General features: G+C 68.9%; 55 protein-coding genes and 2 tRNA genes (1 of these 57 only partly in view). 20 read left to right on the top strand and 37 right to left on the bottom strand.

What is annotated here, in order from left to right:
* Positions 1 to 126: 126 nt before the first annotated feature.
* From smc to NJQ99_RS14290, 3 genes are all read right to left on the bottom strand, one after another.
* Positions 127 to 3570 (bottom strand): chromosome segregation protein SMC, encoded by a 3444-nt coding sequence (smc, locus tag NJQ99_RS14300; RefSeq protein ID WP_269333549.1) that lies wholly within the window; start codon positions 3568 to 3570, stop codon positions 127 to 129.
* 13 nt (positions 3571 to 3583) lie between these two features.
* Positions 3584 to 4219: a DsbA family protein gene (locus NJQ99_RS14295; RefSeq protein WP_269333548.1), complete on the bottom strand. Its 636-nt coding sequence runs from the start codon at positions 4217 to 4219 to the stop codon at positions 3584 to 3586.
* A 108-nt stretch (positions 4220 to 4327) separates the two neighbouring features.
* Positions 4328 to 4909 carry a DUF721 domain-containing protein gene (locus NJQ99_RS14290; protein ID WP_269333547.1) on the bottom strand — a complete coding sequence of 194 codons (582 nt, stop codon included), beginning with the start codon at positions 4907 to 4909 and terminating at the stop codon, positions 4328 to 4330.
* A 74-nt stretch (positions 4910 to 4983) separates the two neighbouring features.
* Between NJQ99_RS14290 and mutY the strand changes: the two genes are divergently transcribed.
* Positions 4984 to 6090 (top strand): A/G-specific adenine glycosylase, encoded by a 1107-nt coding sequence (gene mutY / locus NJQ99_RS14285; RefSeq protein ID WP_269333546.1) that lies wholly within the window; start codon positions 4984 to 4986, stop codon positions 6088 to 6090.
* A 3-nt stretch (positions 6091 to 6093) separates the two neighbouring features.
* Here mutY and NJQ99_RS14280 read toward each other — a convergent pair whose 3' ends face one another.
* From NJQ99_RS14280 to NJQ99_RS14270, 3 genes are all read right to left on the bottom strand, one after another.
* Positions 6094 to 7209 carry a site-specific DNA-methyltransferase gene (locus tag NJQ99_RS14280; RefSeq protein WP_269333545.1) on the bottom strand — a complete coding sequence of 372 codons (1116 nt, stop codon included), beginning with the start codon at positions 7207 to 7209 and terminating at the stop codon, positions 6094 to 6096.
* Between the two features lie 80 nt (positions 7210 to 7289).
* Positions 7290 to 7913, bottom strand: coding sequence for a ribonuclease HII (locus tag NJQ99_RS14275; protein ID WP_269333544.1), 624 nt, complete (start codon positions 7911 to 7913; stop codon positions 7290 to 7292).
* A gap of 19 nt (positions 7914 to 7932) precedes the next feature.
* Positions 7933 to 9051 carry a PA0069 family radical SAM protein gene (locus NJQ99_RS14270; protein ID WP_269333543.1) on the bottom strand — a complete coding sequence of 373 codons (1119 nt, stop codon included), beginning with the start codon at positions 9049 to 9051 and terminating at the stop codon, positions 7933 to 7935.
* A 127-nt stretch (positions 9052 to 9178) separates the two neighbouring features.
* On the opposite strand from NJQ99_RS14270, the gene NJQ99_RS14265 reads away from it, so the two are divergent.
* On the top strand, positions 9179 to 9859 hold the full coding sequence (locus NJQ99_RS14265) for a TIGR04283 family arsenosugar biosynthesis glycosyltransferase (protein WP_269333542.1): 681 nt from the start codon (positions 9179 to 9181) through the stop codon (positions 9857 to 9859).
* A 10-nt stretch (positions 9860 to 9869) separates the two neighbouring features.
* Positions 9870 to 10487 (top strand): TIGR04282 family arsenosugar biosynthesis glycosyltransferase, encoded by a 618-nt coding sequence (locus NJQ99_RS14260; RefSeq protein ID WP_269333541.1) that lies wholly within the window; start codon positions 9870 to 9872, stop codon positions 10485 to 10487.
* A gap of 12 nt (positions 10488 to 10499) precedes the next feature.
* Here NJQ99_RS14260 and NJQ99_RS14255 read toward each other — a convergent pair whose 3' ends face one another.
* The 9 genes from NJQ99_RS14255 to NJQ99_RS14215 form a co-directional block, all read right to left on the bottom strand.
* The gene (locus tag NJQ99_RS14255) at positions 10500 to 11123 is read right to left on the bottom strand and encodes a LysE family translocator (protein ID WP_269333540.1); all 624 of its coding nucleotides are present in this window, start codon (positions 11121 to 11123) and stop codon (positions 10500 to 10502) included.
* A 52-nt stretch (positions 11124 to 11175) separates the two neighbouring features.
* A complete protein-coding gene (locus NJQ99_RS14250) occupies positions 11176 to 11496 on the bottom strand; it encodes a hypothetical protein (RefSeq protein ID WP_269333539.1) in 321 nt (106 codons plus the stop codon).
* 171 nt (positions 11497 to 11667) lie between these two features.
* A complete protein-coding gene (gene moaB, locus NJQ99_RS14245) occupies positions 11668 to 12228 on the bottom strand; it encodes a molybdenum cofactor biosynthesis protein B (protein ID WP_269333538.1) in 561 nt (186 codons plus the stop codon).
* Positions 12229 to 12416: 188 nt separating this feature from the next.
* On the bottom strand, positions 12417 to 13337 hold the full coding sequence (locus NJQ99_RS14240; protein WP_269333537.1) for a hypothetical protein: 921 nt from the start codon (positions 13335 to 13337) through the stop codon (positions 12417 to 12419).
* Positions 13338 to 13520: 183 nt separating this feature from the next.
* Positions 13521 to 14525: a hypothetical protein gene (locus NJQ99_RS14235; RefSeq protein ID WP_269333536.1), complete on the bottom strand. Its 1005-nt coding sequence runs from the start codon at positions 14523 to 14525 to the stop codon at positions 13521 to 13523.
* Between the two features lie 63 nt (positions 14526 to 14588).
* The gene (locus tag NJQ99_RS14230) at positions 14589 to 15812 is read right to left on the bottom strand and encodes a hypothetical protein (RefSeq protein ID WP_269333535.1); all 1224 of its coding nucleotides are present in this window, start codon (positions 15810 to 15812) and stop codon (positions 14589 to 14591) included.
* 227 nt (positions 15813 to 16039) lie between these two features.
* Positions 16040 to 16909, bottom strand: coding sequence for a hypothetical protein (locus tag NJQ99_RS14225; protein WP_269333534.1), 870 nt, complete (start codon positions 16907 to 16909; stop codon positions 16040 to 16042).
* Between the two features lie 131 nt (positions 16910 to 17040).
* The gene (locus tag NJQ99_RS14220) at positions 17041 to 17907 is read right to left on the bottom strand and encodes a uracil-DNA glycosylase (protein WP_269333533.1); all 867 of its coding nucleotides are present in this window, start codon (positions 17905 to 17907) and stop codon (positions 17041 to 17043) included.
* A 23-nt stretch (positions 17908 to 17930) separates the two neighbouring features.
* On the bottom strand, positions 17931 to 18224 hold the full coding sequence (locus NJQ99_RS14215) for a ferritin family protein (RefSeq protein ID WP_269333532.1): 294 nt from the start codon (positions 18222 to 18224) through the stop codon (positions 17931 to 17933).
* Between the two features lie 251 nt (positions 18225 to 18475).
* Between NJQ99_RS14215 and NJQ99_RS14210 the strand changes: the two genes are divergently transcribed.
* The 3 genes from NJQ99_RS14210 (at position 18476) to NJQ99_RS14200 (ending at position 22987) form a co-directional block, all read left to right on the top strand.
* On the top strand, positions 18476 to 20146 hold the full coding sequence (locus tag NJQ99_RS14210) for an electron transfer flavoprotein-ubiquinone oxidoreductase (RefSeq protein WP_269333531.1): 1671 nt from the start codon (positions 18476 to 18478) through the stop codon (positions 20144 to 20146).
* A 155-nt stretch (positions 20147 to 20301) separates the two neighbouring features.
* The gene (locus NJQ99_RS14205) at positions 20302 to 22077 is read left to right on the top strand and encodes a tetratricopeptide repeat protein (protein ID WP_269333530.1); all 1776 of its coding nucleotides are present in this window, start codon (positions 20302 to 20304) and stop codon (positions 22075 to 22077) included.
* 16 nt (positions 22078 to 22093) lie between these two features.
* Positions 22094 to 22987 carry a 4-(cytidine 5'-diphospho)-2-C-methyl-D-erythritol kinase gene (locus tag NJQ99_RS14200; RefSeq protein ID WP_269333529.1) on the top strand — a complete coding sequence of 298 codons (894 nt, stop codon included), beginning with the start codon at positions 22094 to 22096 and terminating at the stop codon, positions 22985 to 22987.
* A 10-nt stretch (positions 22988 to 22997) separates the two neighbouring features.
* On the opposite strand, the gene NJQ99_RS14195 is transcribed toward NJQ99_RS14200, so the two are convergent.
* Positions 22998 to 23954 carry a polyprenyl synthetase family protein gene (locus NJQ99_RS14195; RefSeq protein ID WP_269333528.1) on the bottom strand — a complete coding sequence of 319 codons (957 nt, stop codon included), beginning with the start codon at positions 23952 to 23954 and terminating at the stop codon, positions 22998 to 23000.
* Between the two features lie 187 nt (positions 23955 to 24141).
* Here NJQ99_RS14195 and NJQ99_RS14190 point away from each other — a divergent pair, with 187 nt between their 5' ends.
* Together NJQ99_RS14190 and NJQ99_RS14185 are read left to right on the top strand one after the other, a co-directional pair.
* On the top strand, positions 24142 to 24375 hold the full coding sequence (locus NJQ99_RS14190; RefSeq protein WP_269333527.1) for a putative signal transducing protein: 234 nt from the start codon (positions 24142 to 24144) through the stop codon (positions 24373 to 24375).
* Positions 24359 to 25129, top strand: coding sequence for a tRNA1(Val) (adenine(37)-N6)-methyltransferase (locus NJQ99_RS14185; RefSeq protein ID WP_269333526.1), 771 nt, complete (start codon positions 24359 to 24361; stop codon positions 25127 to 25129). Before NJQ99_RS14190 ends, NJQ99_RS14185 begins: the two co-directional genes overlap by 17 nt.
* Here the strand turns inward: NJQ99_RS14185 and NJQ99_RS14180 are convergent.
* From NJQ99_RS14180 to NJQ99_RS14155, 6 genes are all read right to left on the bottom strand, one after another.
* On the bottom strand, positions 25126 to 25680 hold the full coding sequence (locus NJQ99_RS14180; protein ID WP_269333525.1) for a hypothetical protein: 555 nt from the start codon (positions 25678 to 25680) through the stop codon (positions 25126 to 25128). The two genes, NJQ99_RS14185 and NJQ99_RS14180, sit on opposite strands and share 4 nt — an antisense overlap.
* Positions 25681 to 25750: 70 nt before the next feature.
* Positions 25751 to 26320 (bottom strand): hypothetical protein, encoded by a 570-nt coding sequence (locus tag NJQ99_RS14175; RefSeq protein WP_269333524.1) that lies wholly within the window; start codon positions 26318 to 26320, stop codon positions 25751 to 25753.
* Positions 26321 to 26401: 81 nt separating this feature from the next.
* On the bottom strand, positions 26402 to 26977 hold the full coding sequence (locus NJQ99_RS14170) for a hypothetical protein (RefSeq protein ID WP_269333523.1): 576 nt from the start codon (positions 26975 to 26977) through the stop codon (positions 26402 to 26404).
* A 24-nt stretch (positions 26978 to 27001) separates the two neighbouring features.
* A complete protein-coding gene (locus NJQ99_RS14165) occupies positions 27002 to 27598 on the bottom strand; it encodes a hypothetical protein (protein WP_269333522.1) in 597 nt (198 codons plus the stop codon).
* Between the two features lie 197 nt (positions 27599 to 27795).
* Entirely contained in the window at positions 27796 to 28440 is a 645-nt protein-coding gene (locus NJQ99_RS14160) for a hypothetical protein (protein WP_269333521.1), read from the bottom strand.
* A gap of 21 nt (positions 28441 to 28461) precedes the next feature.
* Entirely contained in the window at positions 28462 to 28989 is a 528-nt protein-coding gene (locus tag NJQ99_RS14155; protein ID WP_269333520.1) for a hypothetical protein, read from the bottom strand.
* Between the two features lie 281 nt (positions 28990 to 29270).
* Here NJQ99_RS14155 and NJQ99_RS14150 point away from each other — a divergent pair, with 281 nt between their 5' ends.
* The 8 genes from NJQ99_RS14150 (at position 29271) to NJQ99_RS14115 (ending at position 38565) form a co-directional block, all read left to right on the top strand.
* Positions 29271 to 30092 carry a S49 family peptidase gene (locus tag NJQ99_RS14150; RefSeq protein WP_269333519.1) on the top strand — a complete coding sequence of 274 codons (822 nt, stop codon included), beginning with the start codon at positions 29271 to 29273 and terminating at the stop codon, positions 30090 to 30092.
* 16 nt (positions 30093 to 30108) lie between these two features.
* On the top strand, positions 30109 to 30351 hold the full coding sequence (locus tag NJQ99_RS14145; RefSeq protein WP_269333518.1) for a hypothetical protein: 243 nt from the start codon (positions 30109 to 30111) through the stop codon (positions 30349 to 30351).
* Between the two features lie 145 nt (positions 30352 to 30496).
* Positions 30497 to 31423, top strand: a complete 927-nt coding sequence (locus NJQ99_RS14140) for a glycine--tRNA ligase subunit alpha (protein ID WP_269333517.1) — start codon at positions 30497 to 30499, stop codon at positions 31421 to 31423.
* On the top strand, positions 31416 to 33527 hold the full coding sequence (glyS, locus tag NJQ99_RS14135; RefSeq protein ID WP_269333516.1) for a glycine--tRNA ligase subunit beta: 2112 nt from the start codon (positions 31416 to 31418) through the stop codon (positions 33525 to 33527). Before NJQ99_RS14140 ends, glyS begins: the two co-directional genes overlap by 8 nt.
* 51 nt (positions 33528 to 33578) lie before the next feature.
* Positions 33579 to 36254 (top strand): pyruvate, phosphate dikinase, encoded by a 2676-nt coding sequence (ppdK, locus tag NJQ99_RS14130; protein WP_269333515.1) that lies wholly within the window; start codon positions 33579 to 33581, stop codon positions 36252 to 36254.
* A gap of 8 nt (positions 36255 to 36262) precedes the next feature.
* Positions 36263 to 36505: a hypothetical protein gene (locus NJQ99_RS14125; protein ID WP_269333514.1), complete on the top strand. Its 243-nt coding sequence runs from the start codon at positions 36263 to 36265 to the stop codon at positions 36503 to 36505.
* A gap of 4 nt (positions 36506 to 36509) precedes the next feature.
* Entirely contained in the window at positions 36510 to 37448 is a 939-nt protein-coding gene (locus NJQ99_RS14120; RefSeq protein ID WP_269333513.1) for an ArgK/MeaB family GTPase, read from the top strand.
* A gap of 580 nt (positions 37449 to 38028) precedes the next feature.
* Positions 38029 to 38565 (top strand): cell wall hydrolase, encoded by a 537-nt coding sequence (locus NJQ99_RS14115; RefSeq protein WP_269333512.1) that lies wholly within the window; start codon positions 38029 to 38031, stop codon positions 38563 to 38565.
* A gap of 12 nt (positions 38566 to 38577) precedes the next feature.
* Here NJQ99_RS14115 and nadC read toward each other — a convergent pair whose 3' ends face one another.
* The 7 genes from nadC to ygfZ all read right to left on the bottom strand — a co-directional run bounded on the left by nadC (position 38578) and on the right by ygfZ (position 45361).
* Positions 38578 to 39447, bottom strand: coding sequence for a carboxylating nicotinate-nucleotide diphosphorylase (nadC, locus tag NJQ99_RS14110; protein ID WP_269333511.1), 870 nt, complete (start codon positions 39445 to 39447; stop codon positions 38578 to 38580).
* 13 nt (positions 39448 to 39460) lie between these two features.
* Positions 39461 to 41020 (bottom strand): L-aspartate oxidase, encoded by a 1560-nt coding sequence (locus NJQ99_RS14105; RefSeq protein ID WP_269333510.1) that lies wholly within the window; start codon positions 41018 to 41020, stop codon positions 39461 to 39463.
* A 70-nt stretch (positions 41021 to 41090) separates the two neighbouring features.
* Positions 41091 to 42113 (bottom strand): quinolinate synthase NadA, encoded by a 1023-nt coding sequence (nadA, locus tag NJQ99_RS14100; protein WP_269333509.1) that lies wholly within the window; start codon positions 42111 to 42113, stop codon positions 41091 to 41093.
* A 213-nt stretch (positions 42114 to 42326) separates the two neighbouring features.
* Positions 42327 to 43283: an NUDIX hydrolase gene (locus tag NJQ99_RS14095; protein ID WP_269333508.1), complete on the bottom strand. Its 957-nt coding sequence runs from the start codon at positions 43281 to 43283 to the stop codon at positions 42327 to 42329.
* A gap of 1 nt (position 43284) precedes the next feature.
* Positions 43285 to 43851, bottom strand: a complete 567-nt coding sequence (locus tag NJQ99_RS14090) for an HD domain-containing protein (RefSeq protein ID WP_269333655.1) — start codon at positions 43849 to 43851, stop codon at positions 43285 to 43287.
* A 35-nt stretch (positions 43852 to 43886) separates the two neighbouring features.
* Positions 43887 to 44483 carry a DNA-3-methyladenine glycosylase I gene (locus tag NJQ99_RS14085; protein WP_269333507.1) on the bottom strand — a complete coding sequence of 199 codons (597 nt, stop codon included), beginning with the start codon at positions 44481 to 44483 and terminating at the stop codon, positions 43887 to 43889.
* Positions 44480 to 45361, bottom strand: a complete 882-nt coding sequence (gene ygfZ, locus NJQ99_RS14080; RefSeq protein ID WP_269333506.1) for a CAF17-like 4Fe-4S cluster assembly/insertion protein YgfZ — start codon at positions 45359 to 45361, stop codon at positions 44480 to 44482. Before ygfZ ends, NJQ99_RS14085 begins: the two co-directional genes overlap by 4 nt.
* 111 nt (positions 45362 to 45472) lie before the next feature.
* Between ygfZ and NJQ99_RS14075 the strand changes: the two genes are divergently transcribed.
* Positions 45473 to 46801, top strand: a complete 1329-nt coding sequence (locus NJQ99_RS14075; protein ID WP_269333505.1) for a dihydroorotase — start codon at positions 45473 to 45475, stop codon at positions 46799 to 46801.
* A gap of 3 nt (positions 46802 to 46804) precedes the next feature.
* Here the strand turns inward: NJQ99_RS14075 and NJQ99_RS14070 are convergent, their stop codons facing one another.
* Both NJQ99_RS14070 and NJQ99_RS14065 read right to left on the bottom strand, forming a co-directional pair.
* Positions 46805 to 47308, bottom strand: a complete 504-nt coding sequence (locus tag NJQ99_RS14070) for a class I SAM-dependent methyltransferase (RefSeq protein WP_269333504.1) — start codon at positions 47306 to 47308, stop codon at positions 46805 to 46807.
* Positions 47309 to 47339: 31 nt separating this feature from the next.
* Positions 47340 to 48200 (bottom strand): LOG family protein, encoded by an 861-nt coding sequence (locus NJQ99_RS14065; RefSeq protein ID WP_269333503.1) that lies wholly within the window; start codon positions 48198 to 48200, stop codon positions 47340 to 47342.
* A 190-nt stretch (positions 48201 to 48390) separates the two neighbouring features.
* Here NJQ99_RS14065 and NJQ99_RS14060 point away from each other — a divergent pair, with 190 nt between their 5' ends.
* Positions 48391 to 49653 carry an MFS transporter gene (locus tag NJQ99_RS14060; protein WP_269333502.1) on the top strand — a complete coding sequence of 421 codons (1263 nt, stop codon included), beginning with the start codon at positions 48391 to 48393 and terminating at the stop codon, positions 49651 to 49653.
* Between the two features lie 51 nt (positions 49654 to 49704).
* Here the strand turns inward: NJQ99_RS14060 and NJQ99_RS14055 are convergent.
* Positions 49705 to 49781: transfer RNA gene (locus NJQ99_RS14055), tRNA-Pro, on the bottom strand.
* Positions 49782 to 49918: 137 nt separating this feature from the next.
* On the opposite strand from NJQ99_RS14055, the gene NJQ99_RS14050 reads away from it, so the two are divergent.
* Positions 49919 to 49992: transfer RNA gene (locus NJQ99_RS14050), tRNA-Gln, on the top strand.
* Between the two features lie 122 nt (positions 49993 to 50114).
* On the top strand, positions 50115 to 50579 hold the full coding sequence (locus NJQ99_RS14045) for a YbaK/EbsC family protein (protein WP_269333501.1): 465 nt from the start codon (positions 50115 to 50117) through the stop codon (positions 50577 to 50579).
* 10 nt (positions 50580 to 50589) lie between these two features.
* Here the strand turns inward: NJQ99_RS14045 and NJQ99_RS14040 are convergent, their stop codons facing one another.
* The 5 genes from NJQ99_RS14040 to NJQ99_RS14020 all read right to left on the bottom strand — a co-directional run.
* Positions 50590 to 51954, bottom strand: coding sequence for a DUF6161 domain-containing protein (locus NJQ99_RS14040; RefSeq protein WP_269333500.1), 1365 nt, complete (start codon positions 51952 to 51954; stop codon positions 50590 to 50592).
* 108 nt (positions 51955 to 52062) lie between these two features.
* The gene (locus tag NJQ99_RS14035) at positions 52063 to 52494 is read right to left on the bottom strand and encodes a YqaA family protein (protein WP_269333499.1); all 432 of its coding nucleotides are present in this window, start codon (positions 52492 to 52494) and stop codon (positions 52063 to 52065) included.
* A gap of 117 nt (positions 52495 to 52611) precedes the next feature.
* Positions 52612 to 52857, bottom strand: a complete 246-nt coding sequence (locus NJQ99_RS14030; RefSeq protein ID WP_269333498.1) for an acyl carrier protein — start codon at positions 52855 to 52857, stop codon at positions 52612 to 52614.
* 1 nt (position 52858) lies between these two features.
* Complete coding sequence (locus tag NJQ99_RS14025; RefSeq protein WP_269333497.1) at positions 52859 to 54052, bottom strand: dihydrolipoamide acetyltransferase family protein; 1194 nt, start codon at positions 54050 to 54052, stop codon at positions 52859 to 52861.
* A protein-coding gene (locus NJQ99_RS14020; protein ID WP_269333496.1) for an alpha-ketoacid dehydrogenase subunit beta crosses the window boundary here: on the bottom strand, positions 54052 to 54772 show its 3' portion. Its footprint extends 257 nt past the window's final position; only the last 721 of its 978 coding nucleotides appear in the window; the start codon falls outside the window, past its right edge; the stop codon is at positions 54052 to 54054. Before NJQ99_RS14020 ends, NJQ99_RS14025 begins: the two co-directional genes overlap by 1 nt.

Here is a 54772-nt window from a genome sequence, read left to right as displayed (position 1 = left end):
CCGAAACCGGTCCGGCCCCCGCCTGAAAACCGCGCGCACCATATTGAAGCCCTCCCCCCCTGTCAAGCGACTGGGGGTGCGGCACAAGACATTGAAAAAAAACGAGAAAAAATTGCGAGAGCCGCCTCAGGCCGCCGTCAGCCGCTCGGCGCGCGCAAGATCGACCGAGACAAGCTGGCTCACACCCTTTTCCGCCATGGTCACACCGAACAGACGGTCCATGCGCGACATGGTCAGCGCGTGGTGGGTGATGACGAGAAAGCGCGTGTCGGTCAGCTTCGTCATCTCCTCGAGCAGCGCGCAATAACGCTCGACATTGGCGTCGTCGAGCGGGGCGTCGACCTCGTCCAGCACGCAGATCGGCGAGGGATTCGTCAGGAACACCGCGAAGATCAGGGCCATGGCCGTCAGCGCCTGCTCGCCGCCCGACAGAAGCGACAGGGCCCGGGTCTTCTTGCCGGGCGGCTGCGCCATGATCTCCAGCCCCGCCTCCAGCGGATCGTCGGATTCGATCAGTTCGAGCTTGGCCGAACCGCCGCGGAACAGGCGGGTGAACAACTGCTCGAAATGGGCGTTCACGGTGTCGAAGGCGGCGAGAAGCCGCTCGCGCCCTTCCCGGTTCAGCGCAGCGATTCCCTGCCGCAGGCGGTGGATGGCGGCAACCAGGTCGTCGCGCTCGCTCACCAGCGCATCGAATTGCGAGGCGATTTCCTGCAACTCGTCGTCGGCGCGCAGGTTGACCGCGCCCAGCGCGTCGCGGTCGCGCTTCAGCCGTTCGAGTTCGCCCTCGGTGGCCGCGATAGCTGGCAGAGCCTCCGGAACGTCGAGGTCGGCAACTTCGGCCAGCCGCTCCGGCGTGCAGCCGAGCGCCTCGCGGATGCGGTCGGCGCTGTCGGCGAGCCGGGCGTTTGCGGCCTCGGCCCGGGCGCCGGCGGCGGCGCGTCCCTCGCGGGTCTCCGCCAGTGCCTGTTCGGCGGCACGGGCTTTGCGGCTTGCCTCCGCCAGCGCCGTTTCCGCCGTGGCCAAAGCCTCGTCGGCGGCGTGCCGGCGCCGTTCCGCGACCGCAATGTCGCGTTCGAGCGTGGCGCGCCGTGTCTCGATGTCGTTCGGCAGGGCCCGTTGACCGGCCAGTTCTTCCGCCGCCCTAGCATGCCGCCGCTCGATTTCGCCCAGCTGGTCGGAGGCCTGCGTGCGCCGGGCCGTCCAGGCGGCCAGGTCGCGCGCCAGCCGCTCCGCCCGTTGCGCCTTGTCCTCCCGCGCCCGGCGGAGCCCGTCGCGGCGTTCCCGTGCCGAATCGTGGCTGGTGCGCGCGGTGTCCAGCGTGTCGCGGGCCCGCGCGATCTCGGCCTCGAGCGGTACAAGGCTCAGCGTGCCCGCACAGGCCTCCGCTGCCTCGGCAGCGGCTGCCCGGGCGGCGTCGCGCTCTGCCTGCGCCTGGGCATGGGCGGTGCGCGCCTGCTCCAGCCGCGCAGCCTGCACACCCGCTTCCGTCTCGATGCGCGAGAGCCTGCCTTGTGCGGCTGTCACGGCCTCTTCAGCGCGGCGGAGCGCGGCACGGGCCTGCGTATCGGCCTCCGCTGCAGCGCGCGCTGCATCCCGGGCGGCGTGGTGCGCCTCCTTCGCCGCTTGCGCGCGCGGTTCCAGCGGGGCGATCTCGGCGTCCAATGCAGCGAGGCGATTGCGCTGTTCCAGCCGGACAGCAGCGGGCGAGGGGGCATCAGCGCGCACCGTGAACCCGTCCCAGCGCCACAGCGCGCCGGACCGGCTGACGATTCGCTGTCCCGGCAGCAGCTTCTCCTGCTGCGCCGCACCGTCGTCGGCCACGGCGATCAGACGCAGGCGGCGGGCCAGAGCGGGGGGCGCGGTCACATGGTCGGCCAGGCAGTCGAGCCCCGCGGGCAGCGGCGGCAGCTCGTTCGCGGCGAGCGTCCGCCAGCTTCGCGCAGCCTCACGGTCGATCGGGGCGTCAAGGTCGTCGCCCAGCGCGGCGGCGAGCGCGATCTCATAGCCCGCCTCGACCTTCAGCGTGTCGAGCGCGGGCGTGCCGTCGGCAGCCGGGGTTGCGACGAGGGGGCGAAGGGCCCGCGCCTCGGCTTTCAGGCGCCCCAGTTCCCGGTCTGCCTCCTGCACCGCGTCGCGCAGTTCGGCTTCCTGGCGCTGCTTCTCGGTTCGGTCGCGGTCCGCCGCGTCGGCTGCGTCGCGGGCCGCGTCGCGGGCACTGGCCGTGTCCGCGAGGGCGGCGCGCGCGGCGTCGAGCGCCGTGGCAGAGCCGCCGTCGGCCTCGGCCCGGGACAGCGCCTCTGCGGCACGCGCGACCTCTGCCTCGGCCCTGGCGAGGCGCGCCTCCGCGGCGCGTGCTTCCGCGTCCAGCGCGGCATTGCGCGCCTTCAGGTCGGTCAGGGTGCGGCGCAGTTCCTCAACCGCCTGTTCGGCCGCGCGCACCTCGCCCGCGCGCGTCTGCAGCTCGGCTTCGGCAGCGGCCTCCAGCGCCAGCTCCTCCGGATCCGGTTCCGGATTGGGCTCGCCCTCCTCGGCCAGTTCGGCCAGCGCCCGGTCGGCATCCTCGATCCGCGCCCGCTCCCGCGCCAGATCGCGGTCGAGGTCGGCGACCCGTTGCACAAGGCCCTCGATCCGGTCTTCCAGCGCCTGCGCCTCCGCGCCAAGCTGCTCGCGCGCGATCGTCAGCCGCTGCAGCACCGCGCGGGCGACCGCCTGCTCCTCGCGCAGGGGGGGCAGGGCGTCGCGCGCCGTCTCTTCCTCCCGGGCGGCGGCCTGGGCCGCGGTCATCGCCTCCGCCACCGCGCGGTCTGCGGCGCGGACATCGGCCTGTGCAGCCTCCAGCCCCTTCAGCGCCTCGACGTGGCGCAGGTGCAGCAGCAACGCCTCCGCCTGGCGGATGCGGGCCGCCATCTCCTTGTAGCGGGTGGCCTGCCGCGCCTGTCGCTTCAGCGTGTTGCGCTGGGTTTCCAGCGTGCCGATGACGTCCTCCAGCCGCGTCAGGTTCTGCTCCGCCGCGCGCAGCCGCAACTCCGCCTCGTGCCGGCGGGAGTGCAGGCCCGCGATGCCTGCCGCTTCCTCCAGGATCAGGCGGCGCGCCTTGGGCTTGGCGTTGATCAGCTGGCCGATCTGGCCCTGCCGGACGAGGGCGGGGGAGTTCGCGCCCGTGCCGGTGTCGGCGAACAGGATCTGCACGTCGCGGGCGCGGGTTTCCTTGCCGTTGACGCGGTAGGTGGAGCCGGCCTCGCGCTGGATGCGGCGGCTGATCTCAAGCAGCTCGAATTCGTTGAAGGCGGCGGGCGCCCGGCGCGCGCCATTGTCGATGGTCAGCGTGACTTCCGCGAAATGGCGGGCATTGCGGCTGTCGGTCCCGGCGAAGATCACGTCTTCCATGCCGGTGCCGCGCATGGATTTCGGGCTTGTCTCGCCCATCACCCAGCGCAGCGCCTCCAGCAGGTTGGACTTGCCGCAGCCGTTCGGGCCCACGACCCCGGTCAGCCCCTTCTCGATCACCAGTTCCGTGGGATCGACGAACGACTTGAAGCCGGAGAGCCTGAGCCGGGTGAACTGCAAGCGGCGCCCCCGATCAGCTGTCCGGCAGCAGCGGGTCGATCAGCTTCGCCATCTCCTCGATGGGCCGGTCGCCAGCGTACTTCTTGCCGTCGATGATGAAGGTCGGGGTGGAGGACACGCCGAACTCCTGCTCGCCGCCGAGGCGTTCCTTGAGGACTGCCTCCTCCAGCATCTTGTCGGCCATGCAGGCCGTGAACTCCGCCTCGCTGATGCCGCCGAGGCGTGCGATCTTCAGGAGGTTGGCATCGAGTTCCGCGATGGTCGAGGCTTGCGTCCACACCTTCTGCTGGGCGAACAGGACCTTGAGGAAGCTTTCCCGCTTCGCTGGCCCGCCGCAGCGCGCGAGCATCGCCGCGCGCAGCCCGCCCGCGTCGAACGGGAAGTCGCGGTAGACGAACCGCACCTTGCCGGTCTTCACATAGCGTTCCTTGAACGCCTCATAGGTCGTGTTGTGGAAGTTCGCGCAGTGCGAGCAGGTGAGCGAGGCGTACTCGATCACCTCGACCGGGGCGTCCGCCTGACCCAGCACGAGATCGTCCAGCATTGCGGAGGCGCCGTGCGCGCGATGCGCAAGCAGCGTGCCCGCCGCCGCGAGCGCGCTTGCCCCCAGCCCCATGCGGATCAGGAATTGTCGGCGATCCTGTGTCATGGCCCCTTCGGTCCTACCATATGTGGTGGGGAGTTTGGCACGCATGGCGATCTCCTGCTAGATGCTTCTTGGCGTTGAAACTGTGGATGAGGTGCCGCTCCGTCGCGGTCAGCGGCGCTTTTCTGTGGATAAACGCCGCCCGATGACGCCGCGGCCGAGGTGCTGGAGTGCGGCGCGCAGCTTTTCGTCGGCCAAGGGCGCCGTCAGCGCATCGAGGCTCGCGGCCTCCTCCGGCGGCAGGATGACCCGCCGGACCCGGCCGCGCGGGCGCCGCGGGGGCAGGGGGCCTTGCACGAGTTTCAGCCGCGTCACCGCGCGGTAGCCGAAATAGGCGGCGATCCGGTCGAGGATCTGCGGGGTGTAGTGCTGCAGTTCGAGGGCGGCCGCTCCCGACGCCCGCACGGTCAGCGTGCCGCCGTCGTCCGACCGGCGGAAGTGCTGCGGGAGGGTTGCCCGCGCGATGTCCTCGCCCACGATCTCGGCCCAGCGCGTGATCAGGCGCGCTTCCAGAAAACCGTTTTTTCTGAATGATTTGGATGCGACCTTTGAGCCGGATCGTGCAGCCGGCTGGAAGCCCTTGGCGGTCCGTTCCGCATCGGGCGCAACCTTGGCAAAGAGATCGTCCTGCGCGCCGGCCTTGCCGCCTGCGCCGCCCTTGCCCTGCGCCTGTCCGGGTGCCCTCCGGCCCATGGTTTCCCGTTTGCCTGCCAATGCCCTATCTGATCTCTCTCGCAAGAGAATGTGGCGGCAAGCGGGTCAGCGCAATGGCAGGACGCAGCGGGAGGGGAGAGAACACGGCGGCGCAGCGGCGTTCGGCGCTGCTCGCATGGTACCGTGCGCAGGCCCGCGACTTGCCGTGGCGGGTCTCGCCGGGGGCGCGCGCGGCGGGCGTGCGGGCCGATCCCTACCGCGTCTGGCTGTCGGAGATCATGCTGCAACAGACGACCGTGCAGGCCGTGAAGGGCTATTTCGATACGTTCACCGCGCGCTGGCCGACGGTCGGGGCGCTGGCGGCAGCACCCCGCGACGATGTGCTCGCGGCGTGGGCGGGGCTCGGCTACTACGCGCGCGCCCGTAATCTCCATGCCTGTGCCGAGGTTGTCGCGCGCGACCACGGCGGGCGCTTTCCCGACACGGTCGAGGGCTTGCAGGCATTGCCCGGCATCGGGCCCTACACGGCGCGCGCCGTCGCGGCCATCGCCTTCGACCGGCCGGTCGTGCCCATGGACGGCAATGTGGAGCGGGTGATGGCCAGGCTTCATGCCGTGGAGACGCCGCTGCCCGCCGCCAAGCCGGAGCTTGCGCGTCTCGCCGACGCCTTCGAGGGAGGCGAGGACCCGGGCGACATCGCGCAGGCGCTCATGGATCTCGGCGCGACAGTCTGCACGCCGCGTGCGCCTGCCTGTGTCCTCTGTCCCTTGCGCGAGGGGTGCGCCGCCGCCGCGCGCGGGATTGCCGCCGACCTACCGCGCAAGGCCCCCAAGGCTGCGAAGCCCCGGCGATTCGGGATCGCCTTCTGGGTGACGCGGGCGGACGGCGCCGTCCTCGTCCGCCGCCGGCCCGACGAGGGGCTGCTCGGCGGCATGGTCGAGTTTCCCTCGACGCCCTGGGGCGACGAGATGCCGGGGCTGCAGGCCGCACGCGCTCACGCGCCGGTCGACGCCGCCGGCGGCTGGGTGCTGGTGCCCGGCCGCGTCGCTCACGTCTTCACGCATTTCGCATTGGAACTTGCCGTCGCGCGCCCCCGCTGCGCTGCAGGGGCGCGGCTACCGGAGGGGGCGTTCTGGGCGCATCCCCGGGACTTCGGCGCACTCGCCCTCCCGACCGTCATGCGAAAGGTGGCCCGCCTCGCGCTGGACGAGGCGGGGTAGGTCTCAGTTCAGCTCCGCGCGCAGCTGCTGGCGCAGCACGTCGATCGGGATGAGGCGGCCTTCCACGTCGAAGTGCCAGAAGGTCCAGCCGTTGCAGGCGTCGAGGCCCTGGATCTGCGCCGCCGTGCGATGGATCGAGCCGGTCGTCCCGTCGCAGACCAGCGTGCCGTCGACGCGCACCTTCGCCGCCCAGCGGCGTTTCGGATCGAACAGCATCGTGCCGGGCTCCAGCAGGCCGCGCTCGATCAGCCAGCCGAAGGGGATGCGCGGTTCCTGCCGCTTGCTGCGCGTGACCTCGCGCGCGGCGGGATCGAAGGGAATGACCTTTGCCAGGCGGGCTTCTGCCAGTCTCACGTACGTCTCCTCGCGTTCGATTCCGATGAACCGGCGGCCAAGCTGCTTGGCGGCGGCGCCGGTCGTGCCTGTTCCGAAGAAGGGGTCGAGTACCACGTCCCCCGGGTTGGTCGAGGACATGAGCACGCGGCGCAGCAGCGCCTCGGGCTTCTGCGTCGGGTGGGCCTTCTCGCCGTGGCCGTCCTTCAGCCGCTCGGCCCCCGTGCAGATCGGCAGCACCCAGTCGGAGCGCATCTGCACCCCGTCGTTGAGCGCCTTCATCGCCTCGTAATTGAAGGTGTAGGTCTTCTGATCCTGGCTCTTCGACGCCCAGATCAGCGTCTCGTGCGCGTTGGCGAAGCGGGTGCCGCGGAAGTTCGGCATCGGGTTCGTCTTGCGCCAGGTGATGTCGTTGAGGATCCAGAACCCCTGGTCCTGCAGCACCGTGCCCACACGGAAGATGTTGTGGTAGCTGCCGATGACCCAGAGCGTTCCGGTGTCCTTCAGCACGCGGCGGCAGGCGGCCAGCCAGTCGTGCGTGAACAGGTCGTAGTCGTCGAAGCTCGCGAACCGGTCCCAGTCGGCGTCAACGCCGTCGACCCGGCTCTGGTCGGGCCGCGTCAATTCGCCGCCGAGCTGCAGATTGTACGGCGGATCGGCGAAAATCAGGTCGACGCACTTCTCCGGCATCGCGTTGAGAATCTCGACGCTGTCGCCGTGATAGACGCGGTCATAGGCGCTTTCGTCCAGCACCTCGCGCACCTCGAGTTCCCCCCAGAACGTCATGCTCCCGCCCCCGCAGGTTGGTCCTTACCCCTGCTGCAATTAGGGCGGCGCTTTAGGTGCAGGTCAATAAATTAACTGAATCAAAGGGTTATGAGGCCAAGTTCAATCAATATCTTGTGGACGGGGGCAAAGGAACGCCTATGGAGTGGGGTGGGGCCGAGGCGGGCGAGCCCCTCCTGGTGGGCCGCGGTGCCGTATCCCTGATTCGTTTCGAAGCCGAAACCGGGGTAGCGATTCGCCGCCCGCGCCATGATCCGGTCCCGTGTCACCTTGGCCACGACCGAGGCCGCCATGATCTCCGGAACGCTCAGATCGCCCTTCACGATGGCCTCCGCCGGGCAGGGCAGATCGGGGCAGCGGTTGCCGTCGACGAGAGCGTGCGCGGGCGGACACGGCAGCGCCGTCAGGGCGCGCGCCATGGCCCGCAGGCTGGCCTGCAGGATGTTGACGCTGTCGATCTCCGCCACCGTCGCGCCGCCGACGCCCACCTCGGCGTGCGCGAGGATCAGCGTACAGAGCCGCTTCCGCGCTTCGGGCCGTAGCGCCTTCGAATCCGTCAGCCCTGCGTCGAGCAAGCGGTCGCGCACATCCACATGGGGAAAGACCACCGCCGCCGCGATCACCGGCCCGGCCCAGGGCCCGCGTCCCGCCTCGTCGAGGCCTGCGGTGCGCGGGGGTCGGGGCGGGGCAGCGTCGGCGGTCATGGGCGCGTGTCCTCGTGCCTCAGGGATCGAGCAGGCTCAACTGGTCGCCCGCGCGCGGCGGCGGGCGGAACAGGCTCATATCATGGGACCATGAGCGCCGGTCGAGGCCAAAGCGCGTTCGGGCCACGCGGAACCGGTCTGCGATGAAGCGGGCGTAGGCGCCGGTGCCGGTCTGCCGCAGGCCCCAGCGCGCGTCGTACTCCTTGCCACCGCGCATGCCGCGCAGCAGGTTCAACACCCGGTCCGCGCGGTCGGGGCAATGGTCGCGCAGCCACTCCGCCACCACCTCCTTCAGTTCGAGCGGCAGCCGCAGCAGAACATATCCCGCCTGCGTCGCGCCCGCGTCGGCCGCGCGTTCGAGGATCGGCTCGATCTCGTGGTCGGTGAGGCCGGGGATGAGCGGGGCGACCATCACGGCGACCGGGATACCGGCGGCGCTGAGGTCGCGGATCGCGGCGAGGCGCTTTTCCGGCGCCGGTGCGCGCGGCTCCATCGCGCGGGCGAGTTTCGCATCGAGCGTGGTCACCGAGATCGCGACCTTGGCCAGCCGCCGCGCTGCCATCGGCCCCAGGATGTCGATGTCGCGCACGACGCGCGCGCCCTTCGTCGTGATGCCGACCGGATGGTTGAAGCGGTCGAGCACCTCGAGGATCGAGCGGGTGACGCGCAGCGTCCGTTCGACCGGCTGGTAGGGGTCGGTGTTGGTGCCGATGGCGATGACGCGCGGGGCGTAGGAGGCGCTACGCAATTCCGCCTCCAGCAACTCCGCCGCGCGGGGCTTGGCGAAAAGCCGCGTCTCGAAATCGAGGCCCGGCGACAGGCCGAGCCAGGCGTGCGTGGGCCGTGCGAAGCAATAGACGCACCCATGCTCGCACCCGCGATAGGGGTTGATGCTCCGGTCGAAGGAGATATCGGGCGACTGGTTGCGGGTGATGATCGTGCGGCTCGCATCGGCCGTGACGCTTGTCTTGAGCGGCGGCAGGTCGTCGTCCGGATCGACGCCCCAGCCGTCGTCCACCCGCACCCGCCCGGGCTCGTAGCGGCTGGCCGCGTTCGACAGCGCGCCCCGCCCGTGGCGCAGCCGTTGCCCCACCCGCACACTGCCGTCGATTATCCTTGTGTCCTCCTCGATGGTCATTCCGCCGTCTCCTCTCCGCCGGTTGACGCTAACCGCCAGATGGGAACAAGACAAGAACATTCTGGGGTGTGCCCTGGCGGAAGGCGGGAGGTGACAAGCCCATGCAAGTCCGTATGATCGCGGGGCAATGCTCAGTATCGTCATCCCCACGCTGAACGCCGAAGCCACGCTGGCGCCCGTTCTGGCCGCGCTTGTGCCGGGCGCGGTCGAAGGGCTGGTGCGGGAGGTCATCGTGGCCGATGGCGGCTCTGCCGACCGGACGGAAGAGATCGCGGACGCCGCCGGCTGCCAGTGGATTGCCGCGCCGCGCGGACGCGGGCCGCAGCTGAGGGCAGGGGCGGCGGTTGCGCGCAGCGACTGGCTCCTCTTCCTGCACGCCGACACGGTGCTCACCCCCGGCTGGATCGGGGAGGCCGACCGCTTCCTGGCGCATCCTGGCGCGCATGAGCGTGCCGCGGCGTTCCGGTTTGCGCTCGATGCCGAGGGGTGGCGGCCGCGTGCGCTCGAGGCCATGGTGCGGCTGCGCTGCTCGCTCTTCGGCCTGCCTTATGGCGACCAGGGGCTGCTCGTCTCGCGCCGGCTTTACGACCGGCTGGGCGGCTTCGCGGAACTCCCGCTCATGGAGGATGTCGAATTCGTCCGCAGGATCGGACGCGGCCGCCTGAGCATGTTGCCGGTGCGCGCGGTGACGAGTGCAACGCGCTATGACCGCGACGGTTATCTGAAGCGGCCCGCGCGCAACCTGATGTGTCTCGGCCTCTATTTCGCGGGTATGTCGCCGCAGCGCATCGCCCGGCTTTATGCGTGAGGCGCGGGGCGTGAGGCAGGCGGGTGCCGGAACGCTGGTGATCTTCGCGCGCGCCGCCGTGGCCGGGCGCGCCAAGACGCGCCTCGCCCGCCATGTCGGGTACGCGCGCGCCGCGATGCTGTCGCGCCTGATGACGCTGGCGAGCGTGCAGCGGCTCAGCGCGCCGGGGCGCTGGCGCACGCTGGTTGCGGTCACGCCCGACGGCGCGGCGGTGCGCGGGCTGCCGGGGCTCGACGCCCGCCATGTGCGGCAGGGCCAGGGCGATCTCGGCCACCGGATGCAGCGGGCCTTTTCCTTGGCTGGACAGGGGCCGGTCGTGATCGTGGGGACCGACATTCCCGGCATCCGGCGGCATCACGTTGCGGCGGCGTTCCGGGCGTTGGGCCGGGCGGAAGTCGCGGTAGGTCCCTCCGGAGACGGCGGCTACTGGATGGTTGGGCAACGGTGCCGGCCGCGGACGCTCACGCTCTTCCAAGGCGTCCGTTGGTCGGGGCCGCATGCGCTTGCCGACACGCTCGCCAATCTGCCGGACGGGGCGCGTGCGGCGTATCTGCCGGTTCTCACCGACATCGACGAGGGGGCGGACTGGCTGGCATTCACCCGTGCGGGCGGGCGTATCGCTCCCTGAACGCGGGTCCGCTCAGAGCCGGCTGAGCGCCAGACGCGCCGCAAGTCCCAGGAAGATGACGGACGTTCCGCGCGCGAGCAGCAGCCCCGCCTTCGGATTGCGCGCAAACAGGCGGCGTACCGCGCCCGCGCTCGCCCCCACCGCGACATTGATCCAGATGCCGATCGCCGCGAACAGCAAGCCCAGCAGCAGCATCTGCAGCCACACCGGCCCCTTCGCAGGGTTCGCGAACTGCGGCAGGAAGGCCAAGAAGAACATGATGATCTTCGGGTTCATCAGGTTCGTGAGCAGCGCGCGCACGAACAGCAAGCCCAACTCGCGCCGCGCGCCGGGCGCGGGTTCGAGCCGCACCGGCGTGTTCCATGCGTGGATCGCGATCCAGACCAGATAGGCCGCGCCCACCCATCGCACGGCGTCGAGGCCGAGCGGTGTCGCCGCAAGCAGCGCCGCCAATCCGGCGGCTGCCGCTGCCGAATGGATCGCAAGACCGACCACCAGGCCCAGGGCCGCGACGACCGCGCCCGTGACGCCCGCACGCGCCCCTGCGGCGAGGCAGAACGCCATGTCCGGCCCCGGCGTGACAGCCAGGGCCAGAGAGGCGCCGGAAAAGACGAGCAGGGTGGCCGTGTCGAACATGGGGCGCAGCATCCCGCGCCCTACGTGCGCAATCAAGTGCGCCCGATACCGGTCAGCCGTGCGCGCCGGCCGGTGCCGTCATTGCCGCGATCCGCCGGCTGGCGATGCGCCAGCCCAGCGCGATCGCGCCGGCCCCGGCCAGGATCACCGCGGCATCTTCCGCCCGTGCCAGTACGCCCGGGGCGGTGAGGGCGTGCTTGAACAGGAAGCCGGCAGCCAGTCCGAACAGCACGGCAGCGGCGACGGCGGCAAGCTCGGCGACGCCGAACGAGTCCGTCCAGGCAGGACGCCCGGGATGACGCAGACCGATCAGGGTTGCGAAGAAGATCAGGATGGCGAGCGAGAGGAACGCGATCGCGAACAGCAGCGTCATGGCCAGAAGCCTTCAGGAAGCCGGCGCCCGGAAATGGGCCGGGGCGGGCACGCCGCGTCGGGAGCGGCGGTCAGCCCTGCGGTCGCGCCTGCACCCGGGGTCGGCCGTCTCGGCACATGCGCGGAGAAAGAGATGCGCCATCGCGGGCCGCCGCGCAAGAGGGGGGCGCGGTCAGGTGGCGCCGGCCTCCGCGCGCCGGTGCTCCTCCAGCCGCGGCATGATCTCGACCAGGTTGCAGGGCCGGTGCCGGTAGTCGAGCTGGTACTTCAGGATGCCGTCCCAGCCGTCCTTGCAGGCGCCGGGAGAGCCCGGCAGCGCGAAGAGATAGGTTCCGTGCGCCACGCCCGCGGTCGCGCGCGACTGGATGGTCGAGGTGCCGACCTTCTCCCAGGAGATCATGTGGAAGGCGACCGAGAATCCGTCGATCTCCTTCTCGAAGACCGACCGGAAAGCCTCCACGGTCACGTCGCGGCCAGTGAGGCCCGTGCCGCCGGTCGAGATCACCGCGTCCACACCGGGATCGGCGATCCAGGCCTGCAGCTGGCTCACGATCTCCGCCACGTCGTCGATGACGATGGCGCGCGCGGCGAGCGTGTGCCCGGCCTCCTCAAGCCGCTTGACCAGCGTGTCGCCGGACCTGTCGTCGGCGAAGGTGCGGGTATCCGAGACGGTCATGACCGCGATGTTCACGGGCACGAAGGGGCGGGTTTCGTCGATGCGGCTGGCGGACATGGGAACGCTCTCCGCTGTCGTTCGGGAAAGATGGGCCAGAGATGCGGAGCGGAGTCTAGCGCCCGCCCTTCAGCGACGCCAGAGGGCAGGGGCCGGCAGGGCCGCGGCAAAAGGAAACGGGCCCCGGCGGACATCGCCGCGGGGCCCAAGGTGGCACGCCAAGTATTCGGAACGCGGTACGCCCGGGATCAGAGCGCCTCGATGTCCCGCGCGATGCTGACCGCGAGGTCGATGCCCTTCTGGATCTCGGCGGGGTCGGTGTCGTTCCCCTCTCTCTGGATCTCCGCGAAAATCGAATTGATACCGGAGTCGCTGAGGACCGTGCGCGGCAGGCCGGCCGCCTCGATCGCGTCGAGGGCAATCGAACGGAACTCCGGCTCGTCCACCCGCCCATCGGCCATGGCGTCGTCGATCGCGTCGCTGACGGAGGAAGACCCGCCCGAAGAGCCGGACGACGATCCGCCGCCGGTCGCGTCCATCACGCCGTCGTACACGCTCTGGGCATCGAAGGTGTCGATGTCAGAATAGGCGTCGCGCAGCTCGGCATCGGACATGTCCGTGCCACCGTGCTTGTCGACCAGCGCCTGGAATTCGGCGAACGTCACCTGGTCGTCGTCGGCCAGCGCGTCGACCACGTCGTCCATCAGTTCTTCGTTCATGCCGCTGCCGAACGCTTCCATCAGGGCGTCGGTCATGCTCTCGGCATCGAAGCTGTCGGCGTTCTCGTAAAGGTCGCGCAGTTCGTCGGACGACATGGAGCCGTCGCCGTACTTGTTGTAGATCGCCTCGAACTCGGCGAACGAAACCTGGTCGTCGTCGGAAAGGGCGTCGAGGACGTCGTCTTGAACCTCTGCGCGGTCGACGTCGGAGCCGGAAGCTTCGTCCTCCATCTCGGCGTCGTATTCCTCGGCGGCGCCGACGGCGTCGCGGATGGCGAGAGGCGTGCTCGTGTCCGACGAGGACATCTCGTTGAACGCCCTCTCGATCGCCTCGTCGGAGATGTCGTCGCCGGAATTCTCCTTGACGATATCGGTGAACTCCTCGAGGTCGACCTTACCGTCGTTGCGCATCGCCGCGATGATGTCGGCTCTCAGTTCTGCACTTGCCATTGCCCCAGACTCCTCATCTGCAACACAGGTTCACAACGATTTCCGGGTGCCACCCGGCGTCTATTTGATACAAGTGTACCAAAGAGAAACTAGATTGAAAGCGGATTCTGTTTTTCTCTCTGTGGTTGTTTCGGACGCCGCCCGCATGTGCGCGATTGCCTTCGCAGTTCGTGGCGCTGCGGTTTAGGTGGGCGGTGTGTAGGCAAGTATACCGGCGATCGCGCGTTCGGCAGCCGCCCTTACTGCCGGGCCATTTTGCTCGTCACCAATGGTGCTGTATTCTTGTTTGATGATGTTGAACAGCGGTCCGTGGCTAAGCGGAAGGTTGCCGTTGTAGCCTTGTCTTTGGAGTTCGTCGGCTACAACATCCTGGAAATGTATATGCCTGATGCCACCGGGATCGTTCGCGAAGCGATCAATGTCCTGACCCAGGGCATCGGTGCCCGCGGAGACGAAGCCGTTACTGCCTGTCGACGTGCCGCCGCCCGTGGTGCCACCTGTCGTACCGCCGCCCGTCGCGCCGCCTGTCGCATCGCCGCCCGTGGTGCCGCCGCCTGTCGTGCCGCCACTGGTGCCGCCCGTTGCGCCGGAGCCATTTGCGGACGTGCCGCCGCCGGTTGCGCCCGAGCCGTTGGCGGACGTGCCTCCGCCTGTCGCGCCGGAGCCATTTGCGGACGTGCCGCCGCCCGTCGCACCCGAGCCGTTGGCGCCGCTGCTTCCGGTGCTTCCGGCGCCGCCGCCCGCGCCCGTCACGCCGACGTCGGCCAGCGCGCCCGCCATGGCGTCTGCGCTGAAGCTGCTGCCGGACTTGTAGGCAGCGCGCAGGTCGGCGTCCGACATGGTGCCGTCGCCATGGGTGGCGTAGATCGCCTTGAACTCGGCAAAGGTGAGCTGCCCGTCGTCTTCCATCGCGTCGGACAGGGCGCCCTGAACCGCCTGGCCGGCGTCCGAGCCGCCGGCATTGCTCGTCTCGCCATTATAGGTGACCGCCTGCTCGGCAGCGCCGCGAATGGTGAGCGGGGTGCTGAGGTCGGAACCTGACATTTCTGCGAACGCCTGGTCGATCGCCGCATCGGAGATGTCGTCGCCGAAATTCCCGCGGACGATATCGGCAAACTCCTGCGCGTCGACCGCGCCGTCGTTGCGCATTGCGCTAATGATATCGGATCTCAGTTCAGCCGTCGCCATTGCCCCAGACTCCTCATCTGCAACACAGGTCCACAAGGATTTCCGGGTGCCACCCGGCGCCTCTTACAGCAGGTTCGAGGCAATCACGTTGGCGATGGCCTGCTCGGCGGCAGCCCTGACTTCGGGACCGTTCTTCCCGTCGGCAATGGTCTCGAACTGATCCTGGATGATGGAGACTAGTTCTCCTTCCGAAAATACCGAGTTTCCTGGATAGCCCTGTCTGATGAGTTCGTTGGCAACGACATTCCGGAATTCGAGCGAATCAATGCCGCCGATGCCGTCAATGTCATTATCGATGTCCTGACCCAGGGCATCGGTGCCCGCGGAGACGAAGCCGTTACTGCCTGTCGACGTGCCGCCGCCCGTGGTGCCACCTGTCGTACCGCCGCCCGTCGCGCCGCCTGTCGCATCGCCGCCCGTGGTGCCGCCGCCCGTGGTGCCGCCGCCTGTCGTGCCGCCACTGGTGCCGCCGGTTGCGCCTGTTCCGTTGGCATAGGCCGCAGCCGAAGCCTCGGCGCCCGCCTGGACGATCTGGTCGAAGTCCGACTTGTCGGCGATTCCGTCGAAATAGGGCTGGATGACCGCGTCGGTAACCCAAGCCGCGTCCCCGCCGTCGTTGACGATCGTGTCGACGACGCCCTGCTTGAAGGTGTCGAAAGTCGAGACGCCATCTGCGGGCAGGAACATCGCAATGCCACCCGCCGCGAAGGGGTAGAAATAGTCGGCGTCCTTGTCGGCGGTGCCGCCGCCGCCACTGGTGCCGCCGGTTGCGCCCGAGCCGTTGGCGGATGTGCCGCCGCCGGTTGCGCCGGATCCGTTGGCGGATGTGCCGCCGCCCGTCGCGCCCGTCACGCCGACGTCGGCCAGCGCGCCCGCCATGGCGTCTGCGCTGAAGCTGCTGCCGGACTTGTAGGCAGCGCGCAGGTCGGCGTCCGACATGGTGCCGTCGCCATGGGTGGCGTAGATCGCCTTGAACTCGGCAAAGGTGAGCTGCCCGTCGTCTTCCATCGCGTCGGACAGGGCGCCCTGAACCGCCTGGCCGGCGTCCGAGCCGCCGGCATTGCTCGTCTCGCCATTATAGGTGACCGCCTGCTCGGCAGCGCCGCGAATGGTGAGCGGGGTGCTGAGGTCGGAACCTGACATTTCTGCGAACGCCTGGTCGATCGCCGCATCGGAGATGTCGTCGCCGAAATTCCCGCGGACGATATCGGCAAATTCCTGCGCGTCGACCGCGCCGTCGTTGCGCATTGCGCTAATGATATCGGATCTCAGTTCAGCCGTCGCCATCGCCCCAGCCCTCCGGTTGCCCTCACATCCAGCCTAGATGCACAAGAACTGTAGCATTATGAAACGCACTCTCGCAACTGTAAAAATTAATGATGACAAATCGACGCGATGCCGCAGTTCCCCCGCGCAACACGATGAAATCGGGGCATGGGCGCAGGAAAGGCCGGCGGGATGCCCGCCGGCCTTGGTGTCGGGGTTGCGATGCGCCCCTCTCCGGGGCGCCGGTATCAGGCAAGCGCGCTGTCGGCCGCCGTCTGCATGCTTGCGGCGTCGAAGCTGTTGGCGTTGCGGTAGAGGTCGCGCAGCTCCGCATCGCTCATGTCCGACCCGCCATGCTTGGCGATCAGCGCCTTGAACTCCGCGAACGTGATCTGCCCGTCGTAGGCCAGCATATCGAGCAGGTCGTCCAACAGGGACGTGCCTGCGCCGAACGCATGCATCAGGCCATCTGTCACGCTTTCCGCATCGAAGCTGTCGAGACCGTTGTAGGCGTCCCGCAGGTCTTCGGCGGACATGGAGCCATCGCCATGCTTGCCGTAGAGGCCCTGGAATTCGGCGAAGGAGACCTGGTCGTCGTCGGACAGGTGGTCGAGCACGTCGTCCAGGACGGCGGCGCGGTCGGGAGATGCGCCCTCGGTGCCGTCATCGCATGCGCAGCATCCGTCGTCGGCACCAGTTGCGCCGGTTGCACCGGTTGCGCCGGTCCCCGTCGCCGGGGCATTGCCGCCGAGGGTCATGTCGCTGTCGTCGGCGCCGTCAGCCCCTTCGGCGCCGTCCGTTTCGCCGGCGCAGTTGCAGGAGCAGGGAGACGGGGGGCAGCACTGCTCGCCAACCTCGTCCATTTCGCCGTAGCCGGCCTCGCCGAGGACCTCGCGCACGCGGTCCTCGTCGATCTTGCAGCCCTTCATGACGTCCCAATAGAGCTTCACCGTCTCGCAGCAACCGAGGCGCCCGTCGCCGTTCTTGTCGAACTGCTTCAGAAGCTTGTCGTCGTTGCGGACTGCGTCTGCAAACTCCCAGAAGGTCATCTTGCCGTCGTCCCCGGCAATCTCCTGGTACTTTGTGTCGATTCCGGACGATAGGATCTGGCTTTCCATACCCCAGCACTCCTCTGACAATGATCCAGCCACGGATGTCAGGGAAATGTAGCAGAATGGAACGATATAGCGCAATCGGTTATTTATGGTTAACGAAGTTTGACCCTGGTTGTCTGTAAATGGGACGGGGGTCAGGCGGACAGTCTGGCTTTCAGGGACAGCATGTCGGACCAGACGAGGCGCTTTGCCGAGGGCGTCCGGAGCAGATACGCCGGGTGAAGCGTCGGCAGGCACGGGATATGGCGGGTGCCCGTGTCATAGGTTTTCCACCGGCCGCGCAGCCGCGTGATGCCTTCGGTTGTGCCGAGCAGCTGTTGCGCGGGCGTCGCGCCCGCAAGCACGAGGATGTCCGGCTCGGCCAGCGCGATGGCGCGCCGGATAAAGGGCAGGCAGGCTGCGGTCTCTGCCTCCGTCGGCTTGCGGTTGCCGGGCGGGCGCCAGAAGATCACGTTCGAGATGAAGACGCCGTGCGCGGGGTCCTCCGCACCTCGGGAAAGCCCGATGGACGCGAGGATGCGGTCGAGCAGCTGCCCCGACCGTCCGACGAAGGGTCGGCCCTCGCGGTCTTCCTCAAGCCCCGGCGCCTCGCCCACGACCATGACGCGGGCCTCCGGGGTCCCATCGGAAAAGACGAGATTGCGCGCGGTCGCCTTGAGCGGGCATCCCTCGAAGGCCGCAAGCGCGTTGCGCAATGCGTCGAGCGTGGTGCAGGCCGCCGCGGCTTCGCTCGCGCTCGCGGCCGCGGTCTCCGTGCCGAGAATCGGGGCTTGCGGCCGTGGGGCCGGCGCAGGGGCGGGTGCGGGAGCGCGCGTAGACCGGGGCGGGGCCGTGCGCTGTCCGGCAGCCGCGGAGCGGCCGTGCGCGGGCGCCTGTTCCTCCTGCCGTAGCGCGAACCAGTCGCAGGGTGCGGCCCGGACGCACTCGTCCGCCCCCATCTCGATCTGCCAGATCAGATCGGCGAGGTCCTCACCGCTCGTTCGTGAGTGTCCGGGGTCCACGTCCGCCGTGCCCGTTCCTCCGCTCAGTGATCGACGATGTCGCCGTCGCTGTAGAGAAATTCCTTCAGATACTTGGCAAAGTCCGCGTTGTTGCGGCGCATCCACTCCATCACCATGACGGCGTGCTCCATCTCCTCGCGCATGTTGTGCAGCAGGATCGCCTTCAGTTCCGGGTCGTCGCAGTCGTCGGCGCGCTGGCGGTACCAATCGACGGCTTCCAGTTCCTCCATGATCGAGACGATCGCCTGGTGCATGGCAAGCGTCTCCTTGGTCAGGCGCTCGCGCGGGGCGTGGAGGCCGGCGCTCGATCCGGTCATGGGTGGTCTCCTTTCCGGCAGAGATGGTCTTCAATCCCTCAGACCTTAGCGCAGCCCGGGTGGCGCTGCCATCCCCGGGCGGACGCATGCCTGCAGGGAACCCGCGCACGTGCCTGCGCATTGACCAAACGTCCAAGCCGCTTTAGCCAAATAGACAACAGGAAGTGCCGGGCGGGCTGAGCCGCCCTGTCCGCCGCGCGATACGGACGGACTTCGGCGGCGGCAACATGAACGAGAGGGGGTGTAGCACCATGACCGAAGCGGTCGAGCGCGATGCGATGGACTATGACGTGGTGATCGTCGGCGCGGGGCCTGCGGGTCTCTCTGCGGCGATCCGTCTGAAACAGCTCGCCGCGGAGGCGGAGACCGAGCTTGCGGTCTGCGTGCTGGAGAAAGGGGCCGAGGTCGGCGCACACATTCTCTCCGGCGCCGTCGTCGATCCTGTCGCGCTCAACGAGCTCATTCCCGACTGGAAGGAGAAGGGCGCGCCGCTCAACACGCCCGTCACGGACGACCGCTTCTATATGCTCGGCGTCGAGGGCGCGGTTCGCATCCCCAATTTCGTCATGCCCCCGCTCATGTCGAACCATGGCAATTACGCCGTCTCGCTCGGCAATGTCTGCCGCTGGCTCGCCGAACAGGCCGAGGCGCTGGGCGTCGAGATCTATCCGGGCTTCGCGGCCTCCGACCTCGTCTACCGCGAGGACGGATCGGTCAAGGGCGTGGTCGCGGGCGTCATGGGGATCGGGCGTGACGGCAGCCACAAGGGCGACTACCAGCCGGGGATGGAGCTGAACGGCAAGTACGTGATGGTCGCCGAGGGCGTGCGCGGCTCGCTCGCCAAGCGGCTGATCTCCGAATTCAAGCTGTCGGACGGGCGCGACCCGCAGAAGTTCGGCATCGGCCTGAAGGAGCTTTGGGAGGTCAAGCCGGAGAACCACCGCCAGGGCCAGGTCACGCACACCATGGGCTGGCCGCTCGGCACGAAGACCGGCGGCGGCTCGTTCATGTACCACCTCGAGGACAATCTCGTGTCCATCGGCTTCGTGGTGCATCTGAACTACGAGAACCCGTATCTGTCGCCATACCAGGAGTTCCAGCGCTTCAAGCATCACCCGCTGATCGAGCCGGTGCTGGAGGGCGGGCGGCGCATCGCCTACGGCGCGCGCGCGATCACCGAGGGCGGTTTCCAGTCGGTGCCGAAGCTGGCGTTCCCCGGCGGTGTTCTGATCGGCTGCTCGGCAGGCTTCGTGAACGTGCCGCGCATCAAGGGCAGCCACAACGCGATGAAGACGGGCATGCTCGCTGCCGAGAGCGCGTTCGCTGCCATCGCGGAGGGACGTGAGGGCGACACGCTGGATGCGTACGAGGAGGCCTATCGCGGCTCGTCCGTCTACAAGGACCTGAAGAAGGTGCGCAATGTGAAGCCGATGTGGTCGAAGTTCGGCCTCGTTGGCGGTCTTGCGTTGGGCGGCCTCGACATGTGGACGAACGACCTCTTCGGCTTCTCCTTCTTCGGGACGATGAAGCACGGCAAGCCGGATCATGCCTGTCTCAAGCCTGCCTCGGAGTTCAAGCCGATCGACTATCCCAAGCCCGACGGCGTGATCTCCTTCGACCGGCTGACCAACGTCTCCTTCTCTGGGACGAACCACGAGGAGGACCAGCCGATCCACCTGCAGCTCAAGGATCCCGCGATCCCGGTGCAGAAGAACCTGCCGGTCTACGCTGGCCCCAGCCAGCGCTATTGCCCGGCGGGCGTCTACGAGTTCGTGAAGGACGAGGCGAGCGGCGAGGACCGCTTCGTGATCAACGCGCAGAACTGCGTCCACTGCAAGACGTGCGACATCAAGGACCCGGCACAGAACATCAACTGGGCCACGCCCGAGGGCGGCGGTGGCCCGACCTATCCGAACATGTGAGGCGCCCGGCGCCTCCCCGTGCCTGCAGAAAACCCCGCGAAGACCGCTTCGCGGGGGTTTTTCTCGGCGCCATGCCTTGCCTTTGCCCGGATTTGTTCATTCCTTAGGAAGGGAGGGGACCTTACGCTGACCCCTCGGACCGGGAGATGCGCACAATGCCACGCACGCACGCCTTTGCACTCGCCCTCTGCCTGTCGCTTTCGGGTACGCTTGCAGGTTCAGGCGCCCTGGCGGAGACGGAGGTGCGCAGCACTGCAAAGGCCGGAAACGCCGCTGCCGAGGCGCCGGCAACGCTGCTTGGCAGCTATCTGGCGGCCCGCCACGCCCACATGACGCGCGACACGGGCGCGGCTGCCGATCATTTCCGGGCAGCCATGGCGCTCGCGCCCGACGATCCCGTCCTGCGGGAGCGCGCCTTCACCATGCTGCTCTCCGACGGGCGCGTGACGGAGGCCGTGGCCCTTGCGCCCGCGGTCGTGGGCGAGGAGCCGCAACACGCCTTCGCCTCGCTGGCGCTCGTCGCGGACCATGTCCGTTCGGGCCGGCTTGCGCAGGCGCGTGAGGTGCTGGACACGGCTGCTCCGGGGGCATTCAACGCCCTGGTCGCGGGGCTGCTCAAGGCCTGGATCGCGGTGGGCGAGGGGGATGCCGAGGGCGCCTTCGCGGCGGTCGATGCCCTGTCCGGCCGCCCGGCGTTCGAGTTCTTCCGCGATTACCACCGCGCCCTCATTGCCTCGGCGCTTGGCGATGCAGCCGCGGCGGAAGCGGCCTTTTCCGATGCGATCGCACTCAACACGGCGCTGAGCGGGCGTGCCGCGGTCGCCTTCGCGGCGGAGCTTCAGGCGATGGGGCAGCAGGCAAAGGCACTGGCGCTGCTGCGCGACCTGGCCGAGCGGCACGTGGCGGACTTCATCGTTTCGACGGCGCGCGATGTGATCGAGGGCGGGGGAACGCTTCCGCGCGCCGTCCCGGATGCGGCTGCGGGTGCGGCCGAGGTGATGTTTTCGGTCGGCGCGGCGCTGGCCCAGGACCGCGGTGCCGAGACGGCCCCGGTCTATCTGAACCTCGCGCGTTTCATCCGTCCGGGTTTCCCGCTCGCACAGGTGCTGCTTGCCGAAGTGCTCGAGAACAACGGCCGCTGGGAGCGTGCGGTCGCCCTCTACGAGGCCGTGCCCGCCGACTCGCGGCTGCGCTGGCACGCCATCCTGCGCAAGGCCTACGCGCTCGACGAACTCGACAGGCTCGACGAGGCGGAAGCGCTGCTGCGCGGTCTCGCGGAATCGCGTCCGGACCGGCGGGAGCCGCATCTGGCACTCGCCAACATCCTGCGCGCGCGTGAGCGGTTCGCAGAGTCGATCGTGCACTACGATGCGGCGATTGCCATGATCGACGCGCCCGGGCCGCGCGACTGGTCGGTCTATTATTCGCGCGGGGTGGCGCTGGAGCGGGCTGGCCAATGGGATCGTGCGGAGCAGGATTTCCTCGCCGCGCTCGACCTCAATCCGGACCAGCCGCTGGTGCTGAACTACCTGGGCTACAGCTGGATCGACAAGGGCCTGCACCTTGAGAAGGCCATCGGCATGGTCGAGCGCGCGGTCGAGCAGCGGCCCGACGACGGCTACATCATCGACAGCCTCGGCTGGGCCGAGTACCGGCTGGGCAATTACGAGGCCGCGGTGCTGCACCTCGAACGCGCGATCTCGCTCGCCCCGCACGATCCGGTCATCAACGATCACCTGGGCGATGCCTACTGGAAGGTTGGGCGCAAGCTGGAGGCGCGCTTCCAGTGGAGCCATGCGCTCGACCTGGAGCCCGAGGAAGGCGCCCGCGTCCGGATCGAGGACAAGATCGCCCGCGGCCTCGACGCCGTCGAGAAATCGGAGACCGAGGGGCGCCGCGAGACCGAAACCGCCGCTTCCGGCTCCGACTGACGCGAAGGGGGCGGCCTTGAAGGCACAAGCCGGGGCCGCGCGGGCCGCGCGGGCCAAGGTCAACCTGGCGCTGCACGTCACGGGCCGGCGGGCCGACGGCTATCACCTGCTCGACAGCCTCGTGGTCTTCGCGGACGGCGTGGCGGACCGGCTGACGGTTGCGCCCTCCGGCGCGGACGGGTTCGCGGTGACGGGACCGCGCGCGGGGCCTGTCCCGACGGGCGCGGGCAACCTCGTCGTGCGGGCGCGCGATGCGGTTCGCGCCTGGGCGCGGGGCGAGGGGCATGCGGCGGGCCCCGTGACAATCGCGCTTGACAAGCATCTGCCGGCGGAAGCGGGTATCGGCGGCGGCTCGGCGGATGCCGCCGCAGCCATGGATGCGCTGGCGGAGGTGTGGGGCCTCGACCGCGCCGCACTCGCCGGCAGCGGGATCGCGCCAGCCCTCGGCGCCGACGTGCCGGTGTGCTTCGCAGGCCATGCCGCCCGCATGCGCGGGGTGGGGGAGGTTCTGGATCCGGTCGCACTGCCCGGGGGCCTGTGGCTCGCGCTCGCCAATCCGGGCGTGGCAGTGCCGACCGGGCCGGTGTTCAAGGCGCTCGCGTCGGCGGACAATCCGCCGCTTCCGGCGATCCCCGGGGGCGGGTGGGACGGTGTGGAGGCCTTTCTCGCCTGGCTCGCGCAGACCCGGAACGACCTCGAGGGGGCGGCTCGCGCGCTGGCGCCGGAGATCGGCCGGACGCACGCCGCGATGGCCGCGCAGCCCGGCTGCAGGTGCGCCCGCATGTCGGGAAGCGGGGCAACGGTGTTCGGCCTGTTCCACGACGAGAGCGCGGCGCGGGCTGCGGCTGACGCGCTTCAGGCGAACCTCGGCGTGCGCGGCTGGACGGCGGCGGGTGCCGTCGGGGCGTGATGCAGAAGGTCTAGTAAGCGCGCTCGACGCAGAAATCGACGATGTCGGTCAGCACCTCGCGCTCCGGCATCGCGGGGAAGCCGCCGAGCGCCTGCTTGGCCGCCTCGCCATGCCGGCGGGCCGCCTCCACCGTGTCGGCCAGCGCGCCGCGCGCGGACATCAGTTCGATCGCCCGTTCCAGATCGCCTTCGCGCTGTTGCGTCGGGATCACCACGCGGGTCCAGAACGCCTTTTCCTCGGCAGTGCCGCGCGCGTGGGCAAGCAGCATGGGCAGCGTGACCTTGCCCTCGCGGAAATCGTCGCCCACGGACTTGCCGAGGGTCTCCGACGTACCGCCGTAGTCCAGCACGTCGTCGATCAGCTGGAAGGCGATGCCGAAGCTGCGGCCGTACGTGGCGAGCGCGCCCGCCTTCTCCTCCGGCAGGCCGGCAACCACGGCACCGACCTCGGTCGCGGCGGAGAAGAGGGCCGCCGTCTTGGCCGCGATCACCTGCATGTAGGTGTCTTCGGTCGTGGCGATGTTGTTGGTGGTGGTGAGCTGCATCACCTCGCCCTCCGCGATCACGGCGGAGGCGTTTGACAGGATGTCGAGGACGCGCAGCGAGCCCGTCTCGACCATCAGCTGGAAGGCGCGCGAGAACAGGAAGTCGCCGACGAGGACGCTCGGCTTGTTGCCCCAAAGGATGTTGGCCGCGGCCTTGCCCCGGCGCATGTCGCTGCCGTCGACGACGTCGTCGTGCAGAAGGGTGGCAGTGTGGATGAATTCCACGGTCGCGGCGAGCTTCACATGGTCCTGACCCGAATAGCCCGAGAGCCGCGCCGCCGCCAGCGTCAGCATGGGGCGCAGCCGCTTGCCGCCGGAATTGATAAGATGGCCCGCAAGGTCGGGAATCATGGGCACGCCGGAGCGCATGCGCTCCGCGATCAGCGCGTTCACCGCCTCCATGTCGCCGGCGACGAGCGCCATGAGCCGGTCTATCGGCGATGCCGACCGCCCCCGCCCGCGCGTCGTCTGCGCTGCATCTGCCAGACCCAAGGGATGTTCCTTCGTTGCCCCGTTTGATATGGCTGCACCATAGGGATGAGATGCGCGCGGAATCAAGTGGGCCACGATGGCGCCACGATGACGCAGCAGGAGCGGGAGGGCGGGCCAGATGATCGTGCTGATACGGACCAACGATCCCGTCACGCTGTCCTTCGCGGCCGACACGTTGCGCCAGGCGGGGATCGAGCCGCTTGTCCTCGATACGCACATGAGCGTGGTCGAAGGCTCGATCGGCGTCATTCCGCGCCGGATCGCGGTTGTCGACGAGGACGCCGCAGCGGCCCGCCGCGTGCTGGAGGAGGCAGGCCTCGCCGGGGAGATGGCCGGTGACAGCGGCGCCTGACCTGACCGAGGATCTGCTGATGGGCGGGCGCGTGCGCCTGCGCCAGCCGCGCGGGGGCTTGCGGGCGGGCAGCGACGCGCTGCTGCTTGCGGCCGCCGTGCCTCTGCCGGAGGCTGGCAGAGCCATGCGGGTTCTCGACGCCGGCTGCGGCGTGGGCACGGCGGGGCTTGCGCTGCTGGCGCGCGCCCGGGATGCCGGCGCGGAAGGCCTGTCCGTCACGGGGCTGGAGATCGAGCCGGCGCTGGCAGCCCTCGCCGATGAGAACGCGGCGGCGAACGGATGGGCCGCACGCATGACCGCGCTGTGCGGCGACCTCGGCGAGGATGCGGGCGGCATCGCGCCCAACGCCTTCGACGAGGTGATGACGAACCCGCCCTTCTTCGACCCGGCGAAGGGGCCCTCAGCGCCCGACCCTGTCCGTGCGCGTGCCCGCAGCGACGGGCCGCTCGGCATGGGCGGATGGATCGCGCGTGCCGCCCGTTTCGTCCGCCCGCGCGGGCGCCTGACCGTGATTCTGAGGGCGGAGCGGCTGGACGAGGCGCTGGCGGCGATTACCCCCGGCTTCGGCGGCATAGCCGTCTTTCCGCTGTGGCCCGCCGCGGACCAGCCCGCCAAGCGCGTCATCGTGCGGGCACGCAAGGGCGTGCGCACGCCCTTGCGGCTGTTGCCGGGCCTCGTCCTCCACGACCGCCCGGAACGCTACACGGCGGCCGCGGAGGAGGTGCTGCGCGAGGGGCGTGCGCTGGCGCTCTAGAACGCGCCCTGGCGCTGGCCGCCAAACAGGAAGCCCAGGATCATCAGGACCACCCCCCAGACCGCGCCGCCGAACTGCCCGATGGCGTCCGTGACGGCGCCGAGGTCGAAGTTCAGCCCCTTGTTCATGGCATCCTGCTGCTCCTGCGCAGCGCGGGCGACGGTGCGGATCTGGTCGCAGAGATGGTGCACGTTACCCAGCTGCGAAGGGGCGATGCCGAGGTTGGCGCAATTCCGCTCGATACGGGCGCAGATCTTCTCGGCTTCCGCAGCCTCCCGCTGGATGCCGTTCAGCAGGTTGTTGACGTAGCGCGTTTCGTTGGGATCTGCGATCGCGATTTCCTCGGCCAGGCGGTCCATGCGCACCTTGATGTTGCGCAGGGCGGTGATGTCGTCGAGGCAGGCCTTCACCGCGGGATCCTCGGGCGCGACGTTCGCGATCACGGCCGGTTCGGCCCCGGCGGTCGCGGGGGCGTCCGTGGGAAGAGCGAAGTCCTGCGGATAAGTATTGCCGGCATCTGCGGGAACGGAGCTGTAGGCACCTTCGAGCATCGTTTCGTTTCCTCCGGTTTCTCGAGTGGATGGACGGCAGGCTGCCCCGCCGTCCCTTGGGGTAAAGAGGTCAGACCGCGCCCGGGCGGCGGAAGAGCTGCTGAAGGAACCAGCCGAGCGCACCGCCAAAGGCTGCAAGGAGCCCGCCGATCCCGTCGGCAATGTTCGAAAGCAGGTTCATCATTGGTTGCAGGTCGATGCCGTTCGCGCCCTTCTGGTCGAGCTCCATGAGCAACCGGTCGGCCCGTTGCCCGAGTCGCTCGATCTGGTCGCAGAGGAGCTTCGCCTTTTGGATCTCCTGCTCGGACAAGCCTGACGATGGGTCGGAGCACATTGCCTCGAACGCGTAGCAGGTATTGGACGCCGCACTGGCGAGTCCGCGCACGTTGTTCAGGTGCATGCGGAGCGCATCATCGTCCCCATTCCTTTGGGCGGCGCGTACCGACGCCATCTCGGAGGCGATATGGCCCATCTGCCGCTCGAGCATTTCGAGCTGCATCTGGCAGAGACTGGGATCCTCTGCGGCGATCACGGTGGCGGATGCCGGGGCGGGATAGGCGGCAGAGAAGTCGCCGGGCAACGGGTCGACGTTCTGGGTGTAGCCCCAGGAAGCGGAGGAAGCGAAATCCGTAACGGTCATGGTCGAAGAACCTTCTGCGATGCGATGAGAGGGTTGGGGAAGAAGGGGTCGCAGCCGCAGCCGGGTTGCCCATGGGGCAGGTCAGACGGCACCCGGGCGGCGGAAGACCTGCTGAAGGAACCAGAGCGCGCCCATGCCGAGCGCGGTTCCAACCTGCTTCAGCCCGTCCCCGATGTTTGAGAGAAGCCCTACCATGGGCTCCAGATTGACGCCGCGGGGCCCCTCCTGTTCCAGCTGGAACAGCATCCGGTCCGCCATGCGCTCCGTCTGGTAGACGTCGTTACAAAGCCGGATGGCCTCCCGGCGTTCTTCGTCCGTCAGGTCGGAGTACGGGCCGCTACAAATCGCCTCGAAGGCCTGGCACGCGTCGGAGGCCAGAGCGGCGAGGGTGCGGACGCTGAGCAGCGCGTTGCGTAGCGCGGTCTTGTCGCCGTCCGCCTTGGCGCTCTCCGCAAGGCCCATGGAGAGGTTCATGCGGAACGAGAGGTCCTTGATGTAGTCGAGCTGGCTGCGGCAGAAGACGTCTTCTTCGTCCGCGTTGGCGATCAGGTCCGGCCCGCCCGCGGGCGCGGCCGCGAAGGCGGCGGCGAAATCGTCGCCGTTCACGTCTTCCGGCAGGTAAGGGAGCGAAGCCGTGGAGAGGTCGGTGGTCGTCATCTTTCTTCTCGCAGTGTTGGATGGTCAGAATGCGCCCTGGCGCTGGCCGCCGAGGAAGGCGGCAAGTCCGCTGAAGAGGGCCATGAGCAGGTCCACGCCACCGCCGAGCAGGTCGCCGATTTCGCCGAGGTCGATCTGAAGCCCGGGACGGCCCAGCGCGGCGAGGCCTTCCTCGGCGGCGTCGCCGATCTGTTCGAGCTTCCGGCAAAGGGCGGTGACCTTGATCTGGAGGTACATCGGAACCTCGCTCTCGAATGCGCAGTCGTTCCGGAAGCGGTCGCACAGCTCGCTTGCTGCGGCGGCAAGCTGGACGATCTGGCGCAGGATCTCCCGCATGTCGGCGGTGCGGCCGCCCTGGCGGGCGTCGTTCAGGCGCTCCTGGGCCGAGCCCATCAGACCCGCATACTGCAGGATCGAGGACATCAGGTCGTTGCAGGCGCTGGTCACGGATGAGGGTGCGACATTCGCGACGAGGGAGGCGGAGGGAGGCGTTTCCTGGCCGGCGGCGGGGGGCGCGATCACCGGAAAAGCGTCGTCGAACGGGACGCCTGCGCCCTGTCGGGAAAGCGGGTCGAGAAACATGACTGTGCTGGTGCCCCAGGTCTGCGGATGGTTTTCCATGCCAATCCGGCCGTCAGGCAGCGCGGTGCCATCCATCGCATCGGGGGAGGGCGCACCGGGGAACCTTCGGCCGTCATCGACGGCGGCGGCAAGGACCGTTCATGGAGGGTGCGGAGCGCAGCCTCCCGGTGCGTGCCGGGTTGGTATCGCAACCTACTGGCGATTTCAAGAGCCTGAGATTGCGGTACGGATTCTTCCTAGTTCTGCCACTGAGGGCCGCTCAGGGCGCGGCCTATCCCGCCCAGAATCTGAAGGACCTGGCCGAACACGGCGCCCGCAGTCTGGGCCAGGCCGCCGAGGTCGAATGCATTTCCCTGGCTCAGAGAGACGAGCCGCTTGTCGATTTCCTTTTCGACGTCCGCGAGGTCGCGGCAGGCGAGGCCGAGGCGGACCTGATCGCTCTCCGGCACGGCGGGCGAGCCCTGGCATCGCTGCGCGAACTCGCTGCAGGCTGCCTGCATGTCGACGATCATGTTCTTGGCCTTGATCAGCGCATCGCGTGCGAGGCCCGGATGGCCATTGCTCGCATACTGGTCGGCAAGCCTGATGAAGGTGAGGATGTTGTTCGACTTGATGGACATCTGCCGGGCGAGATCGGCGCAGGCGTCGCCGGGATTGCCCGGTCCACCGACGCCGTCGTTGCCGTTTCCGCCGCCGTTGTTCCGCTGGTAGTCGGGACCGCGCCTGCCGAACCACGGGAAGATGGCGACCTCCGTGCCGCCCTCGGGCTCAGAGGGCGCCGGGGCGCCGGCAGCATCGGGGCCGGCGAGATCGAGGCTGAAATCGTCGCCGCCGGGTGCGTCGAAACCTGAGAATGCGGATGCGTTCGCAATGCCGGTCATGGAGTGAGTTCCCTTTCGGTGTCAGTTCTGCCAGGCAGCGCCGCCGCCCAGCGCGCGGCCGATGCCGCCCACAAACCGGAGGATCCCCCAGAGCGCCTCGCCGATCGGGCGCAGGTCGATCGGCGTGCCCGTGTTCAGCTCTGCGAGCTTGCTGTCTATCTGCGCCTCTATGGACGAATAGGCGTTGCACATCATGGCGATGCGGAGCTGGTCGTCCTTCGTCACGCTGGGATTGTCCCGGCAGGCCTGGAAGTAGAGATTGCAGTCGTCCTGGAGATTTTGCGCCAGGTCCCGCGCCTCGACGAGCGCGATGCGCGCGGCCTGGGGGTGCCCCTGGCTTTCATAGAGCTCAGCAGCATCCAGATGACGCTGCAGCATCGTGGATTTTTTCAACATGTCCTGAGCGAAGTCGCGGCAGACCTCATCGGTTGTGCCGATGCTTGCGACCGCATCGCCGCCCGCATCGGGGCCGGCGAGGTCGAGGCTGAAGTCGTCGCCGCCCTGATCGCCGAAGCCGGTGAAGACAGGTGCGTTCGCGATGCCGGTCATGGATGTCTTCCTCGGCTGGTCTGGAAGTGGCGTGTGTCAGCAGAGGCAGGGCCCGTTTCCGGAGCGGTCCTTGTGTGCGGGAAGTCCAAGGAAACGCACGCGAACCGGCCGGCAGGGCAGTGCCTCTGGGCAAGGGGCCGTTCATGAGGGCCGCGAGGGCGCTCCGGCGTGCGGGGCGGCATCTAGCAAGAGTTCACCGGCGGGGCAAGCCCGATCCTTGCCGTGGGGCACCTCACCCCATACCTTCCGGCAGGCAAGTGTCCCATGGATGGAGTGCCCGCATGCCTTTCGGACTTTCCCTGCCGCGCGCACCCTTCGTGCCCGTGGTCCGGCTGACCGGCGCCATCGGGGCCGGCGGACGCTTCCGGCAGGGCTTCGATTTCGAGGCGGTCGTGGGCGCCATCGAAAAGGCGTTCGCCATGAAGCAGGCGCGCGCGGTGGCCTTCATCGTCAATTCGCCGGGCGGCTCGCCCGTGCAATCCTCGCTGATCTACAAGCGGATCAAGGCGCTGAAGACCGAGAAGGGCAAGCGCGTCTTCGTCTTCGTGGAGGACGTGGCGGCCTCGGGCGGTTACTATATCGCCTGCGCGGGCGACGAGATCTTCGTCGACGAAAGTTCCATCGTCGGCTCCATCGGCGTGATCTCGGCGGGCTTCGGCTTCCAGGACGCGATCGCGAAGCTGGGCGTCGAGCGGCGCGTGCATACGGCTGGCGAGAACAAGATGATGCTCGACCCCTTCCAGGCCGAGCGGGAGGAGGACGTCAACCGCCTGCTCGCGATCCAGGCGGAGGTGCACGAGACCTTCAAGCGCGTGGTCAGGGCCGCGCGCGGCAACCGGCTGAAGGACGAAGACCCGGATCTCTTCACCGGCGCGATCTGGGCCGGGCAGCGGGCGGTGGACGTCGGCCTCGCAGACGGGGTGGGGGACATTCGCAGCGTCCTGAGAGGGCGTTACGGGGACAAGCTCAAGCTCAAGGTGATCCCGACGCGGCCTACCGGGTGGCTCGCCCGCCGCCTCGGCATGGCCGGGCGCGAGGGGCTGGCGGGGGAGGCCCTCTCCGCGCTGGAGGCCCGCGCGCACTGGGCGCGGTTCGGGCTGTGACGGGGGACGCCGGGAGATGCTGAGCTTGCCGAAACTTCTGGTCCTGCTCGCCGTCGGCGGGCTCGTCTTCGGGATCTTGGCGCTTGCGGGCCGCGGCCGGAGAAAGAGCCCCAGGCCGGTCGGGAAGGCGCGCAAGCGGGAGGCGGAGAAGGCCCCGCCCGGCGTGGAGGACCTGACGGAATGCCCGGTCTGCGGCGTCTACGCCTCCGGCGCGTGCGAGCGGCCGGACTGCCCGCGCAACCCGCGGGCTGCAGCCTGAGCGCGCGATACACGCCCGGCGTGCAAGGCGCGTTTGCTTGACCGCACTCCGGCGCGGTCGCTAATGTGCGCCGCACAAATCCGGCCCGCCCGCCCGCGCCTTCGCGGGGGGCGGACCCTCACGAAAGAACGGACGCGCGGTGAGCATGGGCGACGGGACCTCTACGGGCCGGGGGGCGGACCGCTCCTTCCAGGGGCTGATCCTCGGGCTGCAGTCTTATTGGGCGCAGCAGGGCTGCGTGATCCTGCAGCCCTATGACATGGAGGTGGGCGCCGGCACCTTCCACCCGGCCACGACGCTGCGCGCGCTGGGCCCGCGCCCGTGGTCGGCGGCCTATGTCCAGCCGTCGCGCCGGCCCAAGGACGGCCGCTATGGCGAGAACCCGAACCGGCTGCAGCACTATTACCAGTTCCAGGTGATCCTGAAGCCGTCGCCGCCCGACATCCAGGAACTTTACCTGAAAAGCCTCGAGGTGCTGGGGATCGACCGGCGCAACCACGACATCCGCTTCGTGGAGGACGACTGGGAGAGCCCGACGCTGGGCGCCTGGGGCCTCGGCTGGGAGGTGTGGTGCGACGGGATGGAGGTGAGCCAGTTCACCTATTTCCAGCAGGTGTGCGGGATCGACTGCGCGCCGTGCTCGGGCGAGCTGACCTACGGGCTTGAGCGCCTGGCGATGTACGTGCAGGGCGTCGACAATGTCTACGACCTGGATTTCAACGGCAAGGGCGTGACTTACGGCGACGTCTTCAAGCAGACCGAGCAGGAGTATTCGCGCCACAATTTCGAGGCGGCGGACACCGAGACCCTGCTGCGCCATTTCGAGGACGCGGAGCGGATGTGCGCGCGCTATCTCGACGCGGGCGACCGGGGCGAGGGCAAGCGGCACCTGATGGTGCACCCGGCCTACGACCAGTGCATCAAGGCGAGCCACGTCTTCAACCTGCTGGACGCGCGCGGCGTCATCTCGGTGACGGAGCGGCAGTCCTACATCCTGCGGGTGCGCGAACTGGCGCGCGCCTGCGGCCTTGCCTATCTGCGGACCGAGCAGGGGGGCTTCGCCGATGCCTGAACTGCTGCTCGAACTCTTTTCCGAGGAAATCCCCGCCCGCATGCAGGCGCGCGCGGCCGAAGACCTGAAGAAACTCGTGACCGAAGGGCTGGCGGAAGCCGGGCTCTTCTACGAGGCGGCGGAAAGCTTCGCGGGACCGCGCCGGCTGACGCTGGTGGTCGCGGGGCTGCCCGCACGCGCGAAGGACACGGTGGAGGAGCGCCGGGGACCGCGCGCCGACGCACCGGAAAAGGCGATCCAGGGCTTTCTCGGCGCGACGGGCCTGACGCTCGACCGGCTCGAGCGGCGCGAAACCGACAAGGGCACGTTCCTGTTTGCGCGGATCGAGAAGACGGGCCGGGCCGCAACCGACGTGATCGCCGAGGTGGTGCCGCAGGCGGTGCGCAACTTCCCCTGGCCGAAGTCGATGCGTTGGGGGGCAGCGTCTGCGGATCCGGGCTCGCTGCGCTGGGTGCGGCCGCTGCAATCGGTGCTGTGCCTGCTGGCTGTCGACGGCGACGAGGCGACGGTCGTGCCGGTGGAGATCGACGGGATCGTCGGCGGCGACACGACGCGCGGCCACCGCATCCATTCGGACGGCCCGATCCGGGTCAAGCGGTTCGAGGACTATGTGGCGAAGCTGAAGGCCGCGCACGTGATCGTCGATGCGGCCGAGCGGCGCGAGCACATCGCGGGGGAGGCGAAGAACCTCGCCTTCGCGCGCGGGCTGGAACTGGTCGAGGACCAGGGCCTGCTAGACGAGGTCGCGGGCCTCGTCGAATGGCCGGTCGTGCTGATGGGCGAGGTGGCGGAGGCGTTCCGCGACCTGCCGCCGGAGGTGCTCGCCACCTCCATGCGCACGCACCAGAAGTTCTTCTCCGTCCGCGACCCGAAAACGGGCCGGATCACGAACTTCGTGACGGTCGCGAACCTCGACGCGGCGGATGGCGGCAAGGCCATCGTCGCGGGCAACGAGCGGGTGCTGGCCGCGCGCCTGTCGGATGCGCGCTTCTTCTGGGACGAGGACGTCAAGACCCCGCTCGAGACGCGGGTGGAGAAGCTGAAGTCCGTGACCTTCCACGCCAAACTCGGCACGCAGCATGAGCGGATGGAGCGGGTGCGCGCGCTCGCCGACGCCATCTCCGGCCTGATGCGGGAGCAGGGCATCGACCATTCGCACATGGCCGTGAGGCGCGCCGCCACGCTCGCCAAGGCCGACCTGCTGACCGAGATGGTGGGCGAGTTTCCGGAGCTTCAGGGCCTGATGGGCCGCTATTACGCCGGACTCCAGGGCGAGGCGGCGGAAGTGGCCGCCGCCATAGAGGAACATTACCGCCCGCAGGGCCCCAACGACGCGGTGCCGACCGCGCCCGTGTCTGTCGCCGTCGCGCTCGCCGACAAGATCGACACGCTGGTCGGCTTCTGGGCGATCGACGAGAAGCCGACAGGGTCCAAGGACCCTTACGCGCTGCGCCGCGCCGCGCTGGGCGTCATCCGGATCGTGCTGGAGAACGAGTTGCGGCTGAGGCTTCGCGGCATCTTCGAGGAGACGGAGTTCGCGCGCGACCGGCACGTGTCAGCGGCGGACACCGCCACGCTTGACGACCTCCTCGACTTCTTCGCCGACCGCCTCAAGGTGCATCTGCGCGGCGAGGGCGTGCGCCACGACGTGATCGCGGCGGTCTTCGCGCTGGGCGGGCAGGACGATCTCGTCAGCCTGGTCGCGCGGGCGAAGGCGCTGCAGGCCTTCCTCGACACCGACGACGGGGCGAACCTGCTCGCGGGCTACCGCCGGGCGGCGAACATCCTGCGGATCGAGGAGAAGAAGGACAAGGCCGCCTACGACGGCGCGCCGGATCCCGCACGCTTCACGCAGGACGAGGAACGCGCGCTGTTCGACCGCGTGGCCGAAGCCGCGGCCAGCGCCGACGCGGCCGCCGCGCGGGAGGATTTCGAGGGCGCGATGCGCGCGCTCGCCGCCGTGCGCGCGCCGGTCGACGCCTTCTTCGACAAGGTCACCGTCAATGCCGACGACGCGGGCGTGCGCGTCAACCGGCTCCATCTCCTGAACATGATCCGCGCCCGGCTCGACGCCATCGCCGACCTGTCGCGGATCGAGGGGTAGGGGGGCCGCGCGCCCGCCCGCAGATGCCCAGCAGCTAGGGAAGACAACACCATGACCAAGTGGGTTTACAGCTTTGGCGGCGGCGCGTCGGAGGGGGCGGCCGACATGCGCAACCTCCTCGGCGGCAAGGGCGCGAACCTTGCCGAGATGTCGAACCTGGGCCTTCCGGTGCCGCCGGGCTTCACCATCACCACCGAGGTGTGCACCCACTATTACGATAACGGCCAGACCTATCCGGCCGACCTCGAGGCGCAGGTCGAAGCCGCCATCGAGGCGGTCGAGGGCGTCGTCGGCAAGACCTTCGGCGACCCGAAGAACCCGCTGCTCGTGTCGGTCCGGTCGGGCGCGCGGGCGTCCATGCCGGGCATGATGGACACGGTCCTCAACCTCGGCCTCAACGACGAGACGGTGGAGGGGCTGGCGGCGCTGGGCGGCGACGCGCGCTTCGCCTGGGACAGCTACCGCCGCTTCGTCCAGATGTATTCCGACGTCGTGCTGGGCGTCGACCACGGCTTCTTCGAGGATGTGCTGGAAAGCTTCAAGGAGGAGCGGGACTTCGCCCTCGACACCGAACTGAGCGCCGAGGACTGGCAGGCCATCGTCGCGCGCTACAAGGAGATCGTGGCGGAGGAGACGGGCGAGGAGTTCCCGCAGGATCCCAAGACGCAGCTCTGGGGTGCGGTCGGCGCGGTGTTCTCAAGCTGGATGAACCAGCGCGCCATCACCTACCGCCGCCTGCATGCCATTCCGGCAAGCTGGGGCACGGCGGTCAATGTGCAAGCGATGGTCTTCGGCAACATGGGCGAGACGAGCGCGACAGGGGTCGCCTTCACCCGCAATCCGTCGACCGGCGCGAAGGAGTTCTACGGCGAATTCCTCATCAACGCGCAGGGCGAGGACGTCGTGGCCGGCATCCGCACGCCGCAGTCGCTGACCCGCGCCGCGCGCGAGGCGGCGGGCGAGGAAAAGCCCTCCATGGAGGAGGCGATGCCCGCGGCCTTCGCACAGCTTGTCGAGATCAAGGACCGGCTCGAGGCGCACTACCGCGACATGCAGGACATCGAGTTCACGGTGGAGCAGGGCCGCCTCTACATGCTGCAGACGCGGTCGGGCAAGCGCACGGCGAAGGCCGCGCTGAAGATCGCCGTCGACATGGCGTCGGAAGGCCTCATCACTGAGAAGGAGGCGGTCTCGCGCGTGGAGCCGTCCTCGCTCGACCAGCTTCTGCACCCGATGCTCGACCCGGATGCGGAGCGCGACGTGCTCGCCTCCGGCCTGCCGGCGTCGCCGGGCGCGGCCTCGGGCAAGATCGTGTTCACCGCCGACGAGGCCGAGGCCGCGAAGACTCGCGGCGAGCAGGTGATCCTTGTGCGCGTCGAGACGAGCCCCGAGGACATCCACGGCATGCACGCCGCCGAGGGCATCCTGACCACGCGCGGCGGCATGACGAGCCACGCGGCCGTGGTTGCCCGCGGCATGGGACGTCCTTGCGTCTCCGGCGCGGGTGGTCTCGTCGTCGACTACGCCAAGAAGACGCTGAGCGCGATGGGCCGCACGCTGCACGAGGGCGAGATCGTCACCATCGACGGCACGACGGGCCAGGTCATGGTAGGCGAGGTGAAGACCATCCAGCCGGAACTGACCGGCGACTTCGCGCACCTGATGACGTGGGCCGACAAGGTGCGCCGCATGAAGGTGCGCGCCAATGCCGAAACGCCGCTCGACGCCCGCACCGCGCGGGAGTTCGGGGCGGAGGGCATCGGCCTCTGCCGCACCGAGCACATGTTCTTCGACGAGGACCGCATCATCGCCGTGCGCGAGATGATCCTGGCCGAGAGCGAGGAGGGGCGCCGCCACGCGCTGTCGCGCCTGTTGCCGATGCAGCGCGACGACTTCATCGAGCTGTTCACGATCATGAAGGGCCTGCCGGTCACCATCCGCCTGCTGGACCCGCCGCTGCACGAGTTCCTGCCGCACACCGACGCGGAAATCGCGGAGGTGGCGCGCGCCGCGGGCGTACCGGCGGACGCGCTGCGCCGGCGGGCGAACGAGCTGTCCGAGACCAACCCGATGCTCGGCCATCGCGGCTGCCGCCTCGGCGTGACCTACCCGGAAATCTACGAGATGCAGGCCCGCGCCATCTTCGAGGCGGCGGTCGAGGCTGCGCGCCTGACGGGCGAGCCGGTGGAGCCGGAGGTGATGATCCCGCTCGTCGGCTTCCGGGCAGAGTTGGATTTCCTGAAGTCTCGCGTCGACGCGGTGGCGCAGGACGTGATGAAGGAGAACGGCGCGGAGATCCGCTATCTCGTCGGGACCATGATCGAGCTGCCGCGCGCCGCGATCCGCGCGTCCGAGATCGCGGAAACGGCGGAGTTCTTCTCCTTCGGCACCAACGACCTGACGCAGACGACGCTCGGCATCAGCCGCGACGACGCCGCGCGCTTCCTGACGGAGTACGAGCGGCGCGGCCTCATTCCGCACGATCCCTTCGTCACCATCGACCAGGACGGCGTGGGCGAGCTTGTCCGCATCGGCGTCGAGCGCGGGCGGACCGCGCGCGAGGGCCTGAAGTGCGGGATCTGCGGCGAGCATGGCGGCGACCCGGCCTCCATCGCCTTCTGCGAGGGCGTTGGCCTCGACTACGTATCCTGCTCGCCCTTCCGGGTGCCGATCGCGCGGCTGGCGGCGGCGCAGGCGACGCTCAAGGCGCTCGCCGTGAAGGACTGAGGCGGGCCATGTGGCGGCCGGCCTGGTATCTTCTCTGCGCCATCGCGGGCGGGCTTGCGGGCACGTCCTTCGGCGTGATGGGAAACCTCGTGCTGGTCGCCTTCGGCTGGGTTGCGGTCTATGTCGCGCGCGACAAGGGCACGCCCGCCGTGCTGGCCAATGTCGGGGCGCTCGACGGGGTTCTGGGGGCGGTCGTCTCCTTCGTCGCGCCGATCGTGCTGATCGCGGTGCAGCTTTCGGGCGGGGCGTGAGGCGATGGCGGGCGCCGATCTGCTCGCGGACCTGAAGGCGGGCGGAAAGCGCGCGCTGGCAGAGGCGCTCGCGCGGATCGAGCGTGTGCACGGGCAGGACGCGGAGGACGCGGAGCTGGCGGCGCTGCTCGATGCGGCCTTCGCGGGCGGAGAGGGGCATGTTCTCGGCCTCACCGGGCCGCCCGGCGTGGGCAAGTCGACGCTGACCAACGCGCTGGTGCGTGGCTGGCGCGAAAAGAGGCTGACGGTCGGCGTGATCGCGGTCGATCCTTCGTCGCGGACCTCCGGCGGAGCGCTGCTCGGCGACCGCACGCGCATTCAGACCGACCCGGAGGACCAGGGCGTCTTCGTCCGCTCCATGGCGGCGCGCGACCGGCTGGGCGGGCTTGCGGCCCTCTCGTTCCCGGCGGCTGTGCTGATGCGCGCCGTCTTCGACCGGGTGATCGTGGAAACCGTGGGCGTGGGCCAGTCGGAGACCGAGATCGCTGACCTCGCGGACACGGTCGCCATGTGCATCCAGCCGGGCTCCGGCGATTCCCTGCAGTTCATGAAGGCGGGAATCATGGAGGTGCCGGACATCGTCGTCGTGACCAAGGCCGACATGGGGGCCGCCGCCACGCGCGCCCGCGCCGATGTCGAGGGCGCGCTGAGCCTTGCTGCGCCCGGTGCGCAGGGCGCGGGCTGGCGCGTGCCCGTCCTGCTCGCATCGGCCGCGACAGGGCATGGAATTGGAGAGATACTCGATGCGGTCGAGGCGCACCGCACCCACGATCCGGGCGGGCTGCGGTCCCGCCGCCTCAGGCAGGCGGCGACGTGGCTCGAAGCCTCCGTGCGCGAACGCTTCGGGCGCGAGGGCGTACGCCGCATGGGCGTGCGCGACCCCGGTGCAGGCGGTCCCTTCGCGCGCGCGGCGGCTTTGGCCCGCACCCTTGCGGCCGGTTGAGCGGAAGCCGGGGCGGAATGCCCGCTTTCTCCTTCAGGGTCAATGTCGGCAGGGTTAACGCCTGAACAACCGTCCGGCGCACCGTCCGGTATCGCTGCAGACCAGCTTTGCAACGTTCGGGATGGTTAACGCAGACCGGTTTGCATGGTGGCAGGGGATCCGACGGGGGCGCCCACGCACCCGTGTCTTCCAGGCCATCATCCCAAGATAAAACGAAGAATCGGGCTGCATGGCAGTATCCCGGCGAGTATCCCGCCACTTTGGCCCGCCACTTGCTGGACTGGCTCAAAGCAACCGTGGGAGGTTGGGAGTCATGCCAAATCAAGACGTTAATCAAGCTTGCCATAATGTTGACGGAATTTGCTTGAAAGGGAGCGTCCGTTCCCTATTCTCCCGGAAGTGGTCACGAGGACCGCTGGGCAGGGTGGCGTGCGGCCAGCAGAAGCGGAAGGACCTGGCTCCCCGCGTGCAGCCGCCGGCAGAGAGGCATCCGTCTCGCCCCTGTCGCTTTGTGGTGAACAAAACGACTGAGTGCCCGATGCCTGACATGGACATGCATCGCGCTGTACGGCGCGCTCTGATGGCTTGTGCGTTTGCCGCCGGCGTGCTCGTTCTGGGCGCGGCGCAGGGGCCTGCCTTGGCCGACATCAAGCCGGTGACGGGGCACGATCCCGCGACCTGGATCGCCGAGGTGGAGACCAACTCCGCCAACGACCTGCATTGTCTCGCCACCGCGATCTATTTCGAGGCGCGCGGCGAACCCGTGGACGGTCAGGCCGGGGTGGCGGAAGTGATCCTGAACCGGGTTTCCAGCAAGCGCTTTCCGGACACGGTCTGCGACGTGGTCTACCAGGGGGCGCGGGCGGGCACGCGGGCCTGCCAGTTCTCCTTCGCCTGCGACGGCAAGCCGGAGACGGTCACCAACAAGCCGGCATGGCAGCGCGCGCGTGCGCTTGCCCGCGCGATCATGGAAGGCCGCACGCGGCACGTGACGGACCAGGCGCTCTATTTCCACGCGGATTATGTGGCGCCGTCCTGGGCGCGCCGCATGGTGCGGACGACGCAGATCGGGCGCCACATCTTTTACCGGGAACCGGACCGTACCGCCCTTCGCTGAGGCGGGTGGCCTTCAGACGGCGATGTCGAGGCCGAGGTCGAGCGCGCGGACCGAGTGGGTGAGTGCACCCGACGAGATGTAGTCGACGCCAGTCTTCGCGATCGCGCGCACGGTCTCCAGCCTGACATTGCCCGACGCCTCCACGACGGCGCGGCCGCCGATCGTCCGGACGCAGGCGCGCATCGTGTCGAGGTCCATGTTGTCGAGCATGATGACGTCCGCGCCCGCGGCCAGCGCCTCCTCGACCTGGGCGGGCGTGTCGCACTCCACCTCCACCTTCACGAGATGGCCGAGACCCGCCCGCGCGCGCGCGACCGCCGGGCCGATGCCGCCTGCGAGTGCGATGTGGTTGTCCTTGATGAGGACGGCGTCGTCGAGGCCGTGACGGTGGTTCGCGCCGCCGCCGAGGCGCACCGCGTGCTTTTCGACCGAGCGCAGGCCCGGCGTGGTCTTGCGGGTGCAGGTGATCCGCGCGCCCGTCCCCTCGACCGCATCGACCATCGCGCGCGTCGCCGTGGCGACGCCTGAGAGATGGCAGACGAAGTTGAGCGCCACACGCTCCGCCGTGAGCAGGCCGCGTGCAGGGCCCTCGACGCGCAGCACCTCACGGCCCTTGGCGATGCGTTCCCCATCCGCCGCGAGGCGGGTCAGGACGAGCGTGGGGTCGATCAGGCGAAAGGCCGTCTCGGCAAGGTCGAGGCCTGCCAGCACGCCGTCGGCCCGCGTCGCCATGACGGCGGCCCCGCGGGCGTCCGCGGGCACGGTGAGGTCGGTCGTGATGTCGCCGGTGTGTCCCAGGTCCTCGAGCAGGGCGGCGCGCACCAGCGGCTCGATCATGATGGCGGGCAGGTTCGGAACTGCGGTTCCGGCGGGTGCGGTCATCGACGGATCCTTTTCAGCGCTGGCCCAGCGCCCGCGCCTCGGCGAGCGTCATGGCGGTGCGGTGTGCGAAGGCGGTATCGGTCTCGGGGAAGTCGCTGCGGTAGTGGCCGCCGCGGCTTTCGGTACGGGCGAGCGCGCCCGCCGCGATCAGCCGTGCGGTCGCCAGCACGTTGAGCATCGGCAGGCTGTCCGTCGCGGCCTCGATCTCGCCGATGACGTGCAGCGCATGGGCAAGGCCCGCGGCGTCGCGCACCACGCCGACGTCGTGGGTCATCGTCTCTCGCAGGCGGGGCAGGTGGGCAGCGACCGCGTCCCAGTCCACCGGGCTGCTGATGGCCGCGATACCGGCGTTCGGCCTGCCCGCGGTCTCGCCCGCGTCGCGGGCGATGTCCTCGGCCACGTGGCCGCCGAACACGATGGATTCGAGCAGCGAGTTGGAGGCGAGCCGGTTCGCCCCGTGCGCGCCGGTCGAGGACACCTCGCCCACCGCCCAGAGACCCGCGAGGCTTGTCCGCCCGTACTCGTCCGTCAGGATGCCGCCCATGTGGTAGTGCTCCGCCGGGGCGACCGGGATCGGCTCCTTGACGGGGTCGACGCCCGCCGCGTGGCAATAGCCGGCGACGGTCGGAAACTGCGTCTCGATGCGCGCGCCCAGCACCTGGCGGGTGTCGAGATAGACGCGGCCGCCGCGCTTCAGTTCCGCGAAGATGCCGCGCGCGACCACGTCGCGGGGCCCAAGTTCGGCATCGGGGTGGATCGCGGTCATGAACCGCTCGCCACGCTCGTTGACGAGGATCGCGCCCTCGCCGCGCAGCGCCTCGGTCGCGAGCGGGGCGGGATCGCGGCCCACGTCGATGGCGGTGGGGTGGAACTGCACGAACTCCGGGTCGGCGACGACGGCACCGGCGCGCGCGGCCATGCCCAGTCCCTCGCCGCGCACGACGGCCGGGTTGGTCGTGACGCGGAAGAGCCCGCCGATTCCGCCGGTCGCAAGCACCGTTGCATGGGCGCGGATCAGGACGGGCTTCGTTCCGCCCGCCTCGACCGCGTGGATGCCCGCGACGCGCCCGTCGGCGACGGCAAGCTCCATCGCCACCATGTTCTCGATGACGCGGATCGAGGGACGCTTGGCGACGGCGGCGACGAGCGCGCCCATGATCGCCTTGCCCGCGCGGTCGCCCTGCACGCGCACGATCCGGTTGCGGCTGTGCGCGGCCTCCCGCCCGAAGACGAGATGACCCGAGGGATCGCGGTCGAAGGGCACGCCAAGCTCGATCAGGTCGGCGATGCGGTCGGGCGCCGTGCGGGTCAGGATCTCGACGATCTTGTGGGCCGCGATGCCGCCTGCGACCTTCTCGGTGTCGGCGGTGTGCAGGTCGGCGCTGTCGCCTTCGCCCATGGCAGCCGCGACGCCGCCCTGCGCCCACGCACTGGACGCGCCTTCCGAGAGGGGGGCGGCGGCGATCACCGTGACGCGGCGGTCGGTGGCGAGCTTCAGGGCGGTGAAGAGACCGGCGAGCCCTGCGCCGACGATCAGCGCCTCGCCACCATCGATCTGGTCGGGATAGGCCACGGGCGCGCGCTCCGTCGCTGTGAGGGGGAAAGGGAACTGCCCGCCCGGCTTGGCGCCGGCGCGGCTGCCCTCAGTGCGTCTTGTTGAAGTCGATCATGCGCTGGACAGCGCCGCGCGCGCGTTCGGCGATCTCGGGGTCGACGACGACCTCCTCCTTCATCTGCTCCAGCGCCTCCAGCACCTTCGGCAGCGTGATCCGCTTCATGTGCGGGCAAAGGTTGCAGGGGCGCATGAACTCTGTCCCGGGCAGTTCGGCCGCAACATTGTCGCCCATCGAGCATTCGGTCACCATCACGACCTGCGCCGGGCGGTGGTCCTTGACGTAGTTGATCATGCCCGAGGTGGAGCCCGCGAAATCCGCCTCCAGCACGACCTCAGGCGGGCACTCGGGGTGGGCGAGCACCATGACGCCGGGGTGGTGCTTGCGGAACTCCCGGATCTCGTCCGCCGAGAAGCGGTCGTGCACCTCGCACGAACCGGCCCAGGTGATGATGCGCTTGCCGGTCTCCCGCGCGACGTTCTTCGCAAGGTACTGGTCGGGGATCATGATGACCGTGTCGCTGTCGAGCGAGGCCACGATGTCGCGCGCGTTCGACGAGGTGCAGCAGATGTCGGTCTCGGCCTTCACCTCCGCACTCGTATTCACATAGGTGACGACCGGCACGCCCGGATACTTCTGGCGCAGCAGGCGTACGTCCGCCCCGGTAATCGAGGACGCCAGCGAGCAGCCCGCCCGCATGTCCGGGATCAGGACCGTCTTGTCGGGGTTCAGGATCTTCGAGGTTTCGGCCATGAAGTGCACGCCGCACTGCACGATCACCTGGGCGTCGGTCTTGGTCGCCTCGATGGCGAGTTGCAGGCTGTCGCCCACCACGTCCGCGATGCCGTGGAAGATGTCCGGCGTCATGTAGTTGTGAGCGAGGATGACCGCGTTGCGCTCCTTCTTCAGCGCGTTGATGCGCGCGATATAGGGCGCGAGGAAGGGCCATTCGGCCTCCGGCACGACGGTGCGCATCCGCTCGTAGATCTCGGCGGTGGCCGCCTCGACCTCGGGGGTGAATTCCAGCGTCTGCGGATCGGGCATCGCGGTCATGGTCGTTCCTCCGTGCCTCGGCCCCCTCACCCCCGCATGGGGATCGGTCGCGCCGTCACGATCCTAATTATGCTCATGTTGAGTATATTCAAGACCGCGAAAAACCGGCTCTTGAAGGCCGGTAAGGGTCAGAATAGGCCGCAAGACAACGCTGTCAAAGCGAAAATGCGCCCGGACGGGGCGGATGGGGGCAGCGGCGGGGCAGGGTTGCGCCTAGCGGGGGCCGAGCGTCGGGGAGACGCGCACACCGGTTGCCGGACGCTCCAGCAGCGCCTCACGCTTGAAACGGTGCTCGGCGGCGGGGCGGCCGGGACCGCGCGCGACGATGGCGCCCGTGGGCTCGACGAGGCCGGAGCGTTCGACATAGCGGCGGAAGTTCTGCTTGTGGAAGCCCGCACCCGTGACCGCCTCGACACAGCGCTGAAGCTCCAGCAGCGTGAAGGTCGCGGGCATCAGCTCGAACACGACGGGGCGGTACTTGAGCTTCGCGCGCAGCCGCCCTATCGCGGTCGCGAGGATGCGGCGGTGGTCGAAGGGCATGGGCCGGTCGGCGCCGAGGGGAGAGGGGCCGGACAGGGTCACGGTCCCTGCGTCGTCGCGCGCGCGTTCGCGCACGAGACCCGCCTCGTAGAGCAGTTCGTAGCGGTCGAGCACGCGCTCCTCGTCCCAGTCGAAGCCACCGCCGCCGAAACAGGCGTTGATGCGGGCGCGCCGCCGCTCCCGCCGGGCGGGCGTGGGGCCGTCTCCGGCCCAGGCGTCGAGCGCGGGCACGATGCGTTCGGCGATCAGCGCGGGCGGGCCCTTGCGCCAGTCCTCCCACGGCAGGAAGGCGTACCAGTCGGCCCAGCGCGCGCCGGTCTCTGCGGGCCGCGGCGCAGCACGGGTGAGCGCGAGATAGCCGACCGAGACGACGCGCACGTCCTCGCCCGGACCATGCCGCCCGCGGTCGCCGAAGGTGTAGAGCTGCTCAACATAGCCGAGGGGAAGCCGCGTCTGCTCCTCCACCCAGGTGCGCAGGCCAAGCTCCAGCGTGCGGTGCGCCTGCGGGTCGAAGGGTCCGAACGGCAGGCCGGCCTCGCCGCCCGCTTCGGCATGGGGCACGGTCAGCACCTGCGGCCGGTCACCGTCGACCGACACGATCACCGCGTTGAGGTCGATCAGGACGTCCATCTCAGCCGCCCGTGCCTTGCGCGCCGCCGAGTGCGGTGAAGCGCGCGAGGAAGAGCGCGTGCGCCTCACCCGGCGGGCGGGGCGTCATGTCGGGGGCGGGCACCAGCGGCTTGCCGAAGAAGCCCTTCGCCTCGTCCTCCGAGAAACCCGCAAGGTGCGTCGCCTCGAAATAGGCGGCCTGCAGGTCGGCCTGCTTGAGCAGCTTCGCGACGTGCGCGGGGGGGTGCGGGGGCAGGCCGAAGCGGATGTGGATGGCCGCCTCCAGCCGCCGCTCGAACGCCTTGTAGTCGATGCCGACGGCGGCCTTGAACGGGCTGATGAGGTCGCCGATGACGTATTCGGCGGCGTCGTGCAAAAGCGCCGCCAGCCGCCAGCGCCGGTCGAGCGCGGGCGACAGGCGGCCCGCGATTTCCTCCACGATCACGCAATGCTGCGCGACGGAGAAGGAGAACGCGCCCCGCGTCTGGCCGTTCCAGCGCGCAACGCGGGAAAGGCCGTGGGCGATATCCTCGATCTCCACGTCGAGGGGGGAGGGGTCGAGCAGGTCGAGACGGCGGCCCGACAGCATCCGTTGCCAGGCGCGCTTCGCATTGGCGGACCGGGTCACGGCCGCACGCTCCCGAGGCGGCGCACCTCTTCGGCGCGCGGGCAGGTTGCGAGATGGTCGTTGACGAGGCCCGTCGCCTGCATGACCGCATAGACGATGGTCGGACCGCAGAAGCGGAAGCCGGCGGCCTTCAGGCGCTTCGACAGGTCACGGCTTTCGGGCGTCTCCGCGGGGACATGGGCGATCGTCTCCGGCAGGTTCTGGCGCGGGGCGTGATCGACCGTCTCCCACATCATGCGGGCGAACGGCTCAGCCCCGCCCAGGTCGAGCCAGGCGCGGGCATTGCCTACGGTCGCCTCGATCTTGCCGCGGTGGCGCACGATGCCCGGATCGGCGAGCAGGCGGGCGATGTCGTTCTCCCCCCAGCGGGCGACGACCTCCGGGTCGAAGCCCTGGAAGGCGCGGCGGAAGTTCTCCCGCTTGCGCAGGATGGTGATCCAGGCGAGGCCCGCCTGGAAGCCGTCGAGGACCAGCTTCTCGAACAGCGCGCGGCCGTCACGCTCCGGCACGCCCCATTCGGTGTCGTGATAGGCGACGTAAAGCGGGTCGTCGCCGCACCAGGGGCAGCGGCCTGGGGCCTCGGCGCCGGTCATGCGGCCGATCCCGTCAGCGCGGGTGCGAGCCAGCCCGGCGCCACCATGTGCGCGGTCAGGCCATCTGCGGTCACGGTCTCCGCATCCTCCCAGCGGTCGAGGCGGACGAGGCCGATGCCCCGCCCGTCGAGCGCGGAGGTCACGGTGCCCGCTTCCTTCTCCCCTGCCATGAGGGCGGTGCCGGGTTCCGGCGTCCCGCCGTCGAAGGAGAGGGGCACGAGGCGCTTGCGCAGCACGGTCTTGTGGTGCATGCGCGCCGTCACCTCCTGCCCGACATAGCAGCCCTTGCGGAAATCGACGCCGTTCAGCAGCGCGGCGTTGGCCTCCAGCCAGAAGGTCTCGTCGGCGCGGATGTCGTCGGGCGCCTCCGGCACGCCAAGGGCGAGGCGGTGGCGCGTCCAGTCCTCGGCCGTCGCGGGTTCCGCCGCCGCGAGTGCGGCCTCGACATCGGCGCGCGCGCCGTAGAGCCGGTAGCCGAGATCGGGCAGGCGCGGGTCGGGCAGCACGCGCAGGTCGGGGTTCTCGCGCCCGGCAGCCTCGGCGATTGCGCCGGCGTCCGCGCCCCAGAGCAGGCCCACCGCGATCTCCGGCATCTCGCCGATCTCCGCCTTCGCGCGCAGGCGGTAGAGAGCGAGACGGCGGGCAAGGTCGGGGAGCCTGTCCGCCTCGGCGTCGAGCAGGACCGCGTCGTTCCACCAGGCGAGGATCATGTCGAACAGAACCTTGCCTTGCGGGGAGAGCAGGGCGGCATAGACCGGCGTCTCGGGCCCCAGCCGCCCGACGTCATTAGTCAGGATGCCTTGCAGGAAAGTCCGCGCGTCCGGTCCGCGGACGGCCAGCATGGCCCTGCGGGTGTCGATCAGTCCGGATGCAGTCATGGAATGCCTCTTCCCTCTTGCGCTTTCAGTCGCCAAATCGTTGCACGTCACGTATGAAACGCCTCGGGATGGGGAAAGGTCCCCGCGGCCTTGCTAAGCGGAGATTGCACCATGGCACAGAGTTTCGATCTTTTGATCCGCGGCGGCACCGTGGTCAACCACGACGGTATCGGACAGGCCGACGTCGGCGTCCGCGACGGGCGGATCGCGGCGATCGGCAACCTTTCACAGGCAAGCGCGGGTGAGACGGTCGACGCCGTGGGACTGCACGTCCTGCCGGGCGTGATCGACACGCAGGTGCACTTCCGCGAGCCCGGAAACGAGCATAAGGAAGACCTGGAGACGGGGTCGCGCTGCGCGGTGGCGGGCGGGGTCACGGCGGTGTTCGAGATGCCGAACACCAAGCCCTCCACGACGACGGCGGAGGCGCTGGCCGACAAGGTGACCCGCGCGCGCGACCGCATGTTCTGCGACTTCGCCTTCTATGTCGGGGCGAACGGGGAGAATGCGCCGGAACTGCCGGATCTCGAGCGCCAGCCGGGCTGCTGCGGGGTGAAGATCTTCATGGGATCGTCCACGGGCAGCCTGCTCGTGTCGGAGGATGCGCCGCTGCTGGAGACGCTGAAATCCGGCCATCGCCGCGTCGCTGTGCATTGCGAGGACGAGCCGCGACTAATCGAGCGCAAGGCGGAGGCGCGCGAGGGCAAGCCCGGCACGCATCCGGTCTGGCGCGACGTGGAGAGCGCGTTCAAGGCGACGCGCCGCCTGATCGCGCTGGCGCGGGAGGCCCACCGGCGCGTGCACGTGCTGCATGTCACGACGGCGGAGGAAATGGCCTATCTCGCCGATCACAAGGACATCGCGACGGTCGAGACGACGCCGCAGCACCTGACGCTCGCCGCGCCGGATTGCTACGACCGGCTCGGCACCTACGCCCAGATGAACCCGCCGATCCGCGAAGCGCACCACCGCGACGCGCTGTGGCAGGCCGTGCGGGCCGGGATCGTGGACGTGATCGGCTCCGACCACGCGCCGCACACGAAGGAGGAGAAGGCCCAGACCTATCCCGCGAGCCCGTCGGGCATGCCGGGCGTGCAGACGCTGCTGCCGCTGCTGCTCGACCATTGCGCGAACGGGCGGCTGACGCTGCAGCGCCTCGTGGACCTTACGTCGCACAGCGCGCAGCGGGTCTTCAACATCTGTGGCAAGGGCCGGCTCGCGGTCGGCTGGGACGCGGATTTCACCCTCGTCGACCTGAAGGCCGCCCGCGAGATCACCGAGGACTGGAACGAAAGCCGCTGCGGCTGGACGCCCTTCGCCGGGCAGACGGTCAAGGGCTGGCCCGTCGGCACGATCATCCGCGGTCGCAAGGCGATGTGGGAGGGCGAGATCGCGGCAAAGGCGAACGGTGCGCCGGTCCGCTTCCTCGAGACGCTCTGACGTTCAGCCGCGGTCGGGCCCCGAGGCCATGTAGAGGTAGTAGCGGCCGGCCGGAACCGCGTCCGGCATGGGCAGTACCGTGAGGCGCGTCGACCGCAGCCACTGGTCGGAGACGACAAGGCCGCCGCGCGCCATGATCTGCGGCAGCGTCTTCTCGAGGAAGGCGCGGATGCGGCGGTTCACCTCGTCGTCCGGCGTGCCGATGTCCAGATGGGCCAGCGCGGCGGGCGCGGGCAGCCAGTCCTTCGCCTTGCCCAGCGTCTCCTCGATCTCGCCGAGGACCAGGTGATCCTCGTCGGGCACGCAGGCCGGGTGGGCGTTCAGCGTGCGGTCGAAGGCGAAGATCTCCCGCCCCGGAAACAGCCCGCGCAGATGGTCGTAGGTGCGTCCGTTGCCGAGACCGACCTCGAGGACCGGGCCTGGCAGCGCCTTCAGCCGCTCCGGCATCGTGTTCAGGATGTCGCGCTGTGCGGACAACCGGCGGATGACGCTGTCGAGGCGGCTCATGCGGGGCGGTTTCCTTCTTGTCTTGCCTTCGTCAGGCGATGGGGTCGAGCCACTGGTCGAGGCCGCCGCCCGGATTGTCCACGGCCCAGGACTTCAACTGCGCCTGCAGCCAGGAACACGCATCGTCCACGGAATCGGTGACGTGGAAGAGCGCGAGATCTTCTGGAGAGATCGTGCCAGAGGATGCCATGGGCTGGAAGTTCAGAATGGGCTCCCAATACGACCGGCCGAACAGGACGATCGGCAGCTTGCGGCGGATCTTTTCGGTCTGCACGAGGGTCAGAAGCTCGAAGAACTCGTCCAGCGTGCCCATGCCGCCCGGCATGATGACAGCCGCCTTGGACATGTAGACGAGCCAGAACTTGCGCATGAAGAAGTAATGGAACTCGAACGCCAGCCCCTTGCTGATGTAGGGGTTCGGATACTGCTCGAACGGCAGGGAGATGTTCATGCCGATCGACGGGGCGCCCGCCTCGTGCGCGCCGCGGTTGGCCGCCTCCATGATGCCGGGGCCGCCGCCCGTCAGGATGGCGAAGCGGTGGTTCCCGCCGCCCAGGTGCTCGGCCCAGAAGGCGAGGCGGCGGGCAAGCTCGCGCGCGGCCTCGTAGTATTCCGACATGGCGAGCGTGCGCTCGGCCGCGGCACGGTCCTCGGCGCTGGCGTCGGCTGCCAGCGCGTCCAGCGCTTCCTGCGCCACGTCGCGCGGCGGGATGCGGGCGGAGCCGAAGAAGACGATGGTGTCCTCGATGCCGGCGTCGCGCAGCCGCTTCAGGGGCTCCAGATACTCCGACAGGATGCGCAGCGGCCGCCCCTCGCGGCCGAGCAGGAAGGACTCGTTGCGATAGGCCTTGGTGGGCGTCTGATGCGGCGGGATGGTGGCGTCGTTCGGCATCGTCGTGGATCCGGGAACAGTGAGGACACGCGCGCACGCGGGTCGGGAATCGCGGCGCGCAGGAACCGGGATACAGGGGGCGTGCTGAAAAGTCGATGAAGGCCCGAGAACGGCGGCCTGACTTGCGTGCGGCGCGGATTGCAAGCGGCGCACGCTTCGGCTTCTCTGGCGTGAGCAGGAGTGACAGGCCATGCGCGGCATCGGCGTTCCGGAAGATGTGACCCGCCTTGCGCCCGGCACCCGCGGCTTCGTCGCCGCGCTGGGGATCGGGCAGATCTGCTCCTGGGGCAGTCTCTATTACAGCTTCCCGCAGATCGCGGAGGGCATGGGGCGCGAGCTGGGCTGGTCGCGGCCGGATCTCTATGGCGCGATCACGCTCGGCCTCGCGCTGTCGGGGCTTGCAGCCTATCCGGTGGGCGCGGCCATCGACCGGGGACATGGGCGCGCGGTGATGACGGGCGGATCGCTGCTGGCGGGGCTGCTGCTGATCGCGTGGTCGCAGGTTGAAACGCTCTGGCTCTTCTACGCGGTGTTCGCAGGGATCGGCTGCCTGCAGGCGGCGGTGCTCTACGAGCCGGCGTTCGCGGTCATCTCGCGGCGCATGGGGGCGGGGCGCGCGCGGGCGGGAATCACCGCGCTGACGCTGTGGGGCGGGTTCGCGAGCACGGTCTTCATCCCGCTCATCGAGGTGCTCATGGGCTGGTGGGGCTGGCGCGGCGCGCTGGTGGCGCTGGGCGGGGTCAATATCGCGATCTGCGCGGGGCTCTATGCGTCCATGATCGATGCAGGCAGGGACGCGCCCGCGCCGCCGCCCGCCGCGGGGGCCGCAGCACCGCTGGCGGGACGCCGCGCAGTCGCGCGGGCGATGCGCACGCCCGTGTTCTGGGCGCTGGCGGTGGTCTTCGTGGCCTACACGGCGACCTTTTCCGCCTTCACCTTCCACCTCTATCCGCTGCTGCTGGAGCGCGGGCTGGACGCAGCGGGCGCGGTCACGGTCATGGCGGTGATCGGTCCGGCGCAGGTGGCCGGACGCTTCGGCATCTGGATCTTCGGTCCGCGCGCGACAGTGCGGTCGATCGGCTGCGTCGCCGTCGTCGTCTTCGCGGGCGCGATGATCGCGCTGGCGGTGCTGGAGCCGGGACTGGTCTCGGCGGCGGCGATCGCGGCGCTCTACGGAGCGGCGAACGGGGTCTTCACGATCGTCCGCGGTCTCGCCGTGCCGGAGATGCTGACGCGCGACGCCTATGGCGCGATCAACGGCGCGCTGCTCGCCCCCTCGCTGGTGGCGAAGGCGGCGGCCCCGCTGGCGGTCGCCTATCTGTGGCAGGCGTCGGGCACCTATGGTGCGGTCCTGGCGGCGCTGGTCGCCGGGGCGCTGATCCTGCTCACGGCCTTCTGGGCGGCGGCGGCGTTCGCGATTCGGGCGGGCAAGCGGGAGCAGCCGCCGGTTTGAGCGGCGCGGCATGCGATCCGGTGTCGGGAAGAACCCCGGGCGAGCGGTTGATGGTCGGAGTGGCAGGATTTGAACCTGCGGCCCCTGCCTCCCGAAGACAGTGCTCTACCAGGCTGAGCTACACTCCGCCGCCCGAGGTGCGCGCGTTATATCGATCATGGTGCGGCTTGCCAAGGGGCGAGATGGGGTGCGCGCGGCGATAAATTTTTGCAGCAAGACCGTTGCACGCGCGCGCGGAGGTGGCTATGTTCCCGCCCGCTTCAGATGGGGCGTAGCCAAGCGGTAAGGCATCGGGTTTTGGTCCCGTGATCCCAGGTTCGAATCCTGGCGCCCCAGCCATCTCCTCCCGTTCGACATGACCGTTCTCCCGCGCAGGCGTGCCTTGCGGCGCGCGCGCGTTGCGCATGGGCGCACGCTCGCCGAGGATGACGCACCGACCGCGCCATGCGAGGAGCCGCCCGATGAGTTCAGGACCCGAACGCTTCGCCGAACGCGCCCGCGCGCTGGGCTTCGAGGCGGAGGTGCATGTCCTCGACGCCTCCACCCGCACGGCGGCGGAAGCGGCGGAGGCCTGCGGCTGCGCGGTCTCCCAGATCGTCAAGTCGCTGGTGTTCGAGACGGGGGAGGGCGCGCTGGTGCTGCTGCTCGTCTCCGGCGCGAACCAGGTGGACGCGGCGGCGTTCCGGGCGCGCACGGGCCACGATCTTTCCCGCGCGGACGTCAAGCGCGTGCGCGCGGAGGCGGGCTTCGCCATCGGCGGCGTGCCGCCCTTCGGTCACGACGCGCCCTTGCGCACCTTCATCGACGGGACGTTGCAGGGGATCGGCCCGCTGTGGGCCGCAGCCGGCGCGCCGAACGCGGTCTTCCCCGTCACCTTCGACGACCTCGTGCGCGTCTCCGGCGGCGAGATCTGCAAGGTGTGCTAGAGGGGCGGTGTTAAGGAGTGCCCTTCCCAAGCTGCCTCGCGATTATCGCAGCCGCCGAGAAGTCGATTGCCCCTTCATCATCCTTTATGATTCCATCCTGCGTGGGACGGAAGAGTGACGCCAGAACGATTGCCTCGTTCTGAGCATCGACGTTCGCTCCCTCCTTTATGGCGAGAAAAGTTTGCGCGAACGCCTCCTTCTCGCTCGCATCCAAGGCGAGGTGCCGTTCGCTCAGATAGATCTTGTAGGTCAAGCGCAAGGCCCACATGACCAGCGACATGACAAGCAGAAGTCCCGCAACGGTCAGCGGTCCTTTTGCTGAAAAGACCCGCGTGCAGACAGGAGGCGTCGCCTGATCGCAGCTAAGTGTGAAGAAGCTCTGTGCTATATAGTCGCCGAAGCAGTATGGGATCATGATCCCAATTAAGACTGCAGCCGCCGTTCCACCCAAGAAAACCCAACGAGAATGATTTGCTTTCTTGATATGGGCAGCCGCTCGATCGCTCCAGAGTTTTGCCGGAGCGCGCGAGCGAAGTTGGGTGTGAAAGAGGTCGAGCAGGCGATCAAATTCGGCTTGCCGCTCTTCCTGTTTGGTTTTGTTGGCGCGGTCGAGGGCAGCCAGGCGCTTCTCTGCACGCTCAAAGCGTTTGGCAACCTCGTCATCGATGTTCGCAAGCCAAGAGTCGTACCGTGACCTTCTCTGTCGCTCGCGACGAACGATAATGGCTTCGATCCTTTTGGCGCGGCGCTTCCAGTGGTCGCGCAAACGCTCCAGGGCCTGAGCATGTTCCTTGTTGATTGTCTGTGCTGTTGCGACCTCTTCGTCGAGCGCCTCGGCATTCGCCTTGGCTGAGCGCAATGCCTCGTTCAGCCGCTTCGACATTGGCGTTGCAGGGGCCAGGGCCGCTGCTGCGTGGGCAGCAGTGTGCAGTATCTTGCCGTTCTCGAAGGCGTCTTTGATAAATGTTTGGTTCTGGTAATTTATTGTATAATTTCTAGCGACAAAGTATATAAATGCATGAATTGCATCATCTTTCCTTCCGGCTTTTAAGAGGCCTAGTATCAAAATTCCTTCTGTTGATGAGGATGGGGGTGGGAGTATTTCTCCTTGGTAGAGGGTGGCTGTTTTTCTGTTAAAGTCATCCACGTTCTCACAAGCTTTCAGAAGCCTATCAAAAACCTGATCAAATCCCTCAAGCGCGGATGTGTGGTTTCGAGTTTGAATCGAGCGGAGCTCATTTTTCTCTGCTACGGCTTCCTGCAGTGGTCGCCACAGTTCTCGCTCAGACTCCAGGTAGGATTTCGCCGCCGATTTGCTGGAGAACTCAACTGGCTTGATTGTCTTGTAGTGTATATTGTATCTCTTTTCGGCCATGTCCATGTCCTCTCAAATTATGAGTCGTATAATAAAATGGTATGCTATCTGCCTTCAAGTGTAAGTCAATTGTGTTGAGCGATCTTTCTGGTTTGCTCTACCTCCTTGTCACACCACGCTGAGCGTAACGGCGGCGAGGGCGAGGTAGCGGCCGGTCTTGGCGACGGCGACGAGCAGCAGGAAGACGGAGAAACGCTCCCGCATCAAGCCCGCGATCACGGTCAGCGGGTCGCCGACAATGGGCATCCAGCTCAGCAGCAGCGACCATTTCCCATAGCGATGATACCAGCGCTGGGCGCGCGCGAGGCCCGCCTCGCTCGCCGGGAACCAGGGGCGGTCGCGGAACCGCTCGATCCCGCGCCCCAGGAGCCAGTTCACGCTGGAGCCGAGCGTGTTCCCGACGCTCGCCACCGCCACCAGAACCCACGGCTCGTGCCCCGCGAGCAGTAGCGCGACCAGCAGCCCTTCGGACTGTGCCGGCAGAACGGTCGCGGCGGCAAAGGCCGCGAGGAACAGGCCGCCGAGCAGGCTTGCGGTCATGGCACTGCCTGCAAGGGCGGGGGAGGCGGGAGAGATCGTCGCATGTGCCGCCTTACAGGGTTCGGGTGACGGACCCGCTTTATCCCATCGCGGCCCCCCGGCGCCAGCCCGCTGCCGTCAGCCGGCGCGCGCCGCGAGATAGTCGACGGCACCGCCGAGCGTGACGAGCTGGCCCGCGTCCTCTTCCGGGATGTCGATGCCGAGGCGCTTGTGCAGCGCGATCAGCAGGTTCAGCACGTCCATGGAGTCGAGGTCGATCGCCTCGCGCATGTCGGCGGAGGGGTCGAGCGCCGCGAGGTCTGCATCGGGCGCGATGGCAGAGACCTCCTCCACGACGGCGGTGCGGATCTCGTCGCGGGTCATGTCACAGGGCCTCCGGGTCTTGCAGCAGCGTGTCGATCTCGCGCAGCAGCAGCGCGCCGCGGTGGCCGTCGCTCGCCCGGTGGTCGGCGGCGAGCGTGGCGGTGAGCACGGTGCGCACGGCGAGCGCCTCCCCGACCGCCCAGGGCCGCGGGGACGGCCGGCCGAAGCCGATCAGCGCGACCTGCGGCGGGTAGATGACGCCGTAGAGCGTGCCAACGCCCCGGTCGCCGAGGCTGGAAACCGTCGCGGTCGCGCCGCCAAGCTCGGAACTGCGCAGGGCGCCCGAGCGGACGCGCGCCACGAGGTCGCGCAGATGCGCCATGAGATCGTCGAGGGAGAGGCCGTCGGCGTCCCGGATCGCGGGCGCGATCAGGCCGCCGCCGCGAATGGCGATGGCCACGCCGACGTGGATGCCCTCGCCGGGGCGGAACGCGGCGTCCTCCCACGTCCCGTTGAACTCCGGAAAGCGGGCGAGCGCGCGGGCCACGGCCTTGACGAGCAGCACGCCCATCAGCAGGCGGTCTTCCGGCGTGCGGGCGCCGTTCGTCCGGGCAAGCCAGGTCTCCGCGGCGGTCAGGTCGATGTCGTGGGCGAGGTAATAGTGCGGTATTTCCCGTTTCGAGCGCGCCATGGCTGCGGCAATGGCCTTGCGCATCTCGCCGAGGTCGAGGCGTCCGCGGGGCGCGGATGCTGCGGGCCTCGCGGCGGCCTCGGGAAGGTCGGCGGAGACGACGGCGCCGCCCGGTCCGCTGCCCTCGATGCCTGAGAGGTCGATGCCGCGCTCGCGCGCGATCTTGCGTGCGGCGGGCGAGACGCGGCGGCGGGCTCTCTCGGGGGTGGGCGATGGCGGTGGGACTTGGGGTTCGGGTTCTGGCTTCGGGGCCGCAGGCTTGGGCGCTTGCGCCGGTTCGGCTGCCTCGGGCTTCGGGGTCGCGGGGCGGGGTTCTTCGTGCCTTTCGCTCTCCGTCTCGATGCGGGCGAGCGGCGTGCCGACGGGCACCTTGGCGCCGGGCTCGACGAGGTATTCGGCCAGCGTGCCGGTCTCGAAGCACTCGACCTCGATCGCGCCCTTCTGCGTCTCGACGACCGCGATCACGTCGCCGCGCGCGACCTTCTCGCCGGGCTTCTTCAGCCATTCGACAAGCGTGCCGGCCTCCATGTCGGCGCCGAGCGAGGGCATCCGGAACTCGGCCATCACCGCCCCATCGCCGCGCGCGCGGCGGCCACGATGCCGGGGACCTGCGGGATCGCCGCAGCCTCCAGGTGCTGGGCGTAGGGGATGGGAACCTCGGCGCTGCAGACCCGGCCGACGGGCGCATCCAGCTCCCAGAACGCGCCTTCCATGATGCGGGCCGAGACCTCGGCGGCGAGGCTTCCCGTCCGCCAGCCCTCGTCGACGACGATCGCGCGGCGCGTGCGGGCGACCGACGCGAGGATCGTGCCCTCGTCCAGGGGGCGGAGCGTGCGCAGGTCGATCACCTCCGCCGAGATGCCGTCGCCCTCAAGCTGTTCCGCGGCGGCGAGCGTCTTGCCCAGGGACCCGCCATAGGTGAGGAGCGTGATATCGTGTCCCTCCCTCCGGATCGCGGCCCGGTCGATGTCCACCGCGCCCGCGTCGTCGGCCAGTTCGCCCTCCATGTTGTAAAGGAGCGCGTTCTCGAAGATCAGCACCGGGTCGGGGTCATCGAGAGCGGTCCACAGCATCCCGCGTGCATCTTCCAGTGTCGCGGGCGCGAGCACCCGGATGCCGGGGATGTGGGCATACCAGCCTTCGAGACTGTGGGAGTGCTGGGCGGCGAGTTGGCGGCCCGCGCCCGTCGCCATGCGGATCACCACGGGGCAACGGAACTGCCCGCCTGACATGTGGCGGATCGTGGCGGCCGTATTCATGATCTGGTCGAGTGCGAGCAGCGAG

The organism is Futiania mangrovi (assembly GCF_024158125.1).
GTDB lineage: Bacteria > Pseudomonadota > Alphaproteobacteria > Futianiales > Futianiaceae > Futiania > Futiania mangrovi.
Note: the sequence above shows the minus strand (reverse complement) of the source record. Positions and strands in the feature narration are given on the sequence as shown.

Coding starts and splice junctions, on each gene's coding strand:
- NJQ99_RS14150 (WP_269333519.1), top strand. CDS start 29,271: ATGCCTTTCGGACTTTCCCTGCCGCGCGCACCCTTCGTGCCCGTGGTC.
- NJQ99_RS14075 (WP_269333505.1), top strand. CDS start 45,473: ATGGCACAGAGTTTCGATCTTTTGATCCGCGGCGGCACCGTGGTCAAC.
- NJQ99_RS14255 (WP_269333540.1), bottom strand. CDS start 11,123: ATGTTCGACACGGCCACCCTGCTCGTCTTTTCCGGCGCCTCTCTGGCC.
- NJQ99_RS14160 (WP_269333521.1), bottom strand. CDS start 28,440: ATGACCGGCATTGCGAACGCATCCGCATTCTCAGGTTTCGACGCACCC.
- NJQ99_RS14180 (WP_269333525.1), bottom strand. CDS start 25,680: ATGCTCGAAGGTGCCTACAGCTCCGTTCCCGCAGATGCCGGCAATACT.
- NJQ99_RS14030 (WP_269333498.1), bottom strand. CDS start 52,857: ATGACCCGCGACGAGATCCGCACCGCCGTCGTGGAGGAGGTCTCTGCC.
- NJQ99_RS14265 (WP_269333542.1), top strand. CDS start 9,179: ATGCTCAGTATCGTCATCCCCACGCTGAACGCCGAAGCCACGCTGGCG.
- NJQ99_RS14280 (WP_269333545.1), bottom strand. CDS start 7,209: ATGACGTTCTGGGGGGAACTCGAGGTGCGCGAGGTGCTGGACGAAAGC.
- nadA (WP_269333509.1), bottom strand. CDS start 42,113: ATGACCGCGATGCCCGATCCGCAGACGCTGGAATTCACCCCCGAGGTC.
- NJQ99_RS14270 (WP_269333543.1), bottom strand. CDS start 9,051: ATGACCATCGAGGAGGACACAAGGATAATCGACGGCAGTGTGCGGGTG.
- NJQ99_RS14195 (WP_269333528.1), bottom strand. CDS start 23,954: ATGGCGCTCGTCGCCGGCGACATGGAGGCGGTGAACGCGCTGATCGCG.
- NJQ99_RS14240 (WP_269333537.1), bottom strand. CDS start 13,337: ATGGCAAGTGCAGAACTGAGAGCCGACATCATCGCGGCGATGCGCAAC.
- NJQ99_RS14165 (WP_269333522.1), bottom strand. CDS start 27,598: ATGGAAAACCATCCGCAGACCTGGGGCACCAGCACAGTCATGTTTCTC.
- NJQ99_RS14295 (WP_269333548.1), bottom strand. CDS start 4,219: ATGACACAGGATCGCCGACAATTCCTGATCCGCATGGGGCTGGGGGCA.
- NJQ99_RS14115 (WP_269333512.1), top strand. CDS start 38,029: ATGGCTTGTGCGTTTGCCGCCGGCGTGCTCGTTCTGGGCGCGGCGCAG.
- NJQ99_RS14250 (WP_269333539.1), bottom strand. CDS start 11,496: ATGACGCTGCTGTTCGCGATCGCGTTCCTCTCGCTCGCCATCCTGATC.
- NJQ99_RS14140 (WP_269333517.1), top strand. CDS start 30,497: ATGGGCGACGGGACCTCTACGGGCCGGGGGGCGGACCGCTCCTTCCAG.
- NJQ99_RS14275 (WP_269333544.1), bottom strand. CDS start 7,913: ATGACCGCCGACGCTGCCCCGCCCCGACCCCCGCGCACCGCAGGCCTC.
- NJQ99_RS14290 (WP_269333547.1), bottom strand. CDS start 4,909: ATGGGCCGGAGGGCACCCGGACAGGCGCAGGGCAAGGGCGGCGCAGGC.
- NJQ99_RS14060 (WP_269333502.1), top strand. CDS start 48,391: ATGCGCGGCATCGGCGTTCCGGAAGATGTGACCCGCCTTGCGCCCGGC.
- NJQ99_RS14040 (WP_269333500.1), bottom strand. CDS start 51,954: ATGGCCGAAAAGAGATACAATATACACTACAAGACAATCAAGCCAGTT.
- NJQ99_RS14120 (WP_269333513.1), top strand. CDS start 36,510: ATGGCGGGCGCCGATCTGCTCGCGGACCTGAAGGCGGGCGGAAAGCGC.
- NJQ99_RS14205 (WP_269333530.1), top strand. CDS start 20,302: ATGCCACGCACGCACGCCTTTGCACTCGCCCTCTGCCTGTCGCTTTCG.
- NJQ99_RS14175 (WP_269333524.1), bottom strand. CDS start 26,320: ATGACCGTTACGGATTTCGCTTCCTCCGCTTCCTGGGGCTACACCCAG.
- NJQ99_RS14210 (WP_269333531.1), top strand. CDS start 18,476: ATGACCGAAGCGGTCGAGCGCGATGCGATGGACTATGACGTGGTGATC.
- NJQ99_RS14155 (WP_269333520.1), bottom strand. CDS start 28,989: ATGACCGGCATCGCGAACGCACCTGTCTTCACCGGCTTCGGCGATCAG.
- glyS (WP_269333516.1), top strand. CDS start 31,416: ATGCCTGAACTGCTGCTCGAACTCTTTTCCGAGGAAATCCCCGCCCGC.
- NJQ99_RS14170 (WP_269333523.1), bottom strand. CDS start 26,977: ATGACGACCACCGACCTCTCCACGGCTTCGCTCCCTTACCTGCCGGAA.
- NJQ99_RS14025 (WP_269333497.1), bottom strand. CDS start 54,052: ATGGCCGAGTTCCGGATGCCCTCGCTCGGCGCCGACATGGAGGCCGGC.
- NJQ99_RS14035 (WP_269333499.1), bottom strand. CDS start 52,494: ATGACCGCAAGCCTGCTCGGCGGCCTGTTCCTCGCGGCCTTTGCCGCC.
- NJQ99_RS14190 (WP_269333527.1), top strand. CDS start 24,142: ATGATCGTGCTGATACGGACCAACGATCCCGTCACGCTGTCCTTCGCG.
- nadC (WP_269333511.1), bottom strand. CDS start 39,447: ATGACCGCACCCGCCGGAACCGCAGTTCCGAACCTGCCCGCCATCATG.
- NJQ99_RS14095 (WP_269333508.1), bottom strand. CDS start 43,283: ATGGACGTCCTGATCGACCTCAACGCGGTGATCGTGTCGGTCGACGGT.
- moaB (WP_269333538.1), bottom strand. CDS start 12,228: ATGTCCGCCAGCCGCATCGACGAAACCCGCCCCTTCGTGCCCGTGAAC.
- ygfZ (WP_269333506.1), bottom strand. CDS start 45,361: ATGACTGCATCCGGACTGATCGACACCCGCAGGGCCATGCTGGCCGTC.
- NJQ99_RS14125 (WP_269333514.1), top strand. CDS start 36,263: ATGTGGCGGCCGGCCTGGTATCTTCTCTGCGCCATCGCGGGCGGGCTT.
- ppdK (WP_269333515.1), top strand. CDS start 33,579: ATGACCAAGTGGGTTTACAGCTTTGGCGGCGGCGCGTCGGAGGGGGCG.
- NJQ99_RS14225 (WP_269333534.1), bottom strand. CDS start 16,909: ATGGAAAGCCAGATCCTATCGTCCGGAATCGACACAAAGTACCAGGAG.
- NJQ99_RS14070 (WP_269333504.1), bottom strand. CDS start 47,308: ATGAGCCGCCTCGACAGCGTCATCCGCCGGTTGTCCGCACAGCGCGAC.
- mutY (WP_269333546.1), top strand. CDS start 4,984: ATGGCAGGACGCAGCGGGAGGGGAGAGAACACGGCGGCGCAGCGGCGT.
- NJQ99_RS14235 (WP_269333536.1), bottom strand. CDS start 14,525: ATGGCGACGGCTGAACTGAGATCCGATATCATTAGCGCAATGCGCAAC.
- NJQ99_RS14215 (WP_269333532.1), bottom strand. CDS start 18,224: ATGACCGGATCGAGCGCCGGCCTCCACGCCCCGCGCGAGCGCCTGACC.
- NJQ99_RS14065 (WP_269333503.1), bottom strand. CDS start 48,200: ATGCCGAACGACGCCACCATCCCGCCGCATCAGACGCCCACCAAGGCC.
- NJQ99_RS14085 (WP_269333507.1), bottom strand. CDS start 44,483: ATGACCGGCGCCGAGGCCCCAGGCCGCTGCCCCTGGTGCGGCGACGAC.
- NJQ99_RS14045 (WP_269333501.1), top strand. CDS start 50,115: ATGAGTTCAGGACCCGAACGCTTCGCCGAACGCGCCCGCGCGCTGGGC.
- NJQ99_RS14230 (WP_269333535.1), bottom strand. CDS start 15,812: ATGGCGACGGCTGAACTGAGATCCGATATCATTAGCGCAATGCGCAAC.
- NJQ99_RS14145 (WP_269333518.1), top strand. CDS start 30,109: ATGCTGAGCTTGCCGAAACTTCTGGTCCTGCTCGCCGTCGGCGGGCTC.
- NJQ99_RS14090 (WP_269333655.1), bottom strand. CDS start 43,851: ATGCTGTCGGGCCGCCGTCTCGACCTGCTCGACCCCTCCCCCCTCGAC.